This window comes from Streptomyces bikiniensis, from assembly GCF_000716625.1.
Lineage (GTDB): Bacteria > Actinomycetota > Actinomycetes > Streptomycetales > Streptomycetaceae > Streptomyces > Streptomyces bikiniensis.
Window position 1 is genome coordinate 1 of record NZ_JNXJ01000006.1, and the last position, 57,671, is coordinate 57,671.

General features: G+C 72.3%; 47 protein-coding genes, 1 tRNA gene and 2 pseudogenes (1 of these 50 running past the window's edge). 20 read left to right on the forward strand and 30 right to left on the reverse strand.

What is annotated here, in order from left to right; all coding sequences use genetic code 11:
• Positions 1-111: 111 nt before the first annotated feature.
• From OO47_RS05290 to OO47_RS05305, 5 genes are all read right to left on the reverse strand, one after another.
• A complete protein-coding gene (locus OO47_RS05290) occupies positions 112-762 on the reverse strand; it encodes a pyridoxamine 5'-phosphate oxidase family protein (RefSeq protein ID WP_030205885.1) in 651 nt (216 codons plus the stop codon).
• 128 nt (positions 763-890) lie between these two features.
• Complete coding sequence (locus OO47_RS05295) at positions 891-1,919, reverse strand: helix-turn-helix domain-containing protein (RefSeq protein ID WP_030205887.1); 1,029 nt, start codon at positions 1,917-1,919, stop codon at positions 891-893.
• A 473-nt stretch (positions 1,920-2,392) separates the two neighbouring features.
• Positions 2,393-5,110 (reverse strand): BTAD domain-containing putative transcriptional regulator, encoded by a 2,718-nt coding sequence (locus tag OO47_RS05300; protein ID WP_078489484.1) that lies wholly within the window; start codon positions 5,108-5,110, stop codon positions 2,393-2,395.
• A 605-nt stretch (positions 5,111-5,715) separates the two neighbouring features.
• Positions 5,716-6,864 (reverse strand): PDDEXK family nuclease, encoded by a 1,149-nt coding sequence (locus OO47_RS34690; protein WP_158708629.1) that lies wholly within the window; start codon positions 6,862-6,864, stop codon positions 5,716-5,718.
• A 22-nt stretch (positions 6,865-6,886) separates the two neighbouring features.
• Positions 6,887-8,005, reverse strand: a complete 1,119-nt coding sequence (locus OO47_RS05305) for a DNA-methyltransferase (RefSeq protein WP_234323084.1) — start codon at positions 8,003-8,005, stop codon at positions 6,887-6,889.
• 239 nt (positions 8,006-8,244) lie between these two features.
• Between OO47_RS05305 and OO47_RS05310 the strand changes: the two genes are divergently transcribed.
• Positions 8,245-8,808, forward strand: coding sequence for an HD domain-containing protein (locus tag OO47_RS05310; RefSeq protein WP_030205898.1), 564 nt, complete (start codon positions 8,245-8,247; stop codon positions 8,806-8,808).
• Here the strand turns inward: OO47_RS05310 and OO47_RS05315 are convergent.
• Together OO47_RS05315 and OO47_RS05320 are read right to left on the reverse strand one after the other, a co-directional pair.
• Positions 8,796-9,263 carry an NUDIX hydrolase gene (locus OO47_RS05315; RefSeq protein ID WP_033208153.1) on the reverse strand — a complete coding sequence of 156 codons (468 nt, stop codon included), beginning with the start codon at positions 9,261-9,263 and terminating at the stop codon, positions 8,796-8,798. The two genes, OO47_RS05310 and OO47_RS05315, sit on opposite strands and share 13 nt — an antisense overlap.
• Positions 9,250-10,023 (reverse strand): helix-turn-helix domain-containing protein, encoded by a 774-nt coding sequence (locus tag OO47_RS05320; protein ID WP_030205904.1) that lies wholly within the window; start codon positions 10,021-10,023, stop codon positions 9,250-9,252. Before OO47_RS05320 ends, OO47_RS05315 begins: the two co-directional genes overlap by 14 nt.
• 94 nt (positions 10,024-10,117) lie before the next feature.
• Between OO47_RS05320 and OO47_RS05325 the strand changes: the two genes are divergently transcribed.
• The 11 genes and pseudogenes from OO47_RS05325 to OO47_RS05375 form a co-directional block, all read left to right on the forward strand.
• Entirely contained in the window at positions 10,118-10,810 is a 693-nt protein-coding gene (locus OO47_RS05325; protein WP_030205905.1) for an HAD family hydrolase, read from the forward strand.
• Positions 10,811-10,954: 144 nt separating this feature from the next.
• Entirely contained in the window at positions 10,955-11,521 is a 567-nt protein-coding gene (locus tag OO47_RS05330; RefSeq protein ID WP_030205906.1) for a CYTH domain-containing protein, read from the forward strand.
• 196 nt (positions 11,522-11,717) lie between these two features.
• Positions 11,718-12,227, forward strand: coding sequence for a nucleoside-diphosphate kinase (locus OO47_RS05335; RefSeq protein ID WP_030205911.1), 510 nt, complete (start codon positions 11,718-11,720; stop codon positions 12,225-12,227).
• Between the two features lie 72 nt (positions 12,228-12,299).
• Positions 12,300-12,599, forward strand: coding sequence for a hypothetical protein (locus OO47_RS05340; RefSeq protein WP_030205913.1), 300 nt, complete (start codon positions 12,300-12,302; stop codon positions 12,597-12,599).
• A gap of 149 nt (positions 12,600-12,748) precedes the next feature.
• A complete protein-coding gene (locus OO47_RS05345) occupies positions 12,749-13,336 on the forward strand; it encodes a CYTH domain-containing protein (RefSeq protein WP_030205916.1) in 588 nt (195 codons plus the stop codon).
• Between the two features lie 39 nt (positions 13,337-13,375).
• On the forward strand, positions 13,376-14,146 hold the full coding sequence (locus OO47_RS05350) for a hypothetical protein (protein WP_030205918.1): 771 nt from the start codon (positions 13,376-13,378) through the stop codon (positions 14,144-14,146).
• A complete protein-coding gene (locus tag OO47_RS05355) occupies positions 14,146-15,513 on the forward strand; it encodes a hypothetical protein (RefSeq protein ID WP_030205921.1) in 1,368 nt (455 codons plus the stop codon). The genes OO47_RS05350 and OO47_RS05355 overlap by 1 nt, the downstream gene beginning before the upstream one ends.
• Positions 15,514-15,579: 66 nt before the next feature.
• Positions 15,580-16,263 (forward strand): class I SAM-dependent methyltransferase, encoded by a 684-nt coding sequence (locus tag OO47_RS05360; protein ID WP_051715191.1) that lies wholly within the window; start codon positions 15,580-15,582, stop codon positions 16,261-16,263.
• 36 nt (positions 16,264-16,299) lie between these two features.
• Positions 16,300-17,034 carry a class I SAM-dependent methyltransferase gene (locus OO47_RS05365; RefSeq protein ID WP_030205926.1) on the forward strand — a complete coding sequence of 245 codons (735 nt, stop codon included), beginning with the start codon at positions 16,300-16,302 and terminating at the stop codon, positions 17,032-17,034.
• A 10-nt stretch (positions 17,035-17,044) separates the two neighbouring features.
• Complete coding sequence (locus tag OO47_RS05370) at positions 17,045-17,416, forward strand: hypothetical protein (RefSeq protein WP_030205928.1); 372 nt, start codon at positions 17,045-17,047, stop codon at positions 17,414-17,416.
• A gap of 139 nt (positions 17,417-17,555) precedes the next feature.
• Positions 17,556-18,008: pseudogene (locus OO47_RS05375) on the forward strand (tyrosine-type recombinase/integrase); the annotation flags it as partial.
• Positions 18,009-18,452: 444 nt separating this feature from the next.
• Here OO47_RS05375 and OO47_RS05380 read toward each other — a convergent pair.
• The 14 genes from OO47_RS05380 to OO47_RS05445 form a co-directional block, all read right to left on the reverse strand.
• Positions 18,453-18,986 carry a hypothetical protein gene (locus OO47_RS05380; RefSeq protein ID WP_234323085.1) on the reverse strand — a complete coding sequence of 178 codons (534 nt, stop codon included), beginning with the start codon at positions 18,984-18,986 and terminating at the stop codon, positions 18,453-18,455.
• Positions 18,987-19,311: 325 nt separating this feature from the next.
• A tRNA-Thr gene (locus tag OO47_RS05385) sits at positions 19,312-19,385 on the reverse strand.
• An 85-nt stretch (positions 19,386-19,470) separates the two neighbouring features.
• Positions 19,471-21,018, reverse strand: coding sequence for an alpha/beta hydrolase (locus tag OO47_RS05390; protein ID WP_030205936.1), 1,548 nt, complete (start codon positions 21,016-21,018; stop codon positions 19,471-19,473).
• 235 nt (positions 21,019-21,253) lie between these two features.
• Positions 21,254-22,453, reverse strand: a complete 1,200-nt coding sequence (locus OO47_RS05395; RefSeq protein ID WP_030205939.1) for a DNA polymerase III subunit delta' — start codon at positions 22,451-22,453, stop codon at positions 21,254-21,256.
• 134 nt (positions 22,454-22,587) lie between these two features.
• Positions 22,588-26,301 (reverse strand): dTMP kinase, encoded by a 3,714-nt coding sequence (gene tmk, locus OO47_RS05400; RefSeq protein WP_033208161.1) that lies wholly within the window; start codon positions 26,299-26,301, stop codon positions 22,588-22,590.
• A gap of 195 nt (positions 26,302-26,496) precedes the next feature.
• Positions 26,497-29,355 carry a type I DNA topoisomerase gene (topA, locus tag OO47_RS05405; protein ID WP_030205944.1) on the reverse strand — a complete coding sequence of 953 codons (2,859 nt, stop codon included), beginning with the start codon at positions 29,353-29,355 and terminating at the stop codon, positions 26,497-26,499.
• A gap of 274 nt (positions 29,356-29,629) precedes the next feature.
• On the reverse strand, positions 29,630-29,827 hold the full coding sequence (locus tag OO47_RS05410; RefSeq protein WP_030205947.1) for a hypothetical protein: 198 nt from the start codon (positions 29,825-29,827) through the stop codon (positions 29,630-29,632).
• A 324-nt stretch (positions 29,828-30,151) separates the two neighbouring features.
• Positions 30,152-30,718: an ABC transporter permease gene (locus OO47_RS05415; protein WP_078489486.1), complete on the reverse strand. Its 567-nt coding sequence runs from the start codon at positions 30,716-30,718 to the stop codon at positions 30,152-30,154.
• A 348-nt stretch (positions 30,719-31,066) separates the two neighbouring features.
• Positions 31,067-31,336 (reverse strand): hypothetical protein, encoded by a 270-nt coding sequence (locus tag OO47_RS37630; protein ID WP_051715193.1) that lies wholly within the window; start codon positions 31,334-31,336, stop codon positions 31,067-31,069.
• The gene (locus OO47_RS05425; RefSeq protein WP_030205951.1) at positions 31,333-32,892 is read right to left on the reverse strand and encodes a DUF7059 domain-containing protein; all 1,560 of its coding nucleotides are present in this window, start codon (positions 32,890-32,892) and stop codon (positions 31,333-31,335) included. The genes OO47_RS37630 and OO47_RS05425 overlap by 4 nt, the downstream gene beginning before the upstream one ends.
• A gap of 176 nt (positions 32,893-33,068) precedes the next feature.
• Positions 33,069-33,749, reverse strand: coding sequence for a hypothetical protein (locus OO47_RS05430; RefSeq protein WP_033208162.1), 681 nt, complete (start codon positions 33,747-33,749; stop codon positions 33,069-33,071).
• Between the two features lie 230 nt (positions 33,750-33,979).
• Positions 33,980-36,307, reverse strand: a complete 2,328-nt coding sequence (locus OO47_RS05435; protein ID WP_051715195.1) for a sodium-translocating pyrophosphatase — start codon at positions 36,305-36,307, stop codon at positions 33,980-33,982.
• Between the two features lie 193 nt (positions 36,308-36,500).
• Positions 36,501-36,959, reverse strand: a complete 459-nt coding sequence (locus OO47_RS05440) for an ATP-binding protein (protein WP_030205959.1) — start codon at positions 36,957-36,959, stop codon at positions 36,501-36,503.
• Between the two features lie 15 nt (positions 36,960-36,974).
• The gene (locus OO47_RS05445) at positions 36,975-37,328 is read right to left on the reverse strand and encodes an STAS domain-containing protein (protein ID WP_030205962.1); all 354 of its coding nucleotides are present in this window, start codon (positions 37,326-37,328) and stop codon (positions 36,975-36,977) included.
• Positions 37,329-37,408: 80 nt separating this feature from the next.
• On the opposite strand from OO47_RS05445, the gene OO47_RS05450 reads away from it, so the two are divergent.
• Positions 37,409-39,985 carry a DEAD/DEAH box helicase gene (locus OO47_RS05450; RefSeq protein WP_078489487.1) on the forward strand — a complete coding sequence of 859 codons (2,577 nt, stop codon included), beginning with the start codon at positions 37,409-37,411 and terminating at the stop codon, positions 39,983-39,985.
• Positions 39,986-40,025: 40 nt separating this feature from the next.
• Here the strand turns inward: OO47_RS05450 and OO47_RS34700 are convergent.
• The 7 genes and pseudogenes from OO47_RS34700 to ssd all read right to left on the reverse strand — a co-directional run.
• A pseudogene (locus tag OO47_RS34700) lies at positions 40,026-40,385 on the reverse strand (Rv3654c family TadE-like protein); the annotation flags it as partial.
• Complete coding sequence (locus tag OO47_RS05455; RefSeq protein WP_030205967.1) at positions 40,382-40,771, reverse strand: TadE family type IV pilus minor pilin; 390 nt, start codon at positions 40,769-40,771, stop codon at positions 40,382-40,384. The gene OO47_RS05455 and the pseudogene OO47_RS34700, both read right to left, overlap by 4 nt.
• Positions 40,758-41,006, reverse strand: coding sequence for a DUF4244 domain-containing protein (locus tag OO47_RS05460; protein WP_078489488.1), 249 nt, complete (start codon positions 41,004-41,006; stop codon positions 40,758-40,760). The genes OO47_RS05455 and OO47_RS05460 overlap by 14 nt, the downstream gene beginning before the upstream one ends.
• A 111-nt stretch (positions 41,007-41,117) precedes the next feature.
• Positions 41,118-41,894: a type II secretion system F family protein gene (locus OO47_RS05465; protein ID WP_030205974.1), complete on the reverse strand. Its 777-nt coding sequence runs from the start codon at positions 41,892-41,894 to the stop codon at positions 41,118-41,120.
• Complete coding sequence (locus OO47_RS05470; RefSeq protein ID WP_051715197.1) at positions 41,894-42,775, reverse strand: type II secretion system F family protein; 882 nt, start codon at positions 42,773-42,775, stop codon at positions 41,894-41,896. Before OO47_RS05470 ends, OO47_RS05465 begins: the two co-directional genes overlap by 1 nt.
• Positions 42,772-43,947: a TadA family conjugal transfer-associated ATPase gene (locus tag OO47_RS05475; protein WP_030205979.1), complete on the reverse strand. Its 1,176-nt coding sequence runs from the start codon at positions 43,945-43,947 to the stop codon at positions 42,772-42,774. The genes OO47_RS05470 and OO47_RS05475 overlap by 4 nt, the downstream gene beginning before the upstream one ends.
• Complete coding sequence (ssd, locus tag OO47_RS05480) at positions 43,944-45,014, reverse strand: septum site-determining protein Ssd (RefSeq protein WP_030205981.1); 1,071 nt, start codon at positions 45,012-45,014, stop codon at positions 43,944-43,946. Before ssd ends, OO47_RS05475 begins: the two co-directional genes overlap by 4 nt.
• A gap of 600 nt (positions 45,015-45,614) precedes the next feature.
• Between ssd and OO47_RS05485 the strand changes: the two genes are divergently transcribed.
• Positions 45,615-46,484: an HAD-IB family hydrolase gene (locus OO47_RS05485; RefSeq protein WP_030205982.1), complete on the forward strand. Its 870-nt coding sequence runs from the start codon at positions 45,615-45,617 to the stop codon at positions 46,482-46,484.
• 311 nt (positions 46,485-46,795) lie between these two features.
• Here OO47_RS05485 and OO47_RS05490 read toward each other — a convergent pair whose 3' ends face one another.
• Complete coding sequence (locus OO47_RS05490; protein ID WP_030205985.1) at positions 46,796-47,614, reverse strand: Fic family protein; 819 nt, start codon at positions 47,612-47,614, stop codon at positions 46,796-46,798.
• A gap of 102 nt (positions 47,615-47,716) precedes the next feature.
• Here OO47_RS05490 and OO47_RS05495 point away from each other — a divergent pair, with 102 nt between their 5' ends.
• Positions 47,717-48,691 (forward strand): ATP-binding protein, encoded by a 975-nt coding sequence (locus OO47_RS05495; protein WP_030205988.1) that lies wholly within the window; start codon positions 47,717-47,719, stop codon positions 48,689-48,691.
• A gap of 19 nt (positions 48,692-48,710) precedes the next feature.
• On the opposite strand, the gene OO47_RS05500 is transcribed toward OO47_RS05495, so the two are convergent.
• Positions 48,711-50,045 (reverse strand): polysaccharide deacetylase family protein, encoded by a 1,335-nt coding sequence (locus tag OO47_RS05500; RefSeq protein ID WP_030205990.1) that lies wholly within the window; start codon positions 50,043-50,045, stop codon positions 48,711-48,713.
• Between the two features lie 314 nt (positions 50,046-50,359).
• On the opposite strand from OO47_RS05500, the gene OO47_RS05505 reads away from it, so the two are divergent.
• From OO47_RS05505 to OO47_RS05525, 5 genes are all read left to right on the forward strand, one after another.
• Positions 50,360-52,834: a SulP family inorganic anion transporter gene (locus OO47_RS05505; protein ID WP_078489489.1), complete on the forward strand. Its 2,475-nt coding sequence runs from the start codon at positions 50,360-50,362 to the stop codon at positions 52,832-52,834.
• 336 nt (positions 52,835-53,170) lie between these two features.
• The gene (gene acs / locus OO47_RS05510; protein WP_030205992.1) at positions 53,171-55,126 is read left to right on the forward strand and encodes an acetate--CoA ligase; all 1,956 of its coding nucleotides are present in this window, start codon (positions 53,171-53,173) and stop codon (positions 55,124-55,126) included.
• A gap of 280 nt (positions 55,127-55,406) precedes the next feature.
• The gene (nhaA, locus tag OO47_RS05515) at positions 55,407-56,798 is read left to right on the forward strand and encodes a Na+/H+ antiporter NhaA (protein ID WP_030205995.1); all 1,392 of its coding nucleotides are present in this window, start codon (positions 55,407-55,409) and stop codon (positions 56,796-56,798) included.
• Positions 56,799-56,834: 36 nt separating this feature from the next.
• Positions 56,835-57,341 carry a phage holin family protein gene (locus tag OO47_RS05520; protein WP_030205997.1) on the forward strand — a complete coding sequence of 169 codons (507 nt, stop codon included), beginning with the start codon at positions 56,835-56,837 and terminating at the stop codon, positions 57,339-57,341.
• On the forward strand, positions 57,338-57,671 hold the 5' portion of the coding sequence (locus OO47_RS05525; RefSeq protein WP_030206000.1) for an alpha/beta fold hydrolase. Its footprint extends 605 nt past the window's final position; 334 of the gene's 939 nt are visible here — the first part of the coding sequence; it begins with the start codon at positions 57,338-57,340; its stop codon lies off the right edge, out of view. Before OO47_RS05520 ends, OO47_RS05525 begins: the two co-directional genes overlap by 4 nt.

Below are 57,671 nucleotides of genomic sequence, written 5' to 3' on the forward strand. Positions count from 1 at the left end.
GGAGACGGTTCTCTTGGTCGAAAACCCATCTACCAGGGGTTTCGTCATGCTGTCAGGTCAACCGGCAAGCTCGCAAAGCAGGTTGAGAAACCCTCAATGGTCTTCCGGGCCTCAGGGGAACGGCGGACCACCGTCCCCCCGCAGCGCGTCCAGCTCCGCGCGCAGGGCGGCGTTCTCCTCCTCCAGGTGCGCGATGCGCCCGCGGACCGGCGCCAGGGCGTCGGAGAGCTCGTCCTGGCTGAACCGGGGGGTGATGTGGTTGGGGCAGTTCCAGGCGAAGGCCTCGACCCGGACGGTGACGAGCTGTTCGACCGTTCCTTCGGTACGCGTCGGCTCCAGGCGCTCGGCGAGCGCGGGGTCCGCGCCGACCGGCACGACGGTGGCGCGGCCGAAGAGCTTGAGGCGGGTCCGGCGGGCGTGGTCGATGAAGAAGAGCGCGACCCGGTCGTCGCCGCGGACGTTGCCGGTGGTGATGTACTGCCGGTTGCCCCGGACGTCCAGGTAGGCGAGGGTGTGCGCGTCCAGGACGTGGACGAACCCCGGCGGGCCGCCCCGGAACTGGATGTACGGCCAGCCGCTCTCGCTCACGCTGGAGAACAGGAAGCCGTCGAGGCCCCGGATGAAGTCGGCCGCGTCGCCGGTGAGCGGTTCGGGCCCCGCGTCCGGCTCCCGCAGGCGGCGCCCGGCCGCCGCGGCACTGCCCATCTCCTCCTGCGCCTTGCGTACGGACGGGGTGTACGCGATGTGGTCGTAGCGGCTCACGCGGCGCTCCCCGGGATCAGGTCGATGTGGTCGTAGCGGCTCACGCGGCACTCCCCGGGATCAGGTCGATGTGGTCGTAGCGGCTCACGCGGCACTCCCCGGGATCAGGTCGATGTGGTCGAAGCGGCTCACGCGGCGCTCTCCAGGGACAGGTCGACCAGCCCGGCGCGGGCGGCGAGGACACCGGCCTGGAAGCGGCTGCCGGCCGACAGCTCCTGCATGATCGCGGCCACGTGGCGGCGCAGGGTCCGCTCGGACATGCCGACCCGGCGCGCGATGGCCTCGTCCTTGGCGCCGGAGGCGAGCAGGTCGAGCAGGGTCGCCTTCAGGTCCCCCATCGTCCCGGCGTACCCGGACGCCCCGGAGTCGAAGTCGAAGGCGGACTCCCAGACCCGGGCGTGCAGCCCGGCGAGGAAGGAGGCGACCGCGCCGTCGTAGACGACGGCGATGGCGTCGCCCTCGCCGGCCGGGATGAAGGCCGTCTTCCGGTCGAAGACCAGGAAGCGGTCGCGCACCTCCTTGGTGGTGCGCACCCGCCCGCCGACGGGCAGGAGTTCGCCGAGGTGGGCGCGGGTGCCGGAGTCGCCGCGGGCGGTGTGGGGGTAGAGGATGCGGCCCTGCGCGCCGCGCCGCAGCGCGTCGAGGACGAGGGGGCGGGCGAGGCGCAGTTCGGGGGTCTCGCGGGCCACGCAGGGCTGCATGACCAGGACCTCGGTGGTGCAGGCCTGGGCGGCTTCGAGGAGGCGCAGTTCGATCTCCTCGCGGTCGCCGGTGATCACCACCGACTCGGCGCGGGTCCTGGACTGCTTCTCGAAGGCCGCCACGAAGGAGCTGAGCTGCCCCTTGAACCCGGCGAGGCGGCGGCGCCCGTCGAGGATCTCCCGCTCCAGGGGGACGAGGAGCTCCATCTGGGCGGCCTCCGGGCTGACCGCGACCAGCCGGCCCGTGCCGCCCCCGGCCGGCTTGACCAGGCGCAGTTCGCGCAGCACCCGGACCGCCTGCTCGGCCCGCCGGTGCGGGACGCCCAGCTCCTCGGCGGTCCCGTACGGGCAGAAGTCGGCACGTCCGACGACGCGCTCGTAGAACGTGACCACGAACTCGTCCACTTCGGCGGCCCGGCGGGCTTCCTGGCGTGGGATCTGTGTCGCGGTTTCCATCGTCACCTCGTTCTGATCGCACGGATGTTGTCGACAGGGGGGAAGGACGGGGAGAACGGGAAGAACGGGAGGCCGTCTGCTGGGACGGCCCCCGGAGACGCTTCGGGCAGCGGTTCTGCGGTGCGGCCACCGTATGGCCCCGGACTGGGCGGGCCCCTACAGGCGGACCAGAGGACCGGAAGCCTCCGGAGGACGGCTCGCGCCCCGGCGCACCGGTGTCGACCTGTGGTTCCGGCGGCGGACGGTGGTATGCCGGTGGCAACCGGCAGAACCGGGGCAACTGCCGGAGCACTTGTCCTTCCGCCCGTTCAACTCCCCGCAACAAAAGGGCGTTCGACCGCCGGGCCACCCTCCTTGCGCCGGTTTCCCACAGGGCGGGACGAGGACGCACGAAGCTCCCCACAGCCGCGCAACCACGCAGGTACTCAGGCACTCAGGCACTCAGGCACTCAGGCACTCAGGCACTCAGGCACTCAACGACCCGGATACTCGGCGGCCCGGCCGGAGAGGGAATGCTCGCAGGCCGGGCACGGGGCACCGTCCTCCCGCCGGGCGGCACCGCCCTCCCGGTGCGCGGCACCGTCCTCCCGCCGGGCGGCGCCGATGCGGCGCAGGGCGAGGTCCTGCCCCTCGGTCCAGTCGGCCCGCCGCGCGAGTTCGAGGGCGCTGCCGAACAGTTCCAGGGCCTGCGCGTCGTCGGCCAGGGCCCGGTGGCATTCGGCGCGCCGCAGCTGGGCGGCGGCCTGGGCGCGCGGTTCGTCGTCGGCGACGGCGGCGAACAGGCCGGCGGTCGCGACCTTGAGGCAGTCGCCCGTGTACAGCCCGGTCGAGAGGTAGGGGTGCAGGCTCTCGGCGAGCCGCCAGGCGACGGAGGTGAAGCCGGTCCCGGCGGCCTGGAGGACGGCACCGGCCAGGTTCTCCCGCTCTCCGTCCAGCCACTCCGAGGCCTCGCCGTGGTCGGAGAAGACGAGCGCGGCCGAAGGGGCGGGCGTCCCGGCGGCCGGAGCCGTCTCCGCCGGGTGGAGCAGCCGGGCCGCCGCGTCGGCGTGGTAGAGGTACCAGTCGAAGAGCCGCTGCCGGGCGGCGTGCGCCTCCTCGCGGCCGGCCAGCTCGCGGGCGTAGGTGCGCAGCAGGTCGTGGAGCCCGAACCGGCCGCCCGCCCGTTCCCGTACCAGGTGGGCGTCGGTCAGGACGGCGAGGAGTCCGGCGGCCTCGGCCGAGGTGGTGTCCGCGAGGGCCGCGGCACCGTCCACGGTGAGGTCGGGCCCCGGCATCAGGCCGAGCAGCCGGAACATCCGCCGGCCGGCGGCGGGGAGCGCGCGGTACGAGAGGTCGAAGGCGGCCCGTACGGTCGAGCGCCGGTCGCCTTCCACGCGCAGCCGGCTGAGCACGTCGTCGCCGGATAAGGCGGCGCAGTGGTCGGCGATGCGGGCGTCCCGGGCCAGCAGGTTGGCCCCGGCGATCCGGATGGCGAGGGGCAGGCCGCCGCAGACCCGCACGAGCCTGCGGGCGGCCTCCTCCTCGGCCGCGACCCGGCTCTCGCCGACGGTGGCGGCGAGCAGCCGGCGGCCCTCGTCGGGGTCGAGGACGTCGAGGACGAGCTGGCGGGCGCCGTCGCTGGCGACGAGGCCGGCGAGCCGGCTGCGGCTGGTGATGACCACGGCGCAGCCCCGGGCGCCGGGGATGAGGGGTCTGACCTGCTCGGCGTCGCGCGCGTTGTCGAGGACGATGAGCATCTGCCGGTCGGCGAGCAGCGTGCGGTACAGGGCGGCGGCCTCGTCCTCGTCGGCGGGCAGCCGGCCGGGCGGGGCGCCCAGGGCGCGGAGGAACTGCGCGAGGACGTCGCCGGGGCGCAGGGTCGGGAGCGGGGAGTGGCCGCGCAGGTCGACGAAGAGCTGCCCGTCCTCGAAGTGCTCGCGCCGGGCGTGCGCCCAGTGCTTGGCGAGGGCGGTCTTGCCGACGCCGGGCGCGCCGACCACCGCGACCACGTGGGCGCGGGCCGCCGGGTCGGGCGAGACGAGGGCGTCGAGCTCCCGCATCTGCCGCCGCCGCCCGACGTAGGAGCCGGCGGTGGCGGGCAGCTGGGCCGGGAACGGCCCGGCGGAAGGGGCACGTCGGGGTGGCGCGGGGTGGTCGGGGCGGCGCGCGGAGGGGAGTTGCTGGCGCAGCACCCGCAGGTGGGCGTCGCGGACCTCCGCGCTGGGCGCGATGCCCAGCTCCTCGTCGAGCCGGTCGCGCAGCCGGTTGAACACGTTGAGCGCGGCGGCCTGTTCGCCGCAGCTGGCGAGGGCGAGGATCAGCCGGGCGTGCAGGCCTTCGTGCAGCGGCTCGGCGTTCACCAGGTCCCACAGCACCGGGACGGCCTCCTCGGGCCGGCGCAGCAGCAGCGCGGTGTCGGCGTGGAGGAGCACGGCCTTGACGCGCCGCTCGTTGGCGACCACCGCGGCGGGGTGCTGGCGCAGGACGGGGTCGGCGTCCGCGAGCACGGGGCCGCGCCACCACCGCAGGGCCTGCGTCAGCGACGCGTACGCGGAGACGGGGTCGGGGGCGCGGAGCAACCGCTCCGCGTGGTCGAGGAGTTCGTCGAAGTGGCCGAGGTCGGTCTGGTGGCGAGGGGCTTCGAGGAGGTAGCCGACGGGGGTCCGGACGACGCCGGGCGACGGACCGTCCTGTTCGAGGAGCCGCCGCACCTGGCTGACGTAGGTGTGCACGAGGCTCTGGTGGGAACTGGGCGGCCCGGACGGCCAGAGGACGTCGGTGATCTCCCGCTGGGTGGCGGGCTCGGGGTGCTTGAGCGCGAGCAGTCCGAGCAGACGGCGCAGCATCGGACTGGTGAGGGGAACGGGGGCGCGGCCGCGCTGGAGGGAGAGGGGGCCGAGGATGAGCAGCCGGGGCCGTCCGGCACCGCGCGGCGACGGCGCGGCGCGGTCGGCGGCCAGCAGCTCCGCCAGCTCGCCGCCGCTCAGCTCCAGCGCCTCGGCGAGCCGCCGGAGGGTCCGCGCCTGGGGCCGCCGGACCCGCCCGCGTTCGATGTCGCGCAGCGCCCTGGTGCTGATTCCGGCCCGCGAGGCGGCCGTCTCCTGACTCAGCCCGGCCCGCCTGCGGAACGCCCGGAGCCGCGCGCCGAAAGACCCCGGCCCGTCGTCCGGATCACCCCCGGGAACCCCCGTGGCCGACGCCCGCTCCGACATGGCATCCCCCTCATCGATGACCGCGTCCTGTCGATCATGACCGGCGGCGGCCTGGCGGGCCGTGCACGGCCGACTCTGCAGAGGCTTCGTCAATGATCAGTTTGGACTAGACCAATGCCACGGGCAAGGGCGCGCCGCACAGGACGGCGAAGCGGCACGGACATGCGGAGCCGCCCCGAGCCGGACCGGGAATTCGACCGCCCCCGCCGCAGTGCCGACTTCCACGGACACGCGCCCCGGCACCCCTGCGCGACAAGCACGACGCCCCGACCCCGCCCCGAACACCCCGAAAACCACGAAACCCCAGGTCGGATTGGTTCCGACCTGGGGTTCCAAGCGAGCCGCCTTCGGGATTCGAACCCGAGACCTACGCATTACGAGGGCCCGCAAGATCATCCCGGCCGGTGCCGGACGATGCCACGGAATCCCGTTTCCCCAGATCAGAGGCGTCCGACCGTGATCACCATGACGCCGGGTCCACCCTAGTGCCACCCAGTCCGCTCACGGAGCGCTCACGCGCAGGACGGTCGAAGGCGGCGTACGGAGTGAGGCGATAGCTGTTCGTCGACCAGGACACCAGTAGCGCCGCCTCACCCCCGAGAAAATCAAAGCGTCATCTGCCCAGCACCTGCCGCAGCCTTCTTGATACGAGCCTTAGTGGGCGCGAGCTCAGGCAAGTACTTGGAGAGGCGCAGCGTTATCTGGCTACGCAGGCGGTCGACCGAACCTCCAGCCTCCAGAGCTGCTTCCGGCGCGACGTCGAGCGTGTAGTGGCTCAGCGTGGCTGCATCGGTGCCAATCACGCGCCAGAGGGCAAGAGAATTAGGCGTGTCCGTTGCCGACTCTTCCACATCGAACACATAGATCCATGCCGGAGGATTCTCGACAGGCTCATTACCTTCCTGTACGAGCCGCCACGTTCCGTCGCCGTATTCGACCAGATCGGGACGCCCCAGATGTCTCTGCCAGCTATCCCACACAGCCCGGGGGATAGCGAGAATACAACCCGCGGAAGTACCGTGAGCACCAATTTGAAACTTGAACATCATCTGATAGAAGGTCCGCTTAAAGGCGTTGGCAATGTTCGGCCCCTCAACCTTTTCGCAAAGCCACTGCGGATGCGAGGCGATCGCCTTTCCGAACTCGCCAGCATGCATATGACTGGCATTCCGGAGGTTCGCTACGGCCTTTTGATATGTGCCATGAAAATCCATGGTCTGGATTTCGAATACCCCGTAACGCCCCACCGCGAGCGCACCTGAGCCGTCCGAAAGAAGCTCGATCATGGTGGCATCGAACGAGAACTCCGGAGAGCGATCAGTCGGACTAATAGAAATCTCCCCGCCTAGCTTATTCTGAAAGTAGACGATAGTGGGCTTACCATCAGCAACCCTCTTTCGCACTTCCTCTGTGGCGGCCTTATCTTCGAGTACGGGGACTGCAACGATACTAACGTCATCGCCCTGAGCGTGACCGAACAGGCGGTGAGCAGCATCGTTCAACATGTCGCGATCCAGGGCCCTGAAGGGGCAGGCCAGCCAGTCTTGTCGACTGCCGTTACTGGTGCTGCTGATGGTGCAAACCCCTGCAGAGTTAGCGCGCTTGACGCACTTCGTCTGTTTCCCGGTGACTTCCGTCAGGAAGGGACAGCGCTCGGCTGCCTGATCCTGGAGACTCGCGGGTGTTTCAGCAACCACCGGGTAAACCCGGTGCCCGAACCATTCGGCGATGAAGTTCCCTGGTTCCTTCTTCACCTTCGTACCGCCCCCGGACAAATTAGGTCCCCATCTCCTTTAGATCATCACCCAGATCGAAGGACAGCTGTCCCGCCGCTTCGCTGGCATTCTTCGTAGCCGCCTCATGAAAAGGCTTGTGGAGTTCAAAACCGATTGCATTACGCCCATTAGACGCCGCCACAGAAAGGGACCGCCCCGTTCCACAGAAGGGGTCGAGAACAGTCCCACCCGGAGGGCAGGAACTCAGGATGCGCGGCGTGATCAAATCGATAGGGAAGGTAGCCGAGTGGCCATCGGAGCCCGACCGGACGTGCGTCTTAACCACGTCATGCGCCCCGTCTTCGACTTCCTGATAGTCGTAGTAGGAGATCTCCGTCTCATCTCCATCAACAGGCTCGATCTCTTCGAAGTCGTAATAGACGACGTCCCGAGCTCCCCGCTCGACCTGATCGATGTCGTAGAAATACTTCGCCCGCCCTTCCTTGGGGCGCTTCACGAAGTGGAAGAAATGCTCATGCGAGAGTCGGAGGCGATCTTTCTCGGGGCGCGGAGGAACGTTAGGCTTATGCCAAATAAGATCGTTGCGAAGGATCCATCGAAGGTCCTGCATAGCAATGGCGAAACGGCTCGGGATAAGCAGCAGTTGCTTTTCTTGCCGGAACCCGCCCATTGGAGTTCGGCGCCGCGACCTTGGGTTGTCACCCAGCCCTTGCCGACCGTCATGACGAATGCTCGACCAACGCGCGAAGTAGGTATCTCCGATATTGATCCACATGCTTCCGCCGGGCTTAAGGGCTGGGGCAGCACGCTGCAGGATCTCCACAAGGTGGCTGATGTACCACTCAGGCAGGGGCTCCAGCCCAAGTACACCGCCGTGATCCCGGTACCACTCATAGGGCGGGACGTCGGTCTGGACCCGGTCTGAGTCCTCGGCAAGCCACTGCTTGAGGATGTCCTCGTTGTGGTCTTGCCCGTAACTACGGAGGCCCCAGTAGGGCGGGGAAGTGATCAGCAAGTCGATCGACTCAGGCTCCAGGGACGCCATGAGGTCGTAGGCATCGCCGCAGTAGACCTGGACCCGATCACCGCCGGCGACGGTCTCATCCTGCGCTTGCATCTCGGGCCTCGTGCTCTGCGTCGTGTCTACCTGTCGAACCACATGGGCAGCCTAAAGGGTCGGGCTGTCAGTAGCGAAGTACGTGGCCTTTTACCCAGGTGGGGCTTCTGGTACTAACCGCATCATCACCCGGAGTTACGACAGTCGGACGTCCCTCACACCTCCCCGGCTCAGCAGATCGGACCCCAGGATCTACTGGCTGTAGCAGCGGCCCTAGCCGACCGAGCGCAGAGTTAGCGGTCGAAGGCGTGCAGGGGAAACTGCCTGGGCAGAGACCCCGCATGAGTGACCTCATCGAGGAGTGGGCGGCTGCGGTCGCGGAGACGGAACTCGGCAAAACGCTTCCACGGCGGTGGACACATACACGGGGAGTAGCCGAACGCGCGATCGAGGTAAGCCAGGTGATCAGGCAAGACGGTAGCCTCCTCGTCGCTGCCGCCACGCTGCATGACGTCGGGTACGCGCCGCGCCTGGCCACGACCGGGTTCCATCCGCTAGACGGCGCCCGGTTCCTCCGCGATGAGCACGGGGCTGACGAGCGGCTGACGCGGCTGGTGGCGAACCACTCGTTCGCGCTCCTGGAGGCCGAGGAGCGGGGGCTGCGGGAGGAGCTCGCGAGCGAGTTTCCGTTGCTGGAGGAGCCGCTGCTGGTGGACGCGCTCGTGTACTGCGACATGACGACCACGCCCGACGGCGGCCGGACCACCGCCGAGGAGCGGGTCGCGGAGATCCTTGGCCGCTACGGGGAAGACAGCGTGGTCGGGCGGTTCATCCGTCGGGCGGCGCCGGAGATCTTCGCCGCCGTGGGGCGGGTGGAGGCGGCGCTGGCGGCTCAGCCGAGGTAGGGGTAGGTGCCGGCGAGGTAGTCGCCGATCTGCTGGCGCATGCTTGCGTGGATGTCGTACTGGTCGAGGTCGGCCGGCTGGACGAAGCGGACGCCGTCGGCCTCGTCGTTGATCGTGGGCTCGCCGCCGACGGGGCGGCCGATGTAGGTGTTCTCGTACTGCTGGCGGATCTCGCCGTCGGTGTACGCCACGATGTGGTTCGGGTTGGTGTAGACGCCGAGAAAGCCGGTGATCTCGGCGACGATCCCCGTCTCCTCCAGGCACTCGCGCACCGCGCACTCGGCGGCGGTCTCGCCGATGTCCTGGGCGCCTCCGGGCAGCGCCCACTGGCCGGTGTCACGGCGGCGCTGGAGCAGGATGGCGCCGCTGCCGTCGACGACCAGCAGGTTGCTGGCGGGGATGAGGGTGTTGGCCTTGGGGGCGTCCGGGTCGTTGTAGTACTCAGTCCTGCCCATGTGCGGCGGTCCCCTCCTGGTCGGGTGTCCAGGGCCGTGCGCCGGCCCAGACGGCGTCGAAGCTCTGAGCGTAGTTGTCGAACCAGCCGCCTTCGGTGCCCTGTCTGAGGTGGAGCAGCGGGTTGGCGCTTGCGGGGCGTCCCCACACGTGTGGGTTGACCAGCAAGTTCTCGTCGTAGAGGAAGAGCGAGGTGTACAGGGTGGTGTCGTGCAGTCGTACCTCGCACCCCGGCTTCCCCAGGAGAGGACGGTAGTAGGTCAGCGAGGCGCGGATCTTCGCCGCGAGCGTGTCGCCGATGCCTTCCTCCCGGCCCCGGACAGCGACCGCCCCGCCGGTGGGGTCGCCGAAGCACAGACGTACGCGGACGCCGGCCTGCGCGCGCTCGGCGAGCATCCGGGCCACATCGGGGTTGGACTGGGCGAAGAAGGTGCCCGAGAAGACGAGAACGCTGATCTCCTTCTGCGCTCCTCGAAGCAGCGAGATCCACATCTCCCGGGGCACGCTCGCCCGGTTCGCGTAGGTGCCGACGAGTTCACCGTCGGAAGTCGGCGCTGTCCGCGTCGTTCGGGACTGCTGCGGGGGCCAGAGGAAGGACTCCTCGACGCGCAGGTGCTGGGCCGCGGCGAATCGATGGCGCCGGTGGGGAACGCGCCCGCCGAGCCAGCGACCTACGGTCTTGGGATCCACTTCGCAGATCTCGGCGAGCGACTCGATCGAGACGCCCCGCTGGGCGAGTACGGAATGCAGTCGCTCGTTCACGCTGGTCATGCAAGCGCGGGCTGGGGAGGCGGGGCAAGGACGTATTGGGACGTCTTCACCGGGCCGCTCTCGGCCGTCTCCTTACGCTGGCGCCATGCAGCTCATTGTTCTGTGGGACATCGACCACACGCTCATCGAGAACGCCGGGGTGAGCAAGGAGATCTACGCGAGCGCGTTCTCCCTCCTCGCGGGGCGGGATCCGGACGGGCCGGCGCGGACGGAGGGCCGTACGGATCGTCTGATCATGCGGGAGCTGCTTGTCCGGCACGGTGTCCCCGTGCCGGACTGGACCGTCGTGGAAGCGGCTCTCGCCAAGGCCGGGGAAGGGCGCGAGGAGGATCTGCGCCGTCGTGGGAGCGCCCTGCCTGGGGTGCGTGAGGCACTCGCGGCAGCGGCTGGTCGGCATGGCTGGATCTCGTCCGTTCTGACGGGGAACATCGCGGCCAACGCCGTGGTGAAGCTTTCCGCCTTCGGGCTGGACACGCTTCTCGACCTGTCCGTGGGCGCGTACGGCGCCGACGCGGATCTGCGACCGGACCTCGTGGAAGTGGCTCGTGAGCGGGCCCGCCGGCTCCGAGGCGTTGGAGCGGACGTCCCGGTGGTGCTCGTCGGTGACACGCCTCGGGACGTCGAAGCCGCGCTCACGACCGGTTCGCAGATCATCGCGGTCGCGTCCGGCATCCACAGCGAAGAAGAGTTGCGAGCGGCGGGAGCCTCCGTGGTCCTGAGGGACCTGTCCGAGACCTCTCGGGTGCTGGATCTGCTGGAGCGCGCCGCGCAACGGTGAAACGTCCCAGGACGTCCTGCCTGGCGTCCGCAGACGCGGTGACGGTGTCCCCCTCTCCTTCCCCATCATCTGTCTGAGTACGGATCGCAAGTCAGCGATCGCCCGAAGGAGCGGTCGCTGGCCTCACAAGGGGAGAAGGGGGCCATGAAGCGCGAGTACGAAGTCCGGTTCCTGGATGTCGACGCCGCCGACATCCGCACCAGGCTCGGCCGGGTGGGAGCCGTCCAAAGGATCCCCTGGGCGCTGCGTACGTGCTGGATCTTCGAGGGGGAGGTTCTGGACCCCGGTCTCTGTCTCCGCCTCTGCGGCCAGGGCACCCGCGTCAGCCTCGCGCTGGGTTCGTCCTGCGCCTCCTCGGCGCTCCAGGGCAGCACGGCCGTCGAGACCGTGGTGTCCGACCGCGCGGCCGCGGTGGAGATCCTTCGCAAGCTGGGCCTGCGCGAGACCCGCTACCAGGAGCACTTCCGCGAGGAGTGGCGGCTGGGGGAAGCGGCGTTCTCGATCGAGGCGTGGCCCGACCTCCCCGGGCTCGTCGCGGTCGCCGGCCCCGATGAGGCGTCCGTCCGGCAGGCGGCGGCTTTGATCGGGTTCGACTTTGGCGATGCCCAAGCCGGGAGCGTCGAGCAGATCTACCTGAACGCGACCAGGCGCAACGTGCTTGCCGAACCCACCCTCCTCTTCGCCGATACCGCCCATGCCTGTGCGACGTGACCTGGCACGAGGGGCAACACCCGAACTCACCACTGGCCGGCCGACCCCCATCGGGCGATGGTCTCGGCCACTTGGCCGATAAGCCTTCAATCGCTCAACTGCCTTGCGCGGAACGGGGTTACGCCGCCGGTAACCTCGGGCGGGCGAGGCGCTGAGCGCCCGCCATCTGGCCTGCCTGAAAGCTGAAAGGGAATCGATGGCCCAGGATCTGGAAAACACCGTGGAGCGCACGCTCGTCCTTCTCAAGCCCGACGCTCTGGTCCGCGGTTTCGGCGGGAAGATCATCAGCCGGTTCGAGGACGCCGCGCTGAAGATCGTCGGCGTGAAGATGAAGCAGATGGACGCCGAGTTCACCCGGCGCCACTACTTCGATCTGGAGGAGCGGCTCGGCCCGGAGGTCTACAACCTCACCGCGACCTTCATGCAGCAGGGCCCCGTCATCGCGCTCGTCCTGGAGGGCTTCGACGCGGTCGCGACCGTACGGAAGATCGTCGGCAGCACGTACCCGAACGAGGCCCCCGCCGGCACCATCCGGGGCGACTTCTCGCACTACAGCCGTGGCGCCAGCGCCGCCTCCGGGAAGGCGGTGGCGAACCTCGTGCACGCCTCCGGCAACAAGGAGGAGGCCGACCAGGAGGTGGCGCTCTGGTTCGACAAGGACGAGCTCCACGACTACCGCACCCTCGCGGAGATCTTCACGTACTGACCCGCACCGAGGTCACCTCTCGGAAGCCGACGCGTTGAACACCACCCAGCACCAACGTAGGAGAGAAGACCCATGACCAACCCGACCCGCGTCGCCTCCGCAGCCGAGCTGGAGAGCGTCTTCCAGCAGGAGCTGGCCACCGACCGCTGGGCCGCGGCGGAGACCGCCTTCGCCCTCGCCATCCAGAGCCGCGACGCCGGCGACTGGGACAAGTCCCACGAGTGGGCGAGGCAGTGCCTGACCCTGCTCGCCGGCTTCCCCAGCGACACCGAGGGCGACGTCGCCACCAAGAGGGTGTCCGTCGGTGGCGTCCTCCTGCCGAACTACCTGCACGAGGGCGTCCTGCGCGACCGCTTCGGCGACTTCGACTGACGTACGACCCCGGCGGCGGTGCGGCACCCGACGACGGACCGCACCCCGCCGGCCGCTGATCAACCACACATCACGTCCAGCCGAGCCAGCCCCCATGTGCGGGACGGCTCGGGCGGACCACCCATGCCTCATTCCGGAAGGGAGCCCCTGTGGCCATCGAGATCGAGATGCGCGCCCGGTTCGACGAGGAGACGTACGAGAAGCTCCTCGTCCGCCTCGCGGCGGAGGCCGAGGACCTCGGCCGCGACGACAAGAACATCTACTTCTACGTGCTGCCCGACCAGCTGCTGAAGGTCACCGACAACACGGCCGCCGGCTCGGCGAAGATCACGCTCAAGGCCAGCAAGATCGGCCAGGGCGCCGCGTTCCCCGAGACGGAGTTCGCCATCGCCCGGGACGACGTGCCGGCCGCCGTGCGGATCTTCAACGCCCTCGGCTTCGAGGGCACCATGCACCAGGCGTTCAATCAGCGGCACAACTTCCGCTTCCGCGGGGTCGAGATCGCCGTGAAGTGGAGCGAGGCGTGGGGGCACCACGCCGAGTTCGAGGTCCTCCTCGAGGAGGGTGCCGGCGCCACCGCCCAGGAGGAGGCCACCGCCCGCATCCGCGGCGTCGCCGACGAGCTCGGCATCCACCTGATGACCGAGCAGGAGCTCGCCGACTTCACGGCCGCCTTCGAGGCCGCCGAGCAGGAGCGCAAGGAGAAGGAGGCGGCCACCGCCGCCACCGCCAGCTAGGCATCCGCTGTCGCAGACCACCATGAGGGGGTGGGCCCGATGAGCACGACCCTGCCGGCCGACAGTCTGGTCGAGCTGGCCGCGCGCAAGCAGCTTCCGCACCACCAGTACACCGATCCCGCCACCGTCCGCTGGATCGCCGCCAACCGGCCGGAGCTCCCCGACAACCCGCCTCCTCCCACCCTGCGACCGAGCTCGCGGCAGCTCGTGACCCGCGCGGCCCTGCCCGCAGACTGGCTGGCCGAGGCCAGGTGCCACGACTCGCTCCACGGCATCCGGCACGCCGTACGGACCGCCGCCATGGCCGCCCTCCTCGCCGAGGCCACCGGTCTCGGCGAGGAGGACACCGCCACGCTCATCCTGGCCGCGGCCGTGCACGACTGCCGCCGGCTCCACGACAAGGACGACACCGGCCACGGCGCCCGCGCCGCCATCTGGCTCACGGAGAACGCCGACACCGTCTGGGACCGCTTCGGCCTCACCCCGACGCCCAGCCGCGTCACCGCCGCCGGCACGGCGGTCCGGCTCCACGACCTGCCGTACGAACACTTCTCGCCGGACGACCACGCCGACCACGCCCGCGCCAGGACGATCACCGACCTCCTCAAGGCCGCCGACGCCCTGGACCGCTACCGCCTGCCCAAGCTCACCTGGTGGCCCGACCCGGCCCGCGTCCGGGCCGAGGCGTTCGCCGATCTGCGCACCACCGCCTTCGAGCTCGTCGTCCGGTCCGAGTCCGCGTGGCTGGCCGGGGCTGACAGCGCGGAAGCCGTTCTCAGCAGCCTGGCGATCATGGAGCTGATCGGCTGATGGACTTCCTCGACGCCTACGAGCAGTGGGCCGACGCCCACTCCTTCTTCGACACCACGCTCATCCCCAGCCCCGCCGACAGCCAGGACCCGCTCGCCGCGCAGGCCGCGGCCTGGGACAAGCGCCTGGCCGACACGCCCAACGGCCGGCTCATGCGGGACAACGCGATGTTCCGGGCCCTGGGGACGGGCGACAAGCTCCACCTGCTCCACGTCACGCACGCCCTGGAGCAGATCAGCGAGCACGGCGCGCTGTACCCCTCCGGGGGCTGCCTGGTCGGCAGCGTCTACTGCGCGCCGCTCACGGCCTCCGAGCGCGGCTTACGCATGCACAACCTCGGTGAGTACATCCTGACCAAGGAGGCCCCGGCCTTCGTGGCGAAGGCCGGGGTGCCGAGGCGGGAGCCGACCCCGCTGATCTTCGAGGTCTCCCTCCCGCCGCAGGCGTACCGGGGCCTGGCCGGCGTGGACTACCTCCGTCTCGGCTCGATCCACCTGCAGATCTACAGCCGCCTGGAGTACCTGCTCTCCAAGACCGAACGCCACCAGCTGCGCGAGACGATCGTCAGCCGGATCAAGAACTCCGCGGCCTTCCTCGCCCTGGCGGCTGCCGTCGCCCACCAGGGCGCCACGGTCTCGCCGGAGAACTTCCTCCGGCTCCTGGACGAGACGATCCCGCGCTTACCGATCCTCGGCTACGTGTACTTCGAGGCCCTGGCCGAGTACCTGATGCTGCACTCCACCACGAACGACACCCGCGAGCGGGCCGAGCACGGCGAGTTCAACAACTGGCTCTACAAGGACATGCTGTTCGCGTCCTTCCCGGACATGGCCGGCAAGTTCGACCTCGCGCGGTTCCGGCCCTCGCCCACCGGCCTGTCCACGCTCCTGGCCCGCATCGACCCGAGCCTCGACGCGCGCCACGCCCGCGCCTACCTGACCGAGCGGATCAGCCACCTCGTCGCGGCCCGACTCTTCACCCCCGGCCAGGTCCCCGAAGCCTGGCACCGCACCCGCTGGGAGTTCGACGGCCTCTCCACCCAGCTCGGACCGCTCCTCGGCCACCTCATCCACCGAGAGCTCCGCACCTTCGGCCGGTACCCGGACTTCTACTTCTACTACGACCAGCACAAGGCGCTCCAGGCGTGGAACTACTGGAACCACATGGACATCATCGCGCCCTTCAACGGCACGATCCCCAAGGGCGAGATCGGCATCAACCCCGCGTACCCCGATCTCGACTACCGCGTCTGGCGGGCCGAGCGGGACGACCACGGGCGACTCCACCCCACCGAGGAACTCGCGCTGACCATCGCCCCGCGCCTGGTGGACATCAAGTACACGCTCATGCGCAACAACAGCCGCTGATCAGGGTCGGCCCGCACGGCAGATCGCCCGCCCCCTGTCCCCCTCAACCCGCCGAAGTGGAGAGGCATGTCGCCCCACGAGCACGCACGTCCCACCCCCACCTGGCCGGCGCCCGCGCAGACCGCCGAGACGATCTTCACCGAGGTCTTCCGCACCAACCACTGGGGATCGCCGGAGTCGTTCTCCGGGCCCGGATCCGAACTGCGGCAGACCGAAGCGGTCCGCGGCGCCCTCGCATCCGTCCTGGCGCGGTACCCGATCCGTACGATCACGGATGCCGGCTGCGGAGACGTCAACTGGATCCGCCACGTCAACGGCTTCGACCGGCTGGACGCGTACGTCGGCCTGGACGTCGTTCCTGACCTCGTCGAGCTGAACCAGAAGCGGTACGGCAGCGAGCGGATGTCCTTCCAGCAGGCCGACCTCAGCCGCGACGAGATCCCGGCCGCGGATCTCGTCCTCACCCGCGACTGCATGGTCCACCTCACCCACCACGAGGTCCTGGCGTTCCTCGCCCGCATCGCCGCCAGCGGCTCCACCTACCTCCTCGCCACCACCTACGCCGACCTGGCGGAGAACCGCGACACCACGGACGGCCACTGGCGCCCGCTCAACCTCCAGGCGGCCCCTTTCCACCTCCCGCCGCCTATCGAGCACTTCAACACCGACTTCACCGACAACGGGCGACACCACCCGGGCAACGGTCTGGGGCTGTGGCGGATCGAGCAGCTCGGCACCCGAAGCACCTGAACCACCCACCAACGGCGACCCAGGAAGCGAGACACGATGGCCACGCACGACGCCCAGATTGCGTCCCTCCTCGACCAGCTCGACCGCGCCCTCGCCTCCCCAGCGACCACGCACGGTCTCGCCCGCACGCTCAGGGCGGCCGTCAAGGAGGCCGAGCTGCACCGTCACCACCGAGCCAGCCTCGTCGGCCTGCCCGACGGCGTCCTCCAGCCCGGCCCCGCCAAGGTGCAAATCGGCGGTGGCGGTCACCGCATCGACGGCTTCTTCAACATCGACATCGTCCCGCCGGCCGACCTCCTGTGGGACGTACGCGAGGGTCTGCCGCTCGCCGACGAGAGCACCCAGGAGATCTTCTCGGAGCACTTCCTGGAGCACATCGACTACCCCCGCTCCGCCAAGACCTACGCCCGCGAGGCGTTCCGCGTGCTCATGCCCGGCGGCCGTCTCATCACCGGGGTGCCGGACGCGGCGTTCGTGCTCGGGCAGTACCCGGCCGGCCCGGAACAGGCCGAGGAGATGATCGCCCGCTGGTACGCCAAGCGGGACTGCCGCAAAGACATCAACACCTACCTCGACCTGATCAACTACGTCTTCCGCGACCAGGACGACGACCCCACGTACAACCCCCACTACTGGGCCTACGACTTCGAGAAGCTCAGCCAGCTGTTCACCGAGGCCGGCTTCGCCACCGTCGAGCCCTGGACCTTCGACCCGAGCATGGCCAACCCGAAACGGCAGTGGGCGAGTGTCTACGTCATCGCGACCAAGTAGGCAGCCTGACGTGCTCACGGAACTCGCCTTGGGACACCGGGTGATCCCCGGCATCGCCGACTTCGCCCGCGGCGGTCGCCCGGCCCCGGCGACCACGGACGATGCCAACACGTGGGTCGACGGCTTCTGCTGGCTCTACTGCGGACGGAGGTGGACGCGCGTTCTCTGGATCGGCCCGGCTACCGTCGCCGGTGCCCAGGCGCCGATGTACGCCTGCGGTCCGTGCATCGGCACGCTCCACGAGCTGGTCTGGGAGTCCCTCCTCCTCGGCGACACGTCGGCTGGCGCCCCGTCGCAGGACGAGCCCCCAGCCGCCGAACCACCCACCCCGCGGCGAACAGGCAAACACCGCGGCCAAGGCCGGCTCCTGCGCCGCCGTTAGACCCCCGCCCCGGACACGGACGAGTTACGCCGCTCCCCCACGGCAATGGCCCTGTGTCAGGGGCGGGTCAGCGCACGCCAAACCCCCTTCCCGCGAGGTCACCAGATCCGACGGCGCACGTATGGCTCCGCTGACAATGGACGAGCGGGTCTCCAAGTGGGAGCAGACCGGTGATAAGCCGTCCCCCGTGATGGTCTGGACGCCGGAGCAGACCGCTGCCTTCCTCGACTTTGTCGCCGAGGATCGGCTGTACGCGATGTGGTATCTGATCGCCTTCCGCGGCCTGCGGCGAGGCGAGGCGTGCGGGCAGCCGTGGTCGGAGACCAACCTCGACCGGCACTCCCTCACCGTGACCGGCCAGCTCGTTCAAGACGGTTGGGAGGTTGAGGCGTCCGAGCCGAAGACCGACAGCGGCTTCCGCGTCGTGGCCCTGGATGACGACACGGTTGACGTCCTGAAGCGGCACCGCGAGCGGCAGGAAGCCGACCGCGTGGAGTGGGGCTCGGCGTGGGTGAATACCGGGCTCGTCTTCACCCAGGAGGACAGCTCCTGGCTCCACCCGGGCAAGGTCACCGACCTCTTCGAGTGCCTCGGCAGGGCTCGCCGGCCTCGAACTCCGCCCAGGTCAAACGCGTTCCTTCTCGAGCCCACAGCTCGCGTCGCGCAGTGTCCCGCCGGTCTTGCTCCTCGGCCTCAAGCGCCTTCTTCCTTGCCCTTGCAGCCGCCCGCCGCTGACGCTCTTCCTCTGTCAGCTTAGCCACGCCGCCCCTCCGATTGCGCACGACTCCGCTGTGCCCCAAAGCCCATCCTGCGTGGGGCGTGTGCCAGGGAGCACATGACTTTCACTTTTCGATCGGAGCAAGCCCGAATGGGAGCGGAAAGGCCCAGCTATGACCGCTGGTAACTGCTGCGGCAGCCGTAGCGGTCACCTACTGCCGATAGAGGTCACGCAGGGGGCCACGTCATGCCCAGCCCTCCAAGTCTGAGACGGTGCCTCTTCCCCTAGACCGCTCACGAATTGCTCTTGGAAGCGCGCCTACGGGCAGTTCTCGTCCGACTTCACGGCGTGCAGGGTGACGGCGGGATCTTCCACCGGCTCACCGATCTGCGAGATCACTTGCTCGATCACTTCTCCTGCTGCCGGCTCGTGCGAGCAGACCTTCCAGTCACGCGACTGGGCCAGGGTGCTGCGCCCCTTGCCTGTGGCATCCACGTCTTCGACTCCGTTGACGAGGACGAGCACTTCTCCCGCATCGAACAGGTTCATGCCGACGAGGTCCGGCATCTGGTCGCCCGGACGAATCCTGAAACCGGGGGTGCCGGCAGGGCACTGCTCGTCCGTTTTCACCACGGTGAAAGTGACGAGCTCGTCAGGGTCCGCCTCCCCCGGTCGGGGGTCCTGGTCGCAGACCACCCAGTTCCGATCCCAGACCTGTGCTCGCCCCTGACCGAGTGCGTCCTCGGACGTGAGGTTGTTAAACCCGGCCTCTTGGGCGTCGTCCTGGGCGGCCTGCAACTCGCGACCCGCCATATCGGGAAGCGTTGAGGTGCATGCGGTGAGTGTCAGCATGGCGAGTGGTACGAGGAAGGCGAGACGTTGGCTTCTGCTCGCGGATGAACGTGACGGCATGTTCCCCCCTAGGCCATGTCAACGCGGTGAAATGATCATAGGAGGCGGTGCGCCAGGTCATCGAGGGGCAGGTTGGCCATTCCGTTCAGGCCGCCGACTCCGCCGTGGCCTCCACGATGCGACGCCCTCCCCGGGGCCCTAATCCACCCCTCCGCTCACACAGCGCTCACGCAAGCAAACCTGCGCCACCCCAGGCGGCCGCCCGGCCCATACTCAGGCAACAGAAAAGACCAGGTCAGACATTGTCTGACCTGGTCTTTCTCTGAGCCGCCTTCGGGATTCGAACCCGAGACCTACGCATTACGAGTGCGTTGCTCTGGCCAACTGAGCTAAGGCGGCAAGCCGAGCGGTCCCATAGTGGGTGCAGCGGCGTCGCCAAGTCTACACAGTTTCCGGGGGTGCTCCGACCACCCCCGGAGAGGGCCTACGAGCAGCGCTTTCCGTCCCGGGGAGGGGTGCCTTCGAGGAGGTAGGTGTTGATCGCCGTGTCGACGCAGTCGCTGCCGCGGCCGTAGGCGGTGTGGCCGTCGCCCTCGTAGGTCAGGAGGGTGCCGGAGGAGAGCTGGGCGGCGAGGGACTCGGCCCACTTGTACGGGGTCGCCGGGTCGCGGGTGGTGCCGACGACCAGGATCGGGTCGGCGCCCTCCGCGGTGATGCGGTGGGGGCGGCCGGTGGCCGGGGAGGGCCAGTAGGTGCAGTTGAGGGCCGCCCAGGCGAGGCCCCTGCCGAAGACCGGGGAGGCCTTCTCGAAGGACGGGACGGCCTTCGCCGCGTCGGCGGGGCTCCGGTAGGCGGCCGGCAGGTCGAGGCAGTTCACGGCGGCGTTCGCGGCCATGAGGTTGGCGTACTCGCCGTTGGGCTCGCGCTCGTAGTAGCTGTCCGCGAGGGCCAGGAGGCCCGCGCCCTCGCCGTCCATCGCCCGCGCGAGGGCCTCGCGCAGCTGGGGCCAGGCCCCCTCGTCGTACATCGCCGCGATCACGCCCGTGGTGGCGAGGGACTCGCCGAGCTTCCGGCTCTCCCCCGTGGGCAGCGGCTCGGCGTCCACCTCGCGGAAGAACCTCTTCAGCGCCTCCCCGGCCGCCGGGACCGACTCCGTACCCAGCGGGCAGTCCGGCTTGCCGACGCAGTCGGCGGCGAAGGCCCGGAAGGCCGTCTCGAAGCCGGCGGTCTGGTCGCGGTTGAGGTCGATCGCGGGGAGCGAGGGGTCCATCGCCCCGTCGAGGACGAGCCGTCCGACCCGGTCGGGGAACAGCTCCGCGTAGGTCGCGCCGAGGAAGGTGCCGTACGACGCCCCCACGTAGGTGAGCCGCTCGTCGCCGAGGACCGCCCGCAGCACGTCCATGTCGCGGGCCGCCTCCACCGTGGAGACGTGCGGCAGGATCTTCTCCGAGCGCTTCGCGCAGCCGGCCGCGAAGTCCTTGAAGGCCGCGCCGAGCGCGTCGGTCTCGGCCGCGTCGTCGGGGGTCTGGTCGACCTGCGTGTACGCGTCCATCTGCGGGCCCGTCAGGCACTCGACCGGCTCGCTGCGGGCGACCCCGCGCGGATCGACCGCCACCATGTCGTACCGGGCGCGGACGGGGGCCGGGTAGCCGATGCCCGCGTACGCCTGGAGGTAGCCGACGGCGGAGCCGCCGGGCCCGCCGGGGTTGACCAGGAGCGAACCGATCCGCTTCCCCGGGCCCGTGGCCCGCACCCGGGAGACCGCCAGCTCGATCTCCTCCCCGTCCGGCTTCGCGTAGTCGAGCGGGGCCCGCAGGGTCGCGCACTGGAAGCCCTCCACCCCGCAGTCGCGCCACTTCGGCTTCTGGGCGTAGAACTCCTTCAGCGCCTCGGGCGCGGCGGAGGGCGCCGGCTGGCCCTGGGCCGTCGTGCGGGGCGCGGCGGCGTCGCTCCCGCCCGAACAGCCGGAGAGGATGAGCCCGGCCGAGGCGAGGGCCACGGCGGTCGTACGGAGCAAGCGCCTGGAGTCCATCCCCGGAGCGTATCCGGACCGGTACGGAACGTGTCCAATCGTGTCGAACCGTGTACGGGGCGTTTACGGTCCGCCCCCGGGACGTGCAGGGCCGCCCCCGGGGCATGTACGGGCCACTCCCGGGACGTGCGCGGGCCGCCCTCGGGGCATGTACGGGCTACTCCCGGGACGTGTGCGGGCCGCCCCCGGGACGTGCAGGAGCCGCCGTCCCCGGCCGCTCCGCCGCCGGCGCCCGCTACCGCAGTGCCATCGCCATCGCCTCCACCGCGAGCAGCGGTGCCACGTTGCGGTCGAGGGCCTCGCGGCAGGCGAGGACGGCCTCGATGCGGCGGAGGGTCAGCTCGGGAGTGGTGGCGCGGGCGATCGCCTCCAGGGAGTCCCGTACGTCCTCGTTCGTCAGGGGCGTGCGGGAGCGGAGCTGGAGGGCGAGCACGTCCCGGTAGAAGCCGGTCAGGTCGGTGAGGGCGAGGCCCAGGCTGTCGAGCTGGGTCCGGCGGCCGCGCCGCTTCTGCTTCTCCTCCAGCTCCTTCATCATCCCGGCCGTGCCGCGTGGCATCCGCCCGCCCTGCGCCGCCCCGAGCGCCGCCTTCAGCTCCTCGGTCTCCTTGGTGTCGATCTCCTCCGCGACCTGCTTCGCGTCCTCGGCGGCCGCGTCGACCAGCTCCTGGGCGGCCTTGAAGCAGCCGCCGATGTCCGCGACCCGCGCCGGCAGCTTGAGGACGACGGCGCGGCGCGCGCGGGCCCGCTCGTCGGTGGCGAGCCGGCGGGCCCGGTGGACGTGTCCCTGCCCGGCGCGGGCGGCGGCCATCGCGATCCCGGGGTCGATGCCGTCGCGCCGTACGAGCACGTCGGCCACGGCCTCCACGGGAGGGGTCCGCAGGTTCAGGTGGCGGCAGCGGGAGCGGATCGTGGGCAGCACGTCGTCCAGGGAGGGGGCGCAGAGCAGCCAGACGGTGCGGGGGGCGGGCTCCTCCACGGCCTTCAGGACGGCGTTGCCCGACCGCTCGTTGAGCCGCTCGGCGTCGGTGACCAGGATGACCTGCCAGCGCCCGTTCGCAGGTGCGGTGAAGGACTTGCGGACGGTGTCGCGCATGTCGCCGACGAGGATCTGCGTACCGACGGCGGAGACCGTGGTGAGGTCGGCGTGGGTGCCGATCAGGGTCGTGTGGCAGCCGGTGCAGAAGCCGCAGCCCGGCGCCCCGCCGAGCGCGCGGTCGGGGCTCACGCACTGGAGGGCCGCCGCGAAGGCCCGCGCGGCGTCGACCCGGCCGGCCCCCGGCGGGCCGGTGAAGAGCCAGGCGTGGGTCATCTTCGAGGCCTCGGGAACGGGCCCGCCCGTCTCGTGGGCGGTCACGAACGCGTCGGCGTCGCGCGCGGCGGCGGCGAGCTGCTCCTCGACCTGGCTCTGTCCGACCAGGTCGTCCCATACGGCCATGTCTGCCCCTCCTCAGGTACGCCCTCCATTGTGGGGCAGTCCTCTGACAGCCCCCGCGCGAAGCCCTCCGGCCGGGAGCCCGAAGGTTCCCGGCCGGAAAGGAGCGGTCGGACGGTCAGAGGGGTCGAGCGGCGTCAGCGGCGGCGCCGGGGCTCCTCGTCCTCGTCCTCGTGCGGGCCGAACAGCTCGTCCGCCAGCGTCGGCAGGTCGTCCAGCGGGGTCTCCTCGGCCCAGTCGGAGCGATGGCGCGGCCGGCCGTTCTCGTCGAGCTGGGGCAGCTCCCGGGTGCGGTCGTTCGCCCCGTACGGCTCCTCCCGGGACGCGCCGCCGGAGCCGCCCGCCCGCTCGTCGCGGAAGAAGTCCTTCGGCAGCCGGTCGGCGGCAGCGGCGGGACGACCGGACGCCCGGGGGTCCCGGCCCGCACGGCCTTCCCGAACCTCCCGGTCCTCCCGGCCTTCCCGGGGTCCTCGTACGGGAGGCAGCACGGCCGTCTCGTCCGCACCCCGCTCCTCGCGGACCTGCGGAAGCACCGCCGTCTCGTCCGCGTCCCGCTCCTCGCGGACCTGCGGAAGCACCGCCGTCTCGTCCGCATCCCGCTCGTCACGGACCTGCGGCAGGACGGCGGTCTCCGCCTCCGGCCGGGGCTCCGCGTCGAGGCGCACGACCGGCGTGGCCACGGTGACCTCGTCGGGCGAGACGGTCGGGGCGTCCTGCTCGGCGGGGCGCGCCCCGTCCGGCTTCACGACCGGCGTCGGCACGGTGACCTCGTTCGCCGAGACCTCGGCGGCGCGGGCGGCGCGTTCCGCCGCGGCCCGCGCGGCGGCCTCGGCCTTCTTACGCTCCGCCCGCTCGGCCGCCTCCGCCGCCTTCGCGCGGGCCTCCCGCTCGGCGGCTGCCTCGGCGTCGGCCGCCGCCCGCTCCGCCGCGGCCTTCTCCCGGGCCGCCTGCTCGCGGGCGGTCCGCTCGCGGGCCTCCTTCGCCTCGGCCGCCCGCTGGGCCGCCGCCTGCTCCGCCGCGGCGCGTTCGGCGGCGGCACGCTCGGCCGCGGCCTTCGCGGCGGCCTCGGCCGCCAGCCTCTCTGCGGCCGCCTTCGCCGCGGCCTCCTCCGCGGCCTTCGCGGCGGCAGCGGCCTCGGCGGCGCGGCGGGCCTCCTCGGCGCGGAGCAGGGCCTCCTCGGCCTTGCGCTGCTTCTCCAGGCGGCGCGCCTCGGCCTCGGCCCGCAGCCGGGCCTCCTCCTCGGCCTCCTTGCGGAGCCGCTCCTCCTCTTCCTCGCGGGCCTTCTTCTCGGCCGCGAGGCGCTTGCGCTCCTCCTCGGCGGCGCGCTCGGCGGCGATCCGCTCCTCCTCGGCCTTCCGCCGGGCCTCCTCCGCCTGCCGTTCGGCCTCCAGGCGGCGCGCCTCTTCCTCCTCGCGCCGCTTGCGCTCCTCCTCCTCGGCGCGCAGCTTGGCGAGCTGCGCCTGGCGCTCGCGCTCCAGGCGCTCCTCCTCGGCCTTGCGGGCGGCCTCCTCCTCGGCCCTGCGCCGCACCTCCTCCTCGGCCTTCCGGCGGGCCTCCTCGGCGGCCTTCACCTCGGCCTCGGAGAGCGGCAGCATCCGGTCGAGCCGGTGGCGGACGACGGTGGTGACGGCCTCCGGCTCCTGGCCGGCGTCGACGACGAGGTAGCGGCTGGGGTCGGCGGCGGCGAGGGCCAGGAAACCGGCCCGTACGCGCGCGTGGAACTCCGGCGGCTCGGACTCCAGCCGGTCGGGCGCCTCGGTGAACCGTTCCCGCGCGGTCTCCGGGGAGACGTCGAGCACGACGGTCAGGTGCGGGACGAGGCCGTCGGTCGCCCAGCGCGAGATGCGGGCGATCTCGGTCGGGGACAGGTCGCGGCCCGCGCCCTGGTAGGCGACGGACGAGTCGATGTACCGGTCGGAGAGGACGATCGCGCCCCGCTCCAGGGCCGGCCGGACCAGGGAGTCGACGTGCTCGGCGCGGTCGGCCGCGTACAGGAGGGCCTCGGCGCGGTTCGAGAGCCCCGCCGACGACACGTCGAGGAGGATCGAGCGGAGCCGCTTGCCGATCGGGGTGGCGCCGGGCTCACGGGTGACGACGACCTCGTGGCCCTTGGCGCGGATCCAGTCGGCGAGCGCCTGGACCTGGGTGGACTTCCCGGCGCCGTCGCCGCCCTCCAGGGCGATGAAGAAGCCGGTCGGGGACGGCGCCTGGGCCGGGTCGGAACCGCGCAGCGCGTCGCGCAGGTCGCGCCGGAGCGGGACGCCCGCCCGGTCGTCGGTCTTGGCGAGGACGAGCGCGGCGACCGGGAGCAGCAGGGCGCCGGTGAGGGCGAGCGTGAAGGCGGCGCCGCCGTGCTCCAGGACGGAGCTGCCGGAGGCGAGCCGGTGCGGCCCGATCGCGGCGGCGAGCAGCGGGGCGGCGAGCGCGCCGACGCCCATCGCGAAGCGGGCGGTGGCCTGGAGGTGGTCGGTGGTCCGGGCCCGGCGGGGCTCCTCGGTCTCCTGGTCGATCAGGACGTGGCCGGTGTTGGCCGCGACCCCGGCCGCGTATCCGGCGAGGACGGAGAGGAAGAGGACGGTCGCCGTGTCCGGGACCAGGCCCGCGGCGATCAGGGCGACCCCGGTGACGGTGATCGCGAGGGCGAGCAGCCGGCGCCGGGACAGGACGGGGAGCACGGAGCCCGCGGTACGGATGCCGACGGCGGTGGCGCCGCTGAGGGCCAGGATCAGGAGGGCGTACGCGACGGGGCCGCCGCCCAGGTCGTCCGCGTGGAGCACGGCGACGGACGCGGCCGCGGCGATCGCTCCGGCGACGGTGGCGCAGGCGAGGACGAGGAGGGACAGGATGCCGGTGCGGCCGGCCTTCTCCGTGGGGCCGCCCTTGCCGCCGGCCTTCTCGGACGCACCGCCCTTGTCCGCCGCACCGCCCTTGTTGCCTGCCTTCTCCGCTCCGGCCTTGTCCGTGCCGGCCTTGTCCGTGCCGGCCTTGTCCGTGCCGGCCTTGTTGCCGACCCTCTTCGCGGACGGCCGGCGCAGGCCCTCCAGCGGCGAACGGGGCCGGGACGGCGTCCCGCCGGGCAGCGCCATCGCGTACAGGACGGTGACGGAGGCGGCGAAGAGGCCGGCGGCGACGTACGAGGCCAGGGCGGCCTGGTGCAGCGAGAACCAGTCGAGCCCGAGGCCGAGCAGCTCGCCGACCAGGGTGGCGACGAGCAGGACGACGGCGGCGGCCGGGACGGCGAGGAAGCCGGTGCGCTGGGACAGCCGGCGCAACGCGCCGAGGTGGTCGGGCAGCGGCCGTACGGCGGCGCCCTCCAGGGGCGGGGCGGGCAGCAGCGCGGGGGCGGCGCCCTCGCGGCTGATCGTCCAGAGGCGTTCGGCGGCGCCGGTGACGAAGACGGTGCCGAGCAGGTACCAGAGGGCGCTGCCGGGGGTCCAGTCGATCCACAGGGGCGCGATGACGAGGAGCGCGATCCGCACGCCGTCGGCGCCGATCATGGTCCAGCGCCGGTCGAGCTTCCCGCCGGGCCCGGTGAGGACGATCAGCGGTCCGAGGAGGACGGCCCCGAAGAGGACGGAGGCGAGCAGGCGCGCGCCGACGACGGCGGCCACGGCGAACGCGGCCCCCCGGTAGCCGCCCCCGAGCGCGTCCTCCGTCACGGCCGCCTGGAAGCCGAGGAGGACGAGGACGAGGAGGGCGAGGGCGTCGCCGGTACTGCCGAGCAGGTGGGCGCTCCACAGCCGGCGCAGCGGCTGGTGGCGCAAGAGGGCGCGTACGGCGCGCTCCCGTGAATCCGCGACGAGTGCGGCGTCGGAATCGCCGAGACGGTCTGGCTGCTCTGCTCGCGTCATCCGTCCACCCTATCCGGACGGCCTTCCTCCCCGCGGCCTCCGCCCGAACATCCGGACGAGGCTGTGACGGGAGGGGGACAGGAGGGGACGGGAGGGGGGACAGGAGGGACGGCGAAGGGGACGGGAGGGGGACGGCGAAGGGGCGGAGGCCGTCGGCCCCCGCCCCTCGCGGTCGTCCCGGATCTCCCCGGGGGACTACTCCGTCTTCGCCGACGCCGTCTCCTCGGCCGCGGCGGTCTTCTTCGCCGCCGCGGTCTTCGCGGCCGCCGTCGTCCTCTTCGCCGTCGTCTTCTTCGCGGCCGTCTTCTTCGCCGCCGTCTTCTTGGCGGGGGTGGCCTTCTTCGCGGCGGTCTTCTTCGCCGGGGCCTTCTTGGCGGTCTTCTTCGCCGGTCCCTTGGCCCGCTTCTCGGCGAGCAGCTCGTAGCCGCGCTCGGGCGTGATCGTCTCCACGCTGTCGCCGGTCCGCAGCGTCGCGTTCGTCTCGCCGTCCGTCACGTACGGGCCGAACCGCCCGTCCTTGACGACCACGGGCTTCTCGCTGACCGGGTCGGTGCCCAGCTCCTTCAGCGGCGGCTTGGCCGCGGCCCGGCCCCGCTGCTTCGGCTGCGCGTAGATCGCGAGGGCCTCGTCGAGCGTGATCGTGAAGAGCTGCTCCTCGTCGGTGAGCGACCGCGAGTCCGTGCCCTTCTTCAGGTACGGGCCGTAGCGGCCGTTCTGCGCGGTGATCTCGACGCCCTCGGCGTCCGTGCCGACGACCCGGGGCAGGGACATCAGCTTGAGCGCGTCCTCCAGGGTCACCGTGTCCAGGGACATCGACTTGAAGAGCGAGGCGGTGCGCGGCTTGACCGCGTTCTTGCCGGTCTTCGGGGTGCCCTCGGGCAGGATCTCGGTGACGTACGGGCCGTATCGGCCGTCCTTCGCGACGATCTGGTGGCCGCTGACCGGGTCGGTGCCCAGCTCGAAGTCGCCGCTCGGCTTGGCGAGCAGCTCCTCGGCCAGCTCGACGGTCAGCTCGTCGGGCGCGAGGTCGTCGGGCACGTCGGCGCGCTGGTGGCCCTCGGCGTCCTTCTCGCCGCGCTCGACGTACGGGCCGTAGCGGCCGACGCGGAGCACGATGCCGTTGCCGACGGGGAAGGAGGAGATCTCGCGCGCGTCGATGGCGCCGAGGTCGGTGACGAGCTCCTTGAGGCCGCCGAGGTGATCGCCGTCGCCGTTGCCGGCGTCCGCCGCGCCGCCCTCGCCGGGGGCCCCGCCCCCCGTCTCGCCGAAGTAGAAGCGCTTCAGCCACGGCACGGCCTGGGCCTCGCCGCGCGCGATGCGGTCGAGGTCGTCCTCCATCCGGGCGGTGAAGTCGTAGTCGACGAGCCGCCCGAAGTGCTTCTCCAGGAGGTTGACGACGGCGAAGCTCAGGAAGGACGGCACGAGCGCCGTGCCCTTCTTGAAGACGTAGCCGCGGTCGAGGATGGTGCCGATGATCGAGGCGTACGTCGACGGGCGGCCGATCTCGCGCTCTTCCAGCTCCTTGACCAGGGAGGCCTCGGTGTAGCGGGCCGGCGGCTTGGTCGCGTGGCCGTCCGCCGTGATCTCCTCGGCGCTCAGCGCGTCGCCCTCGGCGACCTGCGGCAGGCGCCGCTCGCGGTCGTCGAGCTCGGCGTTCGGGTCGTCGGCCCCCTCCACGTACGCCTTCATGAAGCCGTGGAAGGTGATCGTCTTGCCGGAGGCGCTGAACTCGGCGTCGCGGCCGTCGGAGGACCGGCCGCCGATCCTGACGGTGACCGAGTTCCCGGTCGCGTCCTTCATCTGGGAGGCGACGGTCCGCTTCCAGATCAGCTCGTACAGCTTGAACTGGTCGCCGGTCAGCCCGGTCTCCGCCGGGGTGCGGAAACGATCACCCGAAGGGCGGATCGCCTCGTGCGCCTCCTGCGCGTTCTTGACCTTGCCCGCGTAGACGCGGGGCTTCTCCGGCAGGTAGTCGGCGCCGTACAGGTGCGTGACCTGCGCGCGGGCCGCGGAGACGGCGGTGTCGGAGAGGGTCGTGGAGTCCGTACGCATGTAGGTGATGAAGCCGTTCTCGTACAGCTTCTGCGCCACCTGCATGGTCGCCTTCGCACCGAAGCCCAGCTTGCGGCTCGCCTCCTGCTGGAGGGTGGTGGTGCGGAAGGGGGCGTACGGGGAGCGGCGGTACGGCTTCGACTCGACCGAGCGCACGGAGAACGCCGTGTCGGCGAGCGCGGCGGCGAGCGTCCGCGCGTTCCGCTCGTCCAGGTGGAGGACGTTCGCGGTCTTCAGCTGCCCGTCGGGGCCGAAGTCGCGGCCCTGCGCGACGCGCCGCCCGTCGACCGACGCGAGGCGCGCGACCAGCGAGGACGGGTCGGAGGCGTCACCCGTGCGGCCGGTGGAGAAGGTGCCGGTGAGGTCCCAGTACTCGGCGGAGCGGAAGGCGATGCGCTCGCGCTCGCGCTCGACGACGAGCCGGGTGGCGACGGACTGGACGCGGCCCGCCGACAGCTTCGGCATGACCTTCTTCCACAGGACCGGCGAGACCTCGTAGCCGTAGAGGCGGTCGAGGATGCGGCGGGTCTCCTGGGCGTCGACCATGCGCTGGTTGAGCTCGCGCGGGTTGGCGACGGCGGCCTGGATCGCGTCCTTGGTGATCTCGTGGAAGACCATCCGGTGGACCGGGACCTTGGGCTTCAGGACCTCCTGGAGGTGCCACGCGATGGCCTCGCCCTCGCGGTCCTCATCGGTGGCGAGGTAGAGCTCGTCGGACTCGGCGAGCAGCTCCTTGAGCTTCCTGACCTGCGCCTTCTTGTCGGCGTTGACGACGTAGACGGGCTGGAAGTCGTGCTCGACGTCGACCCCCAGGCGGCGCACCTCGCCGGTGTACTTCTCGGGCACCTCGGCGGCACCGCTGGGGAGGTCGCGGATGTGCCCGACGCTCGCCTCGACGACGTAGCCGGGGCCGAGGTAGCCCTTGATCGTCTTCGCCTTGGCAGGCGACTCGACGATGACGAGTCGGCGGCCGCCGTGTGCGGTCTCGCTGGTCGGGGACAACTTCTCGCTCTTCTCTCCGGTTCGGCACTCTCTGGGCACGTACGGCGCGCGTGCTGGGCACGTACGGCGCCGCCACGCACGGCAGCGGCACGGACGGTGACGCTCCCGTCGCTGCGGAGTGTGACGGTACAACCCGCCCCCGTGTCAAACGGCGAAAGCCCGCAACGGCCACTCGAACGGTAACCCGAGTCCTGGCATTCCTGCCGCCCGGACTCCCGGACCGGCGGGGCGGAACGTGCGCGCCGGGGTGCGGCGGCGGAACCGGAGGGGGCGGTCAGAGGCGCCCGAAGCACCAGGCGCCGAGGACGAGGAAGGCGGCGCCGGAGAGGCTCGTCAGCGCGACGGCGGCGCGCGGGGAGAGGCCGTGGGCGACGGGTGCGCGGTGCAGCGCGCGCACGGTGGTCCACAGCAGCAGCGCGCCTCCGAACAGCGTGAACGCCGCTCCCGCGAAGATCGCCGGCCCGCTCTCCATGCCCGTACCCCGTTCCGTTCACCTGCGGTGTTCGTCTCCCGGTGGGGAGGTTCGCACCCCCGGAAGACGCGGGCGCGAACTCCGGGTGAACGCCGTGGGCCACCCGGCCGGTTTCACGAGGACGGCCGGTGGTGACCCGCCCCCTCGCTCCTTCTCCGTCCTGCCGCTCCCCCACCTGCCCCTCTCCTGTCGCCCATGTCACCTCTCTTTCCGGACGTCACTTTCCTCACGTCGCCCCTCTTTCTCATCTCCGCTTCCCTTCCTCACGTCTCCTCCCTCGCGTCCCTTTCCGCACGTCTCCTCCCTCGCGTCCCTTTCCTCACATCACGTTCCTCCCATCACGTCGAGCGTGGCCCGGCGTCGGCTGCCCCGCTCGAAGGCGCCGAGGAGGACGACCGCGAGCAGCGCCCAGCCCGCGCTCACCGCCGGCTCCGCGCCGAGCAGGCCGGCGTCGGGGCCGGAACCGGCGGTCAGCCCGCGCGCCGCGTCCGCCGCGTGCGTGAGCGGAAGCAGTTCGCCGGCCGCCCGCATCCAGTCGGGCAGCGTCTCCCGGGGCACGGCGGCGCCGGTCAGGAGGAGCAGCCCGGAGGAGGCCACGTTCGTCGACACCAGGAGCACGTCCCGGAAGCGGAGCCCGAGCGCCCCGAGCGCGAGCCCGAAGGCCGAGCAGGCACCGGCCGCGACGAGCAGCACCAGGGCGAGGCCGGGCAGCGCCCCGGCGGGCACGGGCAGCCCGAGGACGAGTGCGGCGGCGGTGAGCACGAGCCGGGCGGCGGCGGGCTCGGGCCGTTCGCGCAGGGCCGCGGCGCCCCGGGCCCGGAAGCTGACCGCGCACACCTCGGGGTCGTCCGTCGAGTACAGCCGGCAGCCCTCCGCGAAGACCAGCGGCACGAGGACCGGGCGCCGGTCCCCGGGGCGTACGCGGCCTCGATGTGCTTGGTCGGTTCGAGCACGGGCGGCGTCCAGCGGGCCCGGCTCTCCAGGCCCGCGGACAGGGCGTCGCCCCCCGTCGCGAACGTCCGGGCGCGGAAGAGCACTTCGTCCTCGACGAGCCGGCGCATGGTCGGCCAGTACGGTTCGACCGCGCCCTCCCAGTAGGCCCGTACGCGTCGGCGAGCGCCGCGCAGGCCGCCTCCGGGTCCTCCAGGCAGGGCCGTACGAAAGGCGCGTCGGCCATGCCGGGGTGGCAGACGGCCACCTGCTCGCGGACGAACGCGGGGTCGGTGGCCCGCAGCGCGGTCAGCTCCTCGTGGACCTGGACCGCGCCGAACGGGCGGGCAGCAGGAAGCCGGAGACGACGCGCCGCCCTTCGGCGAGCAGGTCCCACAGCGTCCGGAGCCGGTCGTCCTCCCGCCCCACCTCGCGCGCCCGTACGACCCACTCCTGGTACAGCCGGGAGGGGCGCCGTCCCGGCAGCGCCGGGTGCATGGCGCAGAAGGCGTCGCGCAGCGGGCTGATCGCGATCCTGGTCGCCCCGAGCGATGCCTCGTCCAGCTCGATCCGTATCAAGCGCCCTCCCCCTCGGCTCCCTCCCCCGCGGGCAGCAGGAAGCCCTCCTCGACGAGGAGCCGGATCGCCTGCGGGGTGCGGTCGCGCAGCAGGACCGGGTCCTCGCCCATCAGCTGCCCGATGGCGTCCAGGATGCGGCCCGCGCTGAGGGTGCCGTCGCAGACGCCGGCGAACCCGGCGCCGACGTGGTCGACCCGGGTCGCGCGGCGCATGCCCCGGTTCTGCCGGAGCACGACGTGCTCCGGGTCCTCGGCGCCGGGCAGGCCGACCTGCTCCTGGACGACTTCGGGCGCGAGGACGAACCGGTCGGCGAGGAGGGCCGCGTCGTCGTGGGTCCGCAGGTAGTCCTGGCGCTCGAAGTGGGCGAGGACGGTGGGGCCGAGGGGCTGCTCGACCGGGTGCGGCCACTCCTCGATCACGATCGAGGGCTCGACCGCGCCGGAGGCCACCGCCTCGTTCCGCCGGAGCGTGATCCAGCCGAAGCCGACCGCGCGCGTCTTGCGTGCCTCGAACTCGTCCAGCCAGCGGGCGTACGCGGCCCGGTAGGCGGCCGGGTCGCCCCGGTGGTCGCCGCTGTCCCGCAGCCACAGCTCGGTGTACTGGGTGACGTCCTGGACCTCCCGCTGCACGATCCAGGCGTCGCAGCCGCGCGGCACCCAGGACCGCAGCCGCTCCTGCCACTCCTCGCCGTCCACGTGCTGCCAGTTGGCGAGGAACTGGGCGTATCCGCCGTCGTTGAGCCGCTCGCCCGCCTGCTGCACGAGCGTGCGGCACAGGTCGTCGCCGCCCATCCCGCCGTCCCGGTAGGTGAGTCCGGCGCCGGGGGAGATCACGAACGGCGGGTTGGAGACGATCAGGTCGTACGTGTCGTCCCCGACCGGCTCGAAGAGCGAGCCGGTGACCAGCTCGGCCTCCGGGACCCCGGAGAGGGCGAGGGTGAGCCGGGTGAAGTCCAGGGCGCGCGGGTTGAGGTCGGTGGCGGTGACCCGGGTGGCGTGCCGGGCGGCGTGCAGGGCCTGGATGCCGGAGCCGGTGCCGAGGTCGAGCGCGGCGGAGACCGGCGTACGGACGGTGATGCCGGCGAGGGTGGTGGAGGCGCCGCCGACGCCGAGGACGACCGCTGCCCCTGCCTGGCGGCCCTCCTTCCCGATGCCGCCCGCACCGCCGACGGCGCAGCCCAGGTCGGAGACGATGAACCAGTCCTCGCCGTCGGGCCCGCCGTACGGCCGGACGTCGACGGTGGCGCGCACGGTGTCGTCCTCGCGGAGCACCCAGCCGTCGGCGACGGCCTCGTCCAGCGGGAGCGCGGCGGCGGCCCGCGCGTGCTCGACGGGCTCCTGGAGCAGGAAGAGCCGGACGAGGGTCTCCAGCGGGCCGTCGCCGCCGGTGGCGCGCAGGGCGGGCACGGTCTCGCTGCGGGCGAGCGCCGCGTAGGCGGGGGCGCCGAGCAGGTCGAGCAGGCCGTCGGCGGTGAAGTCGGCGGCGAGCAGCGCCTCGCGCAGACGGGCGGCGTGCGCGGGCACCGGGAGGCGGGAAGTCAGGCTGGTCGTACTCACCGCTCCATTGTGACGGCCGCCACCGACATCGGTGGCACCGATGTCGACGGCCACCGGTATCGACGGCCACCGACATCGGCGACCACCCACATCGGCGACCCCCCACATCGGCACCCGCCGGCATCGGCCGCCACCGGTATCGGGGCGGCCGCCCCGGAGCAGGAGCGCCGGGCGCCCTACTCCTCGCTCTTGGTGGCCTTAGCCGCCCCGCCCGGCTTCGCGGACGCGCCCCGGGAGGGCTCGGCGGCGCCGCCCGCGTCCGCGGTGGAGCCGGCGCCCGGGGAGGCGGAGCCCGAGGACTTCGGCGGGGTCGAGGCGGTGGGCTTCTGGCAGCCGGGCTGCTTGGCCATCGCCTTGCCGAGGTCGCCGTCCTCCAGCTTGGCGAGGGCCTGCTGGTCCATCTTCTCGATCTTGGTCAGCCCGTTGGCGACGTTCTGGAGGCCGTCCGCGAACTTCTGCTGGTTCGACGGGTCCAGCGCGTCGACCTGCTTCTTCAGCCCCTCGTAGGCCACCGCGGTCTCGTTGAGCTCCTTGATCGCGTCCTGCTTGATCTTCTCGCCGTTGTCCACGGGCGGGGCGCCGGCGCCCTCGACGGCCTTGGCGAGGGCGCGGTCGGCGTCGGCGATGTCCTGGAACGCCTTCGAGTCCGCGGCCTGGATCTCGGCGGGCTTGCTGTCGGCCGCCGTCGAGATGATGATCTGGTGGGCGTCGGCGCGCTTCTGGATCTGGGGCTTGGCCTGGTCGCAGAACGTCTTCGCCCAGTCGTCCACCTTGTTGCCCTCGTCGCCGCTGCAACCCGACAGCGCGAGCACCAGTACCGCGCCGCCGGACAGTGCGGCCGCAAGCTTCTTGTTCAACGGATCGGTCCCTTCCAAGGCTCTCGGCCCCGGAACATACACGCCGAACGGGCTACTTCCACCTTTCGTACGACTGATTCATCCCGCATTGAAGCCTTTTGAACCAAGGGAGAGACCGCTCACGCTCCCCCGCCGTCTCCGTGAATGAGACGGATGCCACGTCAGGAGACGTCGCGATGCCACGTCAGGGGACGTCGCGATGCCACGTCAGGGGACATCGCGATGCCACGTCAGGAGACCTCCACGGCGCGCCTCTTGGAGAGGACCACGGCGACGAGCACGACGAGCAGCGCGGCCACGGCGACGGACGCCCGCACCCCGGCGTTCGCACCGTCCCCGTACCCGAACCGCACGACCGCCGGGGCGATGAGCAGCGCGACCAGGTTCATGACCTTCAGGAGGGGGTTGATCGCCGGTCCCGCCGTGTCCTTGAAGGGGTCGCCGACGGTGTCCCCGATGACGGTCGCCGCGTGCGCCTCGCTGCCCTTGCCGCCGTGGTTCCCGTCCTCGACCAGCTTCTTCGCGTTGTCCCAGGCGCCACCGGAGTTGGCGAGGAAGACCGCCATCAGCGCCCCCGTTCCGATCGCCCCGGCGAGGTACGCGCCGAGCGGGCCGACGCCGAGCGCGAAGCCCACCGCGATCGGGGCCGTCACGGCGAGCAGTCCGGGCGTGGCGAGTTCGCGCAGCGCGTCCTTGGTGCAGATGTCGACGACCCGCCCGTACTCCGGCTTCTCCGTGCGGCCCATGATCCCGGGGTGCTCGCGGAACTGCCGCCGCACCTCGTACACCACCGATCCCGCCGACCGGGACACGGCGTTGATCGCGAGGCCCGAGAAGAGGAAGACGACCGAGGAGCCCAGGATCAGGCCGAAGAGGTTGTTGGGCTGCGAGATGTCCATGGAGAGCGTCAGCCCGCCCGCCTCCGCCCCGACGTCGGTGACCGCGGTCGCGATGGCGTCCCGGTACGAGCCGAAGAGCGCGGCGGCCGCCAGGACGGCGGTGGCGATGGCGATGCCCTTGGTGATGGCCTTGGTGGTGTTGCCGACGGCGTCCAGGTCGGTCAGGACCCGCGCGCCCGCGCCCTCGACGTCCCCGGACATCTCCGCGATGCCCTGCGCGTTGTCCGCGACCGGGCCGAAGGTGTCCATGGCGACGATCACGCCGACGGTGGTGAGCAGGCCCGTCCCGGCGAGCGCAACCGCGAAGAGCGCCAGCACGATCGAGGCCCCGCCGAGCAGGAACGCCCCGTACACGGTGAGGCCGATCAGGAGCGCCGTGTAGACGGCGGACTCCATGCCGAGGGCCACGCCCGCGAGGACGACGGTCGCGGGGCCGGTGAGCGAGGACTTCCCGATGTCCCGTACGGGCCGCCGGTCCGTCTCGGTGAAGTAGCCGGTGAGCTGCTGGATCAGGGCGGCGAGGACGATGCCGAGGGCGACGGCGACCAGGGCGAGGACGCGCGGGTCGCCGTCGTGGCCGGGAATGCCCGGCTCGGTGACGCCCTCCAGTGCGGCGTAGGAGGACGGCAGATAGGTGAAGGCGGCGACGGCGACGAGTCCGAGGGAGACGACCGCCGAGACGAGGAAGCCGCGGTTGATCGCGCTCATGCCGCCGCGGTCGGTCCGCCGGGGCGAGACGGCGAGGATGCCGAGCACGGCGGTGACCACGCCGATCGCGGGCACGATCAGGGGGAAGGCGAGGCCGTGGTCGCCGAAGGCGGCCTTGCCGAGGATGAGCGCGGCGACGAGGGTGACGGCGTACGACTCGAAGAGGTCGGCCGCCATGCCGGCGCAGTCGCCGACGTTGTCCCCCACGTTGTCGGCGATGGTGGCGGCGTTGCGCGGGTCGTCCTCGGGGATGCCCTGCTCGACCTTGCCGACCAGGTCGGCGCCGACGTCGGCGGCCTTGGTGAAGATGCCGCCGCCCACGCGCATGAACATGGCGATGAGCGCCGCGCCGAGCCCGAACCCCTCCAGGACCTTGGGCGCGTCGGCGGCGTACACGAGGACGACGCAGGCGACGCCGAGCAGCCCGAGGCCGACGGTGCACATGCCGACGACCCCGCCGGTGCGGAAGGCGATCCGCATGGCCCGGTGGGCGACCTGGGCCGGGTCCTTCTCCGGCTCTCCGGGGGCCGGGGCGGCGTCTCTGGCCGCGGCGGCGACCCGTACGTTCGCCCGCACGGCGAGCCGCATGCCGATGTATCCGGTGAACGCCGAGAACAACGCCCCGACCAGGAAGAACAGGGACCGTCCGGCGCGCTGCGACCAGGTGTCGGCGGGCAGCGCGAACAGCAGGAGGAACACGACGACGGCGAAGAGGGCGAGGGTCCGCAGCTGCCGCGCGAGGTAGGCGTTGGCCCCTTCCTGCACGGCGGCGGCGATCTCCCGCATCCGCTCGGTCCCCTCGCCGGCCGCGAGCACCCGGCGGGCGAAGAACCACGCGACGACCAGGGCGACGAGGGCGACGAGGGCGACGACGACCACGATCGTCCGGTTCCCACTCGTGAGCACCGCCGCGGCGAGGGAAGGGGGGTCCATGGGGACGGATCGGTCCATGGGGACGGATCATAGGGAGACGAACCGGCACATACGGGGACCCGGCAGCCTCCCGCGCGGCTGCCCCGAAGGCAGGAGAAAAGACCACCCCGAGGCCGGAGGAGAAGGGAAAGGAGTTACGGGGAGAGGCCCCACGACGCAGGCCCTCTCCCCGAACCGCTACCGCTCCCGCGCCCCACCGGACCGGAAGGTCTCAGGAGAGGACGTCCGCCGGGCTCACCGGCCAGGTCATGCGGAGGGTGCCGCCGTCCGCACCGGCGCTCACCTCGACGTCGTCGACGAGCCCGCGGATCACCGCGAGGCCCATCTCGTCCTCGCCGTCGGCGTCGTCGAAGTCCTCGGCCGGGGCCGCGGCGCGCGCGCCGGGGACCCCGACGGCATCGGCCGCCGCCACCCCCGCGCCCGGCACCTCGTCACCGACCTCGATGGAGAAGGACTTCTCCTCCTCGGTCAGGACGACCCGGATGGGGGTCGTGACGTCGTTGCTGCGGTGCAGCCCGACGGCACGGGAACACGCCTCGCCGACGGCGAGGCGCACCTCGTCGAGGACCGCCTCGTCCACCCCCGCCCGGCGCGCCACCGCGGCCGCCACCAGGCGGGCCGTCCGGACGTGCTCGGGCTGGGCGCTGAAGCGGAGTTCAACGGTGGCCATGCGAACCCCCCGGGCTCAGTCGACGGCGTTGACGGCCTCGTCGACCGAGGTGTGGATCGGGAACACCTTGGTAAGGCCCGTGATCCGGAAAATCTTGAGAATGCGCTCCTGGTTGCAGACGAGGCGCAGCGAGCCCTCGTGGGCTCGGACGCGCTTCAGGCCGCCGACGAGCACACCGAGGCCGGTGGAGTCGAGGAAGTCCACGCTCTCCATATCGACGACCAGGTGGTAGCTGCCGTCGTTCACCAACTCGACCAACTGCTCGCGCAGCTTGGGCGCGGTATACACATCAATCTCGCCACCGACCTCGACGACCGTACGGTCACCACCAGCGCCGGTCACATTGCGAGTCGACAGGGACAGGTCCACGGATCCTCCAGCACCTTGCTATCGGGCGATCGTTCTCCCGGGGCTCCCGGACGGGGCCGAGGAACGGATCGCCAGCCGCGATGGCATTCAATCACTTACCCACAGCCATGCACGACGCCTTGGAAGCATTGTCCGTCATGGCGGTGACACACTCGATGCCGATGGCCAAGAATCACCGCCCCAGTCGTCCCGCCGGGGACAGGGGCAGCCGCCCCTCTCCCGGCATGGTCCTGGACCGGCTCTCCTCGGGCGAGAGCCGGGCCGCGCGCATCACTCATACGGAGCACATGCCCGCCCGGGCGGGTCGTCATGCGGTCTGGCCGCACCGCATCCGCCCGGAGGTGATCGCGGCCATCCAGGAGACCGGGATCGAGCATCCGTGGGCCCACCAGGCGCAGGCCGCCGAGCACGCCCTCGACGGCGAGTCCGTGGTGATCGCCACCGGCACCGCCTCGGGCAAGTCCCTCGCCTACCTCGCCCCGGTCCTCTCCACCCTCCTGGACGGTTCCGAGGCCCCCAACGGGCGCGGGGCCACCGCCCTCTACCTCGCCCCCACCAAGGCCCTCGCCGCCGACCAGCGGCGCGCCGTCCGGGAGCTGGCCGCCCCGCTGGGCAACCGGATCCGCCCCGCCCTCTACGACGGCGACACGCCGGTCGAGGAACGCGAGTGGGTCCGCCAGTACGCGAACCTCGTCCTGACCAACCCCGACATGCTGCACCGGGGCGTGCTCCCCTCCCACCCCAGGTGGTCCTCCTTCCTGCGCGCCCTGCGCTACGTCGTGATCGACGAGTGCCACACCTACCGGGGCGTCTTCGGCTCCCACGTCGCCCAGGTGCTGCGGCGCCTGCGCCGGATCTGCGCCCGGTACGGCTCCGAGCCGGTCTTCCTCCTCGCCTCCGCCACCTCCGCCGACCCCGCCCGGACCGCCGGCCGCCTCACCGGTCTGCCGGTCACCGAGGTCTCCGACGACGCCTCCCCGCGCGGCGAACTGGTCTTCGCCCTGTGGGAGCCGCCGCTGACCGAGCTGCACGGGGAGCGCGGCGCGCCGGTGCGCCGCACGGCCACCGCCGAGACCGCGGACCTGCTGACCGACCTGACCCGGCAGGGCGTCCGCTCGGTCGCCTTCGTGCGGTCCCGGCGCGGCGCCGAACTGATCTCGGTGATCGCCCAGGAGCGCCTCGCCGAGACCGACCGCGCCCTGGCCCGCCGCGTCGCCGCCTACCGGGGCGGCTACCTGCCCGAGGAGCGCCGCGCCCTGGAGCGGTCCCTGCACTCCGGGGAACTCCTGGGCCTGGCCGCCACGACCGCCCTGGAGCTGGGCGTGGACGTCTCGGGCCTGGACGCCGTCCTGATCGCCGGGTACCCGGGCACCCGGGCCTCCCTGTGGCAGCAGGCGGGCCGCGCCGGCCGCTCGGGCGAGGGCGCCCTCGCGATCATGGTCGCCCGGGACGACCCGCTGGACACCTTCCTGGTCCACCACCCCGAGGCGATCTTCGAGCAGCCGGTCGAGTCGACCGTCCTGGACCCCGACAACCCCTACGTCCTCGCCCCCCATCTGTGCGCCGCGGCGGCGGAGCTGCCGCTGACCGAACCCGACCTGGCCCTCTTCGGCCCGGCCGTCCCCGACCTCCTCCCCCAGCTGGAGACGGCCGGCCTGCTGCGCCGCCGCCCCACCGGCTGGTACTGGACCCGCCGCGAGCGGGCCGCCGACCTCACCGACATCCGGGGCGGCGGCGGCAGTCCCGTCCGGATCGTGGAGGCGGGCACCGGCCGCCTCCTCGGCACGGTCGACGAGGCCGCCTCCCACACCTCCGTCCACGAGGGCGCCGTCCACCTCCACCAGGGCCGCACCTACCTGGTCAGGGAGCTCGACCTGAAGGACTCCGTGGCCCTCGTGGAGGAGGCCGCCCCGCCGTACTCCACCACCGCCCGCGACACCACCTCCCTCTCCGTCCTCGCCACCGACACCGAGGTCCCCTGGGGAGCCGGCCGCCTCTGCTACGGCTCCGTCGAGGTCACCAACCAGGTCGTCTCCTTCCTCCGCCGCCGCCTCGTCACCGGCGAGGTGCTCGGCGAGACCAGGCTCGACCTGCCGCCCCGCACCCTGCGCACCCGCGCCGTCTGGTGGACGGTCACCGAGGACCAGCTCGACGCCGCCCGGATCAACCCAGAGATCCTCGGCGGCGCCCTGCACGCCGCCGAGCACGCCTCCATCGGCATGCTGCCGCTCTTCGCCACCTGCGACCGCTGGGACATCGGCGGCGTCTCCGTGCCGCTCCACCCCGACACCCTGCTGCCCACCGTCTTCGTGTACGACGGGCATCCGGGCGGCGCGGGCTTCGCCGAGCGCGCCTTCCACACGGCCCGTGCCTGGCTGGCGGCGACCCGGGAGGCCATCGCCTCCTGCGAGTGCGAGGCGGGCTGCCCCTCCTGCATCCAGTCCCCCAAGTGCGGCAACGGCAACGACCCCCTCCACAAGCGCGGCGCGGTCCGCCTCCTCACGGAACTCCTCCGCGAGGCCCCGGAGGGCCGGGATGACCGGGCGGACCGGGAGGGCCGGGAGGGCCGGGAGGCGCCGGAGGGGGCACTCGCGGGTCGGCCCGCGGCCCCGGAGGCGGGCCCGGCGGGAGTCCCGGAGGGCCCGCCCGCGACCTGACCTCCGGCCGGTACGGGCCGCGCACCACCCGTGCGGTCACCTCGGCCACCTCGCCCCGCACCGCGCACCGCACCAGCTCGGCGCCCTGCGCACCGGCCACCCGGGAGGCGGCGGCGCACGCCTCGGCCTCACCCCACAGGGCCCGGTCGGCGGCGGCGAGGGCGGCCAGGTCGGCGGCCCCGCCGGCCCGGTGCCGGGCCACCACCGCCTGGCCCAGCGCGAGCAGCGCCCCGAACACCACGCACAGCGCACAGGCCGCGAGCGCCGTCCACACGGTCGCCGAACCCCGGTCTCCCCGGCGGCCGGGGCTATGGCGGATGGGGACACGACGGGCCGGGAGGTGACGGGCCGGGAGACGAAGGCCCGGGCGGCGGCCCCCGGGGCGGCTGCGGGCCCTCACAGTGGGTCTCCGGGACCGGAGTCCCCGAGGAATCCGGTGTCCTCCGCGAGGGCCGCCGCCTCCGCCCGCAGGGTGAGACCCAGGCCCCGGGGACCGGGGGCCGCCGCCTCCACCGTCACCCGCCACAGCTCCCCCGAGCGCGTCACCGTCACCCGGGCCCCCTCGGGCGCCGCGGTCCTCGCGGCCGCCTCCGCGGCGGCCAACGGCTCCGAGCGGGCCGCGGCCCGCGCCCCCGCCCGCGCCGCGTCCACGCACCGGATCTGCGCGGCTGCCGCGACCAGCGCCCAGAGCAGGGTCACCGTGAACAGCGCCAGGACGGGCAGGACCATCGCCGCCTCCACGGTCGCGAAGCCCCGGTCGGAACGGCGCGTCTCAGAACGACGCATCGAGCGCCTTCCCGATCATCGAATCCAGCGCTCCCGAGACCGTCCCGCTGGTCACGACCTTGTAGAGCACCGCAGCGAACGCCGCCGCCGCGATCGTCCCCACCGCGTACTCGGACGTGCTCATTCCCGCGTCGCGGCGCGCCGCCTCCCGCCGCGACCGCCACCACGCGCCGACCCGCCCCTTGATCGTGCCCACCGTCGCTGCCGCCGCCGTCACTGCCGCTGTCCCCGCCATGTCGTTCTCCTCGTCCCGTCGTTCCGTCGTTCCGTCGTGTCTCGTGGTCGTTCATGTGTCGTGCGTGTCGTGCGTGTCGTGCGTGTCGTGCGTGTTTTCTCGTGGTCGTTCTCATCCGTGCAGCAGGCCCGTCGCGAGGCCGATCACCACCGGGGCCACCCCCACCGCCAGGAAGGCCGGCAGGAAGCAGAGCCCCACGGGCGCGCTGATCAGGACCTGGGCCCGGCGCGCCCCGGCCGCCGCCGTGCGGGCGCGGGCCGCTCGCAGGGCCGTCGCGTACCGGGCCACGGCCTCCGCCGAGGGCGCTCCCGAGGAACCGGACCGCTCCAGGCAGCGGGCGAGCCCCGCGGCGCCCGGTATCGCGCCGAACCTCCGCCACACCTCGCCCGGTTCGCCGCCGAGGCGCAGTTCGGCCGCCGTGCGGGTCAGGCGCTCTCCGAGCGGGCCGCCCAGCGACCGGCCCACCGCCTCCGCCGCCTCCCCGGGACCGGCGCCCGAGGCGGCGCAGGCCGCCAACAGGTCCGCCGCCAGAGGGAGGTGGCACGCCGCTTCCTCCTCGTCGGCCCGCTCGACCGAGGCCCTGCGCCCGCGAAGCCGTCCCCGTACCCCGCAGGCCACCAGGACGCCCGCGCCCAGGCCGGCGAGTCCGCCGAGAAGCACCCAGCCGAGCCCGGCCGCGACGACCGGGGCCGCCCAGAGGCCCGCCCGGGACAGCCCGGGCCGGACTTTCCGGGAGGGCGGTGCCGGCACCGGCGTCCCGAGGAGGTTCCGTGTCCGCTTCCGCATCCGGCACGCCCGCAGCTCGCGCAACGCCTCGCGGACGCCCTGCGCGCCCAGACACACCGCCGCCGTCAGAAGCGCTCCCGTCTGGAGGGCGTCCAGCGGCATCACGCCCGCTCACCTCCCCGTACGATCCGGGCGGCCCACCACAGGCCGGCCGTTTCCAGGGCCCCGCCGACGGCCAGGCAGGCCAGGCCGGCCGGAGTGTGGAACAGCACCCGCAGCGGGTCGGCCCCGAGGGCCGCGCCGAGGGCGAGCCCCGCCGCGGGGAGCAGCGCGAGGACGGTCACCGTGGCCCAGGCACCGGCCAGTTCGGCCCGCAACCGCTCCCGCTGCTCGTGATGGCCCCGCAGGGAGGCCTCCAGCCGGTCGAGCCCGGCGGCCAGGCCCGCGCCCCCGTCGACGGCCACCTGCCAGCAGGCCGCCATGCCCGCAAGGCCGTCGGCGCCGTCCTGCCGGGACGCCCTCCGCAGGGCCTCCGGCACGTCCCCGCCGAACCGGGCCGCCGCGAGCACCCGGGCCTCCTCGCCGCCCAGGGCGCCGGTCTCCCGGGCCGCGAAGGCCAGTGCCTGCGCGGGCTGCCAGCCGGCCCGCAGCTCTCCGACGACCGCCCCGCACAGGGCCGCGACCCGCTCGGCCCGCACCTCCCGCTCTCTGCGCCGCCCGGCGGCCCGCAGCCGCCGTTCGACCAGGGGAACCCCGAGCGCCCCCGCCACCAGGGGCAGCGGCGACTCCCCGAGCAGCGCGAGGGCCCCGGCCACCGGCAGGCACAGCCATGCGCGCCTGCCCCGCAGCAGGGTCCACCCGTGCGCGACCGCCACCGGCCACGCCCCCCGGCCGGCCGCCTCGGGCCCGCCGCCCGCGAGCACCGCCCGCGCCCGGCCGGTCCCGCGCCGCCGCTCGGCCGCCCACCACAGCAGGGCGAGTCCCGCGCAGAGCACCGCCGCGCCCTGCGCCGCGGCCCGTACCGCCTCCGGCTCCGCCGTCACCACGCTCCTCCTCCGATCAGCGTCCTCAGCCGCTCCCAGCCCCGCTCCCGCTCGAACCCGGACGCACCCCACCGCAGGGCGGGAACCGTCCGGACCAGACCCTCCCGGTCGCGTTCCAGGACGTGGACCTCGGCGATCCGCCGCCGCCCGTCCCGGTCCCGCACGAGGTGGAGCACGACCGAGAGGCCGGCGCCCAACTGGCTGTGCAGGGCGGCCCGGTCGAGTCCGGCCGCCGTCCCCAGGGCTTCGAGCCGCGCCGGTACGTCCGCCGCCGTGTTGGCGTGGACCGTCCCGCAGCCCCCTTCGTGGCCCGTGTTCAAAGCGGCCAGGAGGTCCACCGCTTCACCGCCGCGCACCTCGCCGACCACCAGCCGGTCGGGTCGCATCCGCAGCGCCTGCCGGACCAGGTCCCGCAGGGTGACGAGCCCGGCGCCCTCCTGGTTGGCGGGCCGCGCCTCCAGGCGCACCACGTGCGGGTGGTCGGGCCGCAGCTCCGCCGAGTCCTCGGCGAGCACGATCCGCTCCCGCTCCCCCACCAGGCCGAGCAGGGAGGCGAGGAGCGTGGTCTTGCCCGTGCCCGTGCCGCCGCTGACGAGGTACGAGACCCGGGCGTCGATCAGGGCCCGCAGGACGGGGGCGCCGCCGGGCGGCACCGTGCCCGCCGCGGCCAGCTCCTCCAGGGAGAAGGCGCGCGGGCGCACCACCCGCAGGGAGAGGCAGGTCGAGCCGACCGCAACCGGCGGCAGCACCGCGTGCATGCGGGTGCCGTCGGGGAGCCTGGCGTCCACCCAGGGGCGGGCGTCGTCGAGCCTGCGTCCGGCGACGGCCGCGAGCCGCTGCGCGAGCCTGCGGACGGCGGCGGCGTCGGGGAAGGACACCGGGGCCCGTTCGAGTCCGGTGCCCCGGTCCACCCACACCCGGTCGGGGGCGGAGACCAGGACGTCGGTGACCGCCGGGTCGGCGAGCAGGGGTTCGAGGGGGCCGGTGCCGATCAGTTCGCACCGCAGCTCCTCGGCCGCCCCCAGTACCTCCGCGTCGCCGAGCAGCCGCCCCTGGGCCCGCAGCGCCGCCGCGACGCGGGCCGGGGTGGGCTCGGCCCCGCTCGCCGCGAGTCGCTGCCGTACGGCGTCGAGCAGGCCCGTTCCGCCGCCTTCGCCCCAGGTCCCGGTCATGCCGCACTGCCGGGCGTGAGCACGCGCTCCCAGAAGGCGGCGCAAAACCGGCCGAGCGGCCCCCGGGGCTCGGCGCCCGGCGGGAGGCCCGCGTCCTGGTCGGCCACGATCCCCGGGTCGTAGGGGAGTTCGCCGACGAGCGGCAGCCGGAGCGCGTCGGCGACCCACCGCTCGTCGAGTCCCGTCGCGTACGGTCCGCGCACCACGGCCCGCAGGTCGCGCACGGACGTCCCGAGGACCGCGGCCGTCCGGTGGGCCGCCGCGACGGCCCTCAGCTCCCCGGGCACGACGAGCAGTCCGAGGTCGAGCTGGGCCAGGGCCTCGGCGGTCGGCCGATCGGTGCCGCGCGGCAGGTCGACCACGACGACCCCGCCCCGGCGACGCGCGGCGGCGAGCACGGACCGCACGGCTTCGGGCGGCACCGGCGGCGCGGGCTCCCTGCCCCAGCTGAGCACCCGGACCCCCCGCACCGAAGGCAGGGACTCCTCCAGGGCGCCTCCCGCGAGCCGGCCCTTCGACGCGGCGAAGTCGGGCCACCGCCTGCCCTCCTCGCGCTCGCCGCCGAGCAGCACGTCGAGCCCGCCGCCCAGCGGGTCGCCGTCGACGAGGAGGGTGCGCCGTCCGGTCCCGGCGGCGGCGAGGGCGAGGCCGCAGGCCAGGGTGGAGGCGCCCGCGCCTCCACGGCCGCCGACGACACCGACGGTCAGGGCCTGTCGACCCGCTCCTTCGGCCGCGTCGGCGATGCGGTCCACGAGGAGGCCCTCGGCGTCCGGGAGCTGCAGCACGCCCTCCGCGCCGATCTCCACGGCGAGGCGCCACAGCCCTGGATCGTCCCGGTCTCGTCCGACGAGGAGGATGCCCGGCCGGCGCACCGCTCCCCGGCAGCGGGCGGCGGCGTCGTCACCGACCAGGACGAGCGGCGGGTCCGTCCAGGCCGCCCGCCGCTCGGGCGCCCTGTGGTGCACCTCGGGCTCGACCCCGGCCGCCGCACAGAGCCGGAGGAGGTCGTCGAGCAGTCCGAGGTCCTCGGTGAGGATCAGCGGTCCGGCCCGCCGCACCTCGTCCACGTCCGGCGCCTCCGGCCCCGGGGCCTCCGCTCCCCGCGCCCTCGGTCCCGCCACTCCGAGCCTCCGCGCCCCGGGCCCGCTCGCTCCGGCGCCCCGCGCCGACGAGCCCCGATCCGTGCTCCCGGCCCCGGAAGTCCTGGATGCCTCCACGGCACACACCCCTCTCGTGATTCCTGCCGTCCGCGAACTTCGCGACAGGAATCACCGTGGGGCCGCCCGGGAAATCGTGGGGATCTCGACGAGAAACTGTGGATAAGGGAGGGCCTGTGAATAACCGCGTCACCCCTCCGGCGACTGCCCGAAACGCATCCCGTCGGTTACTCTGAGTGAGTAATCGAGAGCACGGCAGCCCGATGGCCGGCTCGCGGCCGAGGGGCGAAGAGAAGGGAGCGGGCGATGTCACGCAGGACCGAAATGGCTCCGGACATGCGACGACCCCCGCCGGGGGGGAGAGCGGGGGTCGTCTCTCCGGCCGACTCGGGGGGGGAGGAGCCGGACCGGGGTAGCACGGTCGCGAACGATCCGTGACTTCCATGGTGTACCCGAGAGGCTTCTCAGGCAAACCCACGCGCCCCAGCGTACGCCGAATGGCGGGCACCTATGCTCGGGCTCGTGGAAAACCACTCCTTGCCGCGCACAGCCGCCTTCTTCGACCTGGACAAGACGGTCATTGCGAAGTCCTCGACGCTGACCTTCAGCAAGTCCTTCTACCGGGGCGGGCTGATCAGCCGCCGTGCCGCCCTGCGGACGGCCTACATCCAGTTCGTCTTCCTGGCGGGCGGGGCCGACCACGACCAGATGGAGCGGATGCGCGAATACCTTTCCGCGCTCTGCAAAGGCTGGAACGTCGCCCAGGTGAAGGAACTCGTCGCCGAGACCCTTCACGACCTGATCGACCCGATCATCTATGACGAGGCGGCCTCCCTCATCGAGGCCCACCACGCCGCCGGCCGGGACGTCGTCATCGTCTCGACCTCCGGCGCCGAGGTGGTCGAGCCGATCGGCGAGATGCTCGGGGCCGACCGGGTCGTCGCCACCCGGATGGTGGTCGGCGAGGACGGCTGCTTCACCGGGGAGGTGGAGTACTACGCCTACGGGCCGACGAAGGCCGAGGCCGTCCGGGAGCTGGCGGAGTCGGAGGGCTACGACCTCTCGCGCTGCTACGCGTACAGCGACTCGGCGACCGACATCCCCATGCTGGAGGCCGTCGGCCACCCGCACGCGGTCAATCCCGACCGGGCGCTGCGCCGCGAGGCCGCGGCCCGGGAATGGCCGGTCCTCACCTTCAGCAAGCCGGTCCCGCTCAAGCAGCGGCTGCCCGCGTTCCGGATGCCGCCCCGGCCCGCGCTCGTCGCCGCGGCGGCCGTGGGAGCGGCCGCCGTCGGAGCCGGGCTGGTCTGGTACGCCGCCCGGCGCCGGCAGGCCGCCCTCTCGACCCCCCGGACCGCCGTCGACTTTGCCCGAATTTGAGCAAAACCCCAAGAAGCGGGACGAGCACTTTCGCTTCCACCCCAAGAGGAGTAAAAAGGAATCAGGCCCGCGAGACCTGGGACATCCGAGAGGATCACCTGTTGAGCATGAAGGCCCCACGGACCTAGCACGAAAGCCAGGTACCCACGCGACGTCGACCCGTCGATTACGGGCCAGCCGCACCAGGCGACGGGCAAAGTTCCCGGCCTGATGGGCACATATCGAGGACGCTTGGTAACTGGGCGGACGTGCCAGCGGCGGTACCCGTACGGGTACCGCCGCAACCCTTTCCGGGACGGGGCCCCGGACCCTCAGGCCGCGCCGCGCTGGAGCGCCTCGCAGACGGCCGTCGACTCCCGGACCCCCAGCTCGACCGAGCGCCCGCAGTGCGCGATCCAGGCCCCCACGCCCTCCGGAGTACCCGACAGATAGCCCTCGAACGCGGCGAGGTACGCGGCCCGGCCCTGCTCCGCGTGACCGACTTCGGCCGGACAGATGCCCTTGGGATCGAGACCGCTGCCGACGAGCGCGATCCGCTCGGCCGCCCGCGCGACCAGCCCGTTGTACGAGGTGAAGGGGCGCAGCGCGAGCAGTTCGCCGTGCACCACGGCGGCGGTCACGAGCGCCGGGGCCCCGCTGCCCGCGACGATCAGCTCCGCGAGGCCGTCGAGCCGTCCGGCGACCTCCGCGGGCGTCGGCACCGGGCCCTCGATCAGCGGCTCGTCGACCCGCTCGCCGTCCAGCCGGGGCCGCCCCACCGAGTCGTCCGGGTCGCCCGCGGCGACCAGGTGGAGGCGGGCGAGCACGCGCAGCGGCGACTGGCGCCAGATGGAGAGGAGCTGCCCGGCCTCGGCGCTCAGGCGCAAGGCGGCGCCGACCGTGCGGGCCTCGGGGTCCGCGCCGAAGTCGGTGCGCCGGCGGACCTCCTCCAGGGCCCAGTCGGCGCCGGACAGGGCGGCCGAGCCGCGCGCTCCGCGCAGCGCCGCCTCGGAGGAGATCTCGTTGCTGCGCCGTCGCATCACGCGGTGCCCGTAGACCCGGTCGACGGCCTTGCGTACGGAGTCCACCGCATCGGCGACGCCCGGCAGGGAGCCGAGCGCGGCCAAGGGGTCAGAAGCGTGCGTACTCATAGGTAGGGAGGCTACGCGCCCGGCGGCCCCGCCCCACGATGGAGTGGTCTTCTTCACGCAACCCGACCACGAAAAGCGATCGTACCGCTACCCTAGGTGAACATGAAGATCGCTTTCGTCGGGAAGGGCGGCAGCGGCAAGACCACGCTGTCCTCGCTCTTCATCCGCCACCTCGCCGCCAACGAAGCTCCGGTCGTCGCCGTCGACGCGGACATCAACCAGCACCTGGGCGCCGCGCTCGGCCTGTCCGAGGCGGAGGCCGCCGCGCTGCCCGCGATGGGTGCGCACCTGCCGCTCATCAAGGAGTACCTGCGGGGCACCAACCCCCGGATCGTCTCCGCCGACACGATGATCAAGACGACGCCGCCCGGAGCGGGCTCCCGGCTGCTGCGGGTCCGCGAGGACAATCCGGTGTACGAGGCGTGCGCGCGTCCGGTCCGGCTGGACGACGGCGAGGTCCGGCTGATGGCGACCGGCCCCTTCACCGAGTCGGACCTCGGGGTCGCCTGCTACCACTCGAAGGTCGGCGCGGTGGAGCTCTGCCTGAACCACCTGGTCGACGGCCCCGACGAGTACGTGGTCGTGGACATGACGGCCGGCTCGGACTCCTTCGCCTCCGGCCTCTTCACCCGCTTCGACATGACCTTCCTGGTGGCGGAGCCGACCCGCAAGGGGGTCTCGGTCTACCGCCAGTACAAGGAGTACGCGCGGGACTTCGGCGTCGCGCTCAAGGTCGTCGGCAACAAGGTGCAGGGCCCGGACGACCTCGACTTCCTGCGCGAGGAGGTCGGGGAGGACCTGCTCGTGGCGGTGGGCCACTCGGACTGGGTCCGCGCGATGGAGAAGGGCCGCCCGTCCCGCTTCGAGCTCCTGGAGGCGGAGAACCGCATGTCGCTCCAGGCCCTCCAGGACGCGGCGGACGACTCGTACGCCCACCGCGACTGGGAGCGGTACACGCGGCAGATGGTCCACTTCCACCTGCGGAACGCGGAGAGCTGGGGCAACGCCAAGACCGGGGCCGACCTGGCGGCGCAGGTCGACCCCGGTTTCGTGCTGGGCGAGCCGCTGGCGGTCTAGCGACCGCCTCCGGGCCGGGTCAGCCCGCCGCGGGAGCGGCGGCGCCCACCGGCTTCGCCGGGGAGGCCGGTGAAGCCGGTGAAGCCGGTGAAGCCGGTGAAGCCGGTGAGGAGAGGAAGGCCTTCCAGCCTGCCGCCGGGGCCTCGCCGACCTTCAGGGTGCGCATCTTGGCGATGACGTCGGGGTCCTGGGCGTCGAGCCAGTCGGCGAGCTGGCGGAAGGAGACGCACTTGACGTCCTTCTGCACACAGACGGTGGCGATGGTCTCCTCGATGGCGCGCATGTACGTGCCGCCGTTCCAGGACTCGAAGTGGTTGCCGATGATCAGCGGCGCGCGGTTGCCCCGGTAGGAGCGCTCGAAGGCCTGCACCAGGCCGTCCCGCATCTGGTCGCCCCAGTAACGGTGCTGGGAGGGGTCGCCCTGGGTGGTGCCGGGGGACTGGTTGACCAGGAAGTTGTAGTCCATGGACAGCGTCTGGAAGGCACGGCCGGGGACGGGCACGAGCTGCATCGACAGGTCCCAGAGGCCCAGGTCCTTCTTGGGCCAGATCTGGTCGTTGACGCCGCTGGTGTCGTAGCGGAAGCCCATCTGCGCCGCCGCCTGGACGAAGTTCTTCCGGCCCTCCAGGCAGGGGGTGCGGGCGCCGACGAGCTCCTTGTCGTAGTCGAAGGGCAGCGGCTGCTCGGCGCTCAGGCCGGCGTTCGTCTTCCAGGTCTTGACGAAGGACTTGGCCTGCTTGATCTCGCTCTTCCACTCCTCGACGGACCAGGTGCCGACGCCGCCGTCGGGGCCGCAGAAGTGCCCGTTGAAGTGGGTGCCGATCTCGTTGCCGTCCTGCCAGGCCCCACGGAGTTCGCGGACGGTGGCACGGATGCCCTCCGTGTCGTTGAAGCCGATGTCGGAGCGGCCCGCGCTGTGCTGCGGCGGTTCGTAGAGGTGTCGCTTCTCCTCGGGCAGCAGGTACACGCCGCTGAGGAAGTACGTCATGGTGGCGTTGTACTTCTTGCCCACCTGGCGGAAGTGGGAGAACAGCTTCTGACTGTCCTCGCCCGCCCCGTCCCACGAGAAGACCACGAACTGCGGCGGGGTCTCCCCCGGCTTGAGGCGCTGCCAGGCCGGCTGCTTCGGCTGGGTGCCGGTGAAGGCGGTCGAGCCGTCGCCGATCAGCCGGGGCACCGTCTGCGGGGCCGCGGCCGGTCCCTTCTTGGCGCCCGGGCCGCCGCCCGGCGTGCCCTTCGTGGCGTCGCCGTCGGAGCCCGAGCAGCCGGCGACGCCGGTGATCAGGGCGACGGTGAGGGCGCCTGCGGCGAGTGCCCTCCTCCGGGCAGTGGTCCTTCTCCCTGCGGCTGTCATCCGTCCACCTCTCCTCGGTTCCGTACGGGCGGCGTCAACGTCGCACCGCGACGGCCGGGGAGATGAAACGACAAGCTGAAAAATGCCCTCCGATCACCGGAACAGGTGAATCACTGCCCCATTTGCCCGGAAAGTAATGCCCGATTCTTTACTCTCCATTACGATCCATTTACTGAGCGTTGATGATTTCTTCGAAGGTCTCGCGCCGAGACCCTTGCCGCACATCCCGCCGCTGCACGCCGTGACCCACGGCCGCGAGCCCCACGTCCGTTCCGCACGAGCCGCGACCGCGCCACCCCGGAGGAGACGGGAACATGACCCTCTGCACCCCCGACCGCACGACCACCCGGCCCCGCGTCCAGCGGCCGCACAGCCCCCCGGGGGGACCGCGCCGCTTCCGCATCGCCACCGTCGACGTGTCCGCGTCGATCGCCGTCTTCCTGATCGCGCTGCCGCTCTCGCTCGGCATCGCCCTCGCCACCGGAGCCCCGCTCCAGGCCGGACTGGTCGCCGCCGCCGCCGGCGGCCTCGTCGCCGGCCGCTTCGGCGGCTCCCCGCTCCAGGTCAGCGGCCCCGCCGCCGGCCTCACCGTCGTGACCGCCGAGCTCATCCGGCTCTACGGCTGGCGCACCACCTGCGCCATCACCGTCCTCGCCGGACTCGCCCAAATCGGCCTGTCCGCGCTGCGCGTGGCCCGCTCCGCGCTCGCCGTCTCGCCCGCGATCGTGCACGGCATGCTGGGCGGCATCGGCGTCACCATCGCCCTCGCCCAGCTGCACATCGTGCTCGGCGGCACCCCCCAGAGCTCCGCCGTGGACAACGCCCTCGGCCTGCCCGCCCAGTTGGCGCACGTCCAGCCGGCCGCGTTCGCCATCAGCGCGCTCACCGTGGCCGCCCTGCTCTGCTGGCCGCGCCTGCCCGGCCGCGCCGGGAAGTTCCTGCGCAAGGCCCCGGCCGCGCTCGTCGCGGTGGCGGGCGCGACGGCGGTGGCGGTGCTCGCCGGACTCGCCGTCCCCCGCGTCGACCTGCCGTCCTGGAGCAGCCACGCCCTGCCCGGACTGCCCGAGGGCCCCGTCCTCGGCATCGCCGCCGGCGTGCTCACGATCACCCTCGTCACCAGCGTGCAGTCGCTGCTCTCCGCCGTCGCGGTCGACAAGCTCGTCGCCGCCCGCCCGGACCACGGCCTGGGCATCCCGCGCACCGCCCTCGACCGCGAACTCGCCGGCCAGGGCATGGCGAACGTGGTCTCCGGCGCGCTCGGCGGGCTTCCGGTCGCCGGGGTCGCGGTCCGCAGCGTCGCCAACGTCACGGCGGGCGCGGTGAGCCGCGCCTCCACCATGCTGCACGGCCTGTGGATCGTGCTCGCGGCCCTGCTGCTCGTGCCCGTGATCGACCTGATCCCGCTGCCCGCGCTCGCCGCCCTCGTGATGGTGGTCGGCATCCAGATGGTCAGCATCACCCACATCCGCACGATCACCCGCCACCGCGAAGTCGTCGTCTACGCCGTGACGCTGACCGGAGTCGTCCTCATCGGCATCCTGGAGGGCGTCGCCCTCGGCATCGGCGTGGCCGTCGCGGTCGCCCTGCACCGGCTCACCCGCACCCGGATCACCCGCGAGGAGCGGGACGGGCGCCAACTGCTCCGCGTCCGGGGCCAGCTGACCTTCCTCGCCGTGCCCCGGCTGAGCCGGGCCCTGCACCAACTGCCGCCGGGTTCCGACGTGGTGGTCGAGCTGGACGGGTCGTTCATGGACCACGCGGCGTACGAGACGCTGAGCGACTGGACGGCCGGGCACCTCGCCCACGGGGGCAAGGTCGAGACGACCGGCCCCGCCGGCACCCGGATCGCCGAGCCCTCCCCCGGCGCGGCCCCGCACTCCTGCTGCCGCCCCTGGACCCCCTGGCACAACCACCAGTGCGGGGAGCCGCCGGTCGAGCCCGCCGAAGCCGGCGGGGCGGGTGCGGACCGGCCCGCGCCGGGGCTGAAGCTGGCGAGCGGCATCGGCAAGTTCCAGCGGAACACCGCCCCGCTCGTACGGGACGAGCTCGCCCGGCTCGCCCGGGAGGGCCAGCGCCCCTCGCAGCTCTTCCTGACCTGCGCCGACTCCCGCCTGGTCACCAGCATGATCACGTCGAGCGGCCCCGGTGACCTCTTCACCGTGCGCAACGTCGGCAACCTCGTCCCGCTCCCCGGCGAGGAGAGCGGGGACGACTCGGTGGCGGCGGCGATCGAGTACGCGGTGGAGGTGCTGCGGGTCGAGTCGATCACCATCTGCGGCCACTCCGGATGCGGCGCGATGCAGGCCCTCATGAACGCCGGTCCGGACGACCCGCCGTCCCCGCTCCGCCGCTGGCTCCGGCACGGCCGGCCCAGCCTGGAACGAATGGCGAGCAGACGGCACGCCTGGGCCCGGATCGCGGGACGCCTGCCGGCCGACGCGGTCGAGCAGCTCTGCCTGACCAACGTCGTCCAGCAGTTGGAGCACCTGCGGGCGTACGAGTCGGTGGCGCGCCGACTCGCCGACGGCAGCCTCACGCTGCACGGGATGTACTTCCACGTGGGGGAGGCGCAGGCGTACCTGCTCGGCGGCGCGGACGAACCGCACGGCCCCGACGCCCATGACTCCCACGGTTCCCACGACCCGTACGACGAGGTGTTCACCCGCGTCATGCCGACCGGCCCGGCGGCCGACCCCGCCCCCGGACCGGAAGCCGACCCGAAGGCCGGACCGGAAGCCGACCCGGCGGACGAGCGGTCGGCCCGGCTGGAAACGGCGCACGCCTCCTGAGCGGGCGCCCCCGCCCGACCCCGCGCTCCGGAGCGCACGCGGTCCCGTGTCCCGAAGCGCACGCGGTCCCGTGTCCCGAAGCGCACGCGGCCCCGCGCTCCGGAGCGCACGCGATCACGCACCCCGGGGCGTACGCGCCCTGAACCGTCCGGGCCGTCCGTCCGTGAGACTGTGTGGCCCCTTCTCCCACCGCTCGGGAAGAAGGGGCCACCCCGCATAGCGCCACCCACAGGTCTAAACCAATTGCCCGGATGCTCTTGTCACCCGGGCATCTGGCTGATGAGCTATGACGCGGGACACATACGCACAGAGGACGCCCTGGGAAAGGGAGATGTCGTGAGCAACGAAAGCCTGGCCAATCTGCTTCGCGAGGAGCGCCGCTTCGCGCCGCCCGCGGAGCTGGCGGCGGACGCCAATGTGACGGCGGAGGCGTACGAGCAGGCCAAGGCGGACCGGCTGGGCTTCTGGGCCGAGCAGGCCAAGCGGCTGACCTGGGCCACCGAGCCGACCGAGACCCTGGACTGGTCGAACCCGCCGTTCGCCAAGTGGTTCGCGGACGGCGAGCTGAACGTGGCGTACAACTGCGTCGACCGGCACGTCGAGGCCGGGCACGGCGACCGGGTCGCCATCCACTTCGAGGGCGAGCCGGGCGACAGCCGCGCGATCACCTACGCCGAGCTGAAGGACGAGGTCTCCAGGGCTGCCAACGCGCTGACCGAGCTGGGCGTCCGCAAGGGCGACCGGGTCGCCGTCTACCTGCCGATGATCCCCGAGGCGGCCGTCACGATGCTGGCCTGCGCCCGCGTCGGCGCCGCCCACTCGGTGGTCTTCGGCGGCTTCTCGGCCGACGCCGTGGCCTCCCGCATCCAGGACGCCGACGCCAAGCTGGTCGTGACCGCCGACGGCGGCTACCGCCGCGGCAAGCCGAGCGCCCTCAAGCCGGCCATCGACGAGGCCGTCGCCAAGTGTCCGCAGGTCGAGCACGTCCTCGTGGTCCGCCGCACGGGCCAGGACACCGCCTTCACCGAGGGCCGCGACGTGTGGTGGGACGACATCGTCGCCCGCCAGTCCGCCGAGCACGCCCCGGAGGCCTTCGAGGCCGAGCACCCGCTCTTCATCCTCTACACCTCGGGCACCACGGGGAAACCGAAGGGCATCCTGCACACCTCCGGCGGCTACCTCACCCAGGCCGCCTACACCCACCACGCCGTCTTCGACCTCAAGCCGGAGAGCGACGTCTACTGGTGCACCGCCGACATCGGCTGGGTCACCGGACACTCGTACATCGTCTACGGCCCGCTGGCCAACGGCGCGACGCAGGTCATGTACGAGGGCACCCCGGACACCCCGCACCAGGGCCGGTTCTGGGAGATCGTGCAGAAGTACGGCGTCACCATCCTCTACACGGCGCCGACCGCGATCCGCACGTTCATGAAGTGGGGCGACGACATCCCCGCGAAGTTCGACCTGTCGAGCCTGCGGGTCCTCGGCTCGGTCGGCGAGCCGATCAACCCCGAGGCCTGGGTCTGGTACCGCGAGCACATCGGCGCCGGCAGGACCCCGATCGTGGACACCTGGTGGCAGACCGAGACCGGCGCGATGATGATCTCGCCGCTGCCGGGCGTCACCGAGACCAAGCCGGGCTCCGCCCAGCGTCCGCTGCCGGGCATCTCCGCCACCGTCGTGGACGACGAGGCCAACGAGGTGCCGAACGGCGGGGGCGGCTACCTGGTCCTCACCGAGCCGTGGCCGTCGATGCTCCGCACCATCTGGGGCGACGACCAGCGCTACGTCGACACGTACTGGTCCCGCTTCGAGGGCAAGTACTTCGCGGGCGACGGCGCCAAGAAGGACGAGGACGGCGACATCTGGCTGCTCGGCCGGGTCGACGACGTCATGCTCGTCTCGGGCCACAACATCTCGACGACCGAGGTCGAGTCGGCCCTCGTCTCCCACCCGGCCGTCGCCGAGGCGGCCGTCGTCGGCGCCGCCGACGAGACGACCGGCCAGGCGATCGTCGCCTTCGTGATCCTGCGCGGCACGGCCAGCCAGGACGACAACCTCGTCGCCGAGCTGCGCAACCACGTCGGCGCGACCCTCGGCCCGATCGCCAAGCCGAAGCGGATCCTTCCGGTGGCGGAGCTGCCGAAGACCCGCTCGGGCAAGATCATGCGCCGTCTGCTGCGCGACGTCGCGGAGAACCGGGAGCTGGGCGACGTCACCACGCTGACCGACTCCTCGGTCATGTCGCTCATCCAGACCCAGCTGCCGGCCACCTCCGGCGAGGACTGAGCCGCAGCCGGTACGGAGGTCTGAGCCGCAGCCGGCACGAAGGGAACGCCCGCCCCGGAAAGCACCGACCGGGGCGGGCGTTCCCGCGTGCCCGTACCTCCCCCGAGAGCCCCAAGGGGACGAAACGGGAGAAACTCCCTAGGCTGCTTCTCGCCGGATGCCCCACCGCCTCCTTGGGTATGGTGTGGGTCGCGTCAAGAACGCGACAGAAAGACCCAGGTGCGCCGGGAAGTCTGGTCGGCATGTGCTTCGCCCTGCCCGCCCGACGGAGGTCTCCCGCTTGTCCGCGCCCACCGACCGCAAGTTCCTCGGCCTGCTCCCCCTGCCCGAGCGCCGCTACCTCACCGACGCCCTGCGCACCGAGACCGTCGGCGGCATGCTGCTCCTCCTCGCCGCCGTCGCCGCCCTGATCTGGGCGAACACCCCGCTGAGCGGCAGTTACGAGGCCGTACGGGACTTCCACTTCGGCCCCGCCGCCCTCGGCCTCGACCTCTCCGTCGAGCACTGGGCCGCCGACGGCCTCCTCGCGGTCTTCTTCTTCGTCGCCGGCGTCGAGCTCAAGCGCGAACTCGTCGCGGGCGAGCTGCGCGACCCCCGGGCCGCCGCGCTCCCCGTCGTCGCCGCGCTGTGCGGCATGGCCGCGCCCGCCCTCGTCTACACCCTGGTCAACGTCCTCGGCGACGGTTCGCTCGGCGGCTGGGCCGTCCCCACCGCGACCGACATCGCCTTCGCGCTCGCCGTCCTCGCCGTGATCGGCACCTCGCTGCCGTCCGCGCTGCGCGCCTTCCTGCTCACCCTCGCCGTCGTCGACGACCTCTTCGCCATCCTGATCATCGCGGTCTTCTTCACCTCGGACCTGGACTTCGCCGCGCTCGGCGGCGCGTTCGCCGGCCTCGCCGTCTTCTGGCTGCTGCTCCGCAAGGGGGTCCGGGGCTGGTACGTGTACGTGCCGCTCGCCCTGGTGATCTGGGGCCTGATGTACAACAGCGGCGTCCACGCCACCATCGCCGGCGTCGCCATGGGCCTGATGCTCCGCTGCACCGTCCGGGAGGGCGAGGAGCACTCCCCCGGTGAGCACATCGAGCACCTGGTCCGCCCGTTCTCGGCCGGTGTCGCGGTACCGCTGTTCGCCCTCTTCTCGGCCGGCGTCAGCGTCTCCGGCAAGTCCCTCGGGGACGTCTTCACCCAGCCGGTCACCCTCGGCGTCGTCCTCGGCCTCGTCGTCGGCAAGGCCGTCGGCATCTTCGGCGGCACCTGGCTCACCGCCCGCTTCACCCGGGCCCAGCTCAACCCCGACCTGTCCTGGCCGGACGTCTTCGCCCTCGCCACCCTCGCCGGGATCGGTTTCACCGTCTCGCTCCTCATCGGCGAACTCGCCTTCGCCGACGACCCGGCCCTCACCGATCAGGTGAAGGCCGCCGTCCTGACGGGCTCGCTCGTCGCGGCCGTCCTCGCCGCGATCCTGCTGAAGCTGCGGGTGCGGAAGTACAGCGCGCTCTACGCGAACGAGGAGCGCGACGAGGACGAGGACGGCATCCCGGACATCTACGAGGAGAACAGCCCGGAATACCATCTCCGGATGGCCGAGATCCACGAGCGGAAGGCCGCCGAGCACCGGCAGCGCGCCCAACTGGCGGGGGCATCGAGCGAGGAGGCCGACCGTCCGGCATGATCTGAGTCGGACCGTAGACGAGGAGAGGGAGCAGCGATGAGCGACCTGTACGACAAGGGCGAGCCGAGCCTCGGCCAACTGGTCGCCTCGGCGACCGCCGAGATGTCGGCACTGGTGCACGACGAGATCGCCCTGGCCAAGGCCGAACTCCGGCAGGACGTCAAGCGCGGCGCGATCGGCAGCGCGGCGGGCGTCGCGGCCGGTGTGGTACTGCTGTTCTCCCTGCCGATGCTGAGCTTCGCCCTCGCGTACGCCATCAACACCTGGACCGGCGGGCACAACGGCAACGGCGGCTGGAACCTCGTCTGGTGCTTCCTGCTCTCCTTCACCGCGAACGTGCTGCTCGCGGGGCTCCTCGGCCTCCTCGCGTACTCCAAGTTCAAGAAGGTCAAGCCGCCGGAGAAGTCCATCGCGTCCGCCAAGCGGACGGCCGCGATCGTGCAGAACGTCAAGCCGCACCCGCGTCCCGAGGCGCCCAAGGCTCTGGTCAAGGGCTCCGTCGACCTGGACAGGGGCACCGTTGTGGCACGCTCGTCCGTATGACCCTTCCCGAGAGCAGCACCGCCGGCGGCGGACCCGTACGGCTCGACGGGCCGTGGACCCACCGGGACGTGGCCGCCAACGGCGCCCGCTTCCACATCGCCGAGATGGGCGAAGGGCCGCTGGTGCTGCTCCTGCACGGCTTCCCGCAGTTCTGGTGGACCTGGCGCCACCAGTTGCCCGCCCTCGCCGAGGCCGGGTTCCGGGCCGTCGCGATGGACCTGCGCGGGGTCGGCGGCAGCGACCGCACGCCCCGGGGTTACGACCCCGCCAACCTGGCGCTCGACATCACGGGCGTCGTCCGCTCGCTCGGCGAGCCGGACGCGGCGCTCG

Bases quoted from the DNA above. Each gene is read 5' to 3' on its own strand.
- OO47_RS05325 (WP_030205905.1), top strand. From the start codon at position 10,118: ATGCAGCTCATTGTTCTGTGGGACATCGACCACACGCTCATCGAGAAC.
- OO47_RS05460 (WP_078489488.1), bottom strand. From the start codon at position 41,006: ATGGCGGGGACAGCGGCAGTGACGGCGGCGGCAGCGACGGTGGGCACG.
- OO47_RS05520 (WP_030205997.1), top strand. From the start codon at position 56,835: ATGAGCGACCTGTACGACAAGGGCGAGCCGAGCCTCGGCCAACTGGTC.
- OO47_RS05330 (WP_030205906.1), top strand. From the start codon at position 10,955: ATGAAGCGCGAGTACGAAGTCCGGTTCCTGGATGTCGACGCCGCCGAC.
- OO47_RS05495 (WP_030205988.1), top strand. From the start codon at position 47,717: ATGAAGATCGCTTTCGTCGGGAAGGGCGGCAGCGGCAAGACCACGCTG.
- OO47_RS05505 (WP_078489489.1), top strand. From the start codon at position 50,360: ATGACCCTCTGCACCCCCGACCGCACGACCACCCGGCCCCGCGTCCAG.
- OO47_RS05450 (WP_078489487.1), top strand. From the start codon at position 37,409: ATGGCATTCAATCACTTACCCACAGCCATGCACGACGCCTTGGAAGCA.
- OO47_RS05500 (WP_030205990.1), bottom strand. From the start codon at position 50,045: ATGACAGCCGCAGGGAGAAGGACCACTGCCCGGAGGAGGGCACTCGCC.
- OO47_RS05335 (WP_030205911.1), top strand. From the start codon at position 11,718: ATGGCCCAGGATCTGGAAAACACCGTGGAGCGCACGCTCGTCCTTCTC.
- OO47_RS05485 (WP_030205982.1), top strand. From the start codon at position 45,615: ATGCTCGGGCTCGTGGAAAACCACTCCTTGCCGCGCACAGCCGCCTTC.
- OO47_RS05300 (WP_078489484.1), bottom strand. From the start codon at position 5,110: ATGTCGGAGCGGGCGTCGGCCACGGGGGTTCCCGGGGGTGATCCGGAC.
- OO47_RS05315 (WP_033208153.1), bottom strand. From the start codon at position 9,263: ATGGGCAGGACTGAGTACTACAACGACCCGGACGCCCCCAAGGCCAAC.
- OO47_RS05410 (WP_030205947.1), bottom strand. From the start codon at position 29,827: ATGGAGAGCGGGCCGGCGATCTTCGCGGGAGCGGCGTTCACGCTGTTC.
- OO47_RS05355 (WP_030205921.1), top strand. From the start codon at position 14,146: ATGGACTTCCTCGACGCCTACGAGCAGTGGGCCGACGCCCACTCCTTC.
- OO47_RS05440 (WP_030205959.1), bottom strand. From the start codon at position 36,959: ATGGCCACCGTTGAACTCCGCTTCAGCGCCCAGCCCGAGCACGTCCGG.
- OO47_RS05360 (WP_051715191.1), top strand. From the start codon at position 15,580: ATGTCGCCCCACGAGCACGCACGTCCCACCCCCACCTGGCCGGCGCCC.
- OO47_RS05465 (WP_030205974.1), bottom strand. From the start codon at position 41,894: ATGCCGCTGGACGCCCTCCAGACGGGAGCGCTTCTGACGGCGGCGGTG.
- OO47_RS05380 (WP_234323085.1), bottom strand. From the start codon at position 18,986: ATGCTGACACTCACCGCATGCACCTCAACGCTTCCCGATATGGCGGGT.
- OO47_RS05475 (WP_030205979.1), bottom strand. From the start codon at position 43,947: ATGACCGGGACCTGGGGCGAAGGCGGCGGAACGGGCCTGCTCGACGCC.
- OO47_RS05340 (WP_030205913.1), top strand. From the start codon at position 12,300: ATGACCAACCCGACCCGCGTCGCCTCCGCAGCCGAGCTGGAGAGCGTC.
- OO47_RS05310 (WP_030205898.1), top strand. From the start codon at position 8,245: ATGAGTGACCTCATCGAGGAGTGGGCGGCTGCGGTCGCGGAGACGGAA.
- OO47_RS05490 (WP_030205985.1), bottom strand. From the start codon at position 47,614: ATGAGTACGCACGCTTCTGACCCCTTGGCCGCGCTCGGCTCCCTGCCG.
- OO47_RS05295 (WP_030205887.1), bottom strand. From the start codon at position 1,919: ATGGAAACCGCGACACAGATCCCACGCCAGGAAGCCCGCCGGGCCGCC.
- OO47_RS05435 (WP_051715195.1), bottom strand. From the start codon at position 36,307: ATGGACCGATCCGTCCCCATGGACCCCCCTTCCCTCGCCGCGGCGGTG.
- OO47_RS05455 (WP_030205967.1), bottom strand. From the start codon at position 40,771: ATGCGTCGTTCTGAGACGCGCCGTTCCGACCGGGGCTTCGCGACCGTG.
- OO47_RS05395 (WP_030205939.1), bottom strand. From the start codon at position 22,453: ATGGCCGTATGGGACGACCTGGTCGGACAGAGCCAGGTCGAGGAGCAG.
- OO47_RS05350 (WP_030205918.1), top strand. From the start codon at position 13,376: ATGAGCACGACCCTGCCGGCCGACAGTCTGGTCGAGCTGGCCGCGCGC.
- OO47_RS05365 (WP_030205926.1), top strand. From the start codon at position 16,300: ATGGCCACGCACGACGCCCAGATTGCGTCCCTCCTCGACCAGCTCGAC.
- tmk (WP_033208161.1), bottom strand. From the start codon at position 26,301: ATGACGCGAGCAGAGCAGCCAGACCGTCTCGGCGATTCCGACGCCGCA.
- OO47_RS05390 (WP_030205936.1), bottom strand. From the start codon at position 21,018: ATGGACTCCAGGCGCTTGCTCCGTACGACCGCCGTGGCCCTCGCCTCG.